General features: G+C 68.0%; 52 protein-coding genes, 2 tRNA genes and 3 pseudogenes (2 of these 57 running past the window's edge). 22 read left to right on the top strand and 35 right to left on the bottom strand.

The features are described 5' to 3' along the window. On the top strand, positions 1-145 hold the 3' portion of the coding sequence (locus FHU13_RS09205) for a hypothetical protein (protein WP_246714572.1). It extends 80 nt beyond the left edge of the window; 145 of the gene's 225 nt are visible here — the last part of the coding sequence; its start codon lies off the left edge, out of view; it ends in the stop codon at positions 143-145. 27 nt (positions 146-172) lie between these two features. On the opposite strand, the gene FHU13_RS09200 is transcribed toward FHU13_RS09205, so the two are convergent. Both FHU13_RS09200 and FHU13_RS09195 read right to left on the bottom strand, forming a co-directional pair. Next, complete coding sequence (locus FHU13_RS09200; RefSeq protein WP_183435560.1) at positions 173-739, bottom strand: glutathione peroxidase; 567 nt, start codon at positions 737-739, stop codon at positions 173-175. An 88-nt stretch (positions 740-827) separates the two neighbouring features. Further along, positions 828-1,301 carry a histidine kinase gene (locus FHU13_RS09195; protein ID WP_183435559.1) on the bottom strand — a complete coding sequence of 158 codons (474 nt, stop codon included), beginning with the start codon at positions 1,299-1,301 and terminating at the stop codon, positions 828-830. A 383-nt stretch (positions 1,302-1,684) separates the two neighbouring features. Here FHU13_RS09195 and argJ point away from each other — a divergent pair, with 383 nt between their 5' ends. The 4 genes from argJ to FHU13_RS09175 are packed head-to-tail and all read left to right on the top strand — an operon-like array spanning position 1,685 to position 5,637. Beyond that, positions 1,685-2,929 (top strand): bifunctional glutamate N-acetyltransferase/amino-acid acetyltransferase ArgJ, encoded by a 1,245-nt coding sequence (argJ, locus tag FHU13_RS09190; protein ID WP_183435558.1) that lies wholly within the window; start codon positions 1,685-1,687, stop codon positions 2,927-2,929. Then, positions 2,926-3,648 carry an SIMPL domain-containing protein gene (locus tag FHU13_RS09185; protein ID WP_183435557.1) on the top strand — a complete coding sequence of 241 codons (723 nt, stop codon included), beginning with the start codon at positions 2,926-2,928 and terminating at the stop codon, positions 3,646-3,648. The genes argJ and FHU13_RS09185 overlap by 4 nt, the downstream gene beginning before the upstream one ends. Next, positions 3,645-4,061: a (deoxy)nucleoside triphosphate pyrophosphohydrolase gene (locus FHU13_RS09180; RefSeq protein WP_183435556.1), complete on the top strand. Its 417-nt coding sequence runs from the start codon at positions 3,645-3,647 to the stop codon at positions 4,059-4,061. The genes FHU13_RS09185 and FHU13_RS09180 overlap by 4 nt, the downstream gene beginning before the upstream one ends. Before the next feature lie 31 nt (positions 4,062-4,092). Continuing rightward, complete coding sequence (locus FHU13_RS09175) at positions 4,093-5,637, top strand: DUF6880 family protein (protein ID WP_183435555.1); 1,545 nt, start codon at positions 4,093-4,095, stop codon at positions 5,635-5,637. 175 nt (positions 5,638-5,812) lie between these two features. Here FHU13_RS09175 and FHU13_RS09170 read toward each other — a convergent pair whose 3' ends face one another. Together FHU13_RS09170 and FHU13_RS09165 are read right to left on the bottom strand one after the other, a co-directional pair. After that, entirely contained in the window at positions 5,813-6,169 is a 357-nt protein-coding gene (locus FHU13_RS09170) for a DUF427 domain-containing protein (protein WP_183435554.1), read from the bottom strand. Next, entirely contained in the window at positions 6,166-7,059 is an 894-nt protein-coding gene (locus FHU13_RS09165) for a methyltransferase domain-containing protein (protein WP_183435553.1), read from the bottom strand. Before FHU13_RS09165 ends, FHU13_RS09170 begins: the two co-directional genes overlap by 4 nt. A 193-nt stretch (positions 7,060-7,252) precedes the next feature. On the opposite strand from FHU13_RS09165, the gene FHU13_RS09160 reads away from it, so the two are divergent. Continuing rightward, positions 7,253-7,480 carry a hypothetical protein gene (locus tag FHU13_RS09160; RefSeq protein ID WP_183435552.1) on the top strand — a complete coding sequence of 76 codons (228 nt, stop codon included), beginning with the start codon at positions 7,253-7,255 and terminating at the stop codon, positions 7,478-7,480. A 22-nt stretch (positions 7,481-7,502) separates the two neighbouring features. After that, the gene (locus FHU13_RS09155) at positions 7,503-8,270 is read left to right on the top strand and encodes a ComF family protein (RefSeq protein ID WP_183435551.1); all 768 of its coding nucleotides are present in this window, start codon (positions 7,503-7,505) and stop codon (positions 8,268-8,270) included. 90 nt (positions 8,271-8,360) lie between these two features. On the opposite strand, the gene FHU13_RS09150 is transcribed toward FHU13_RS09155, so the two are convergent. The 4 genes from FHU13_RS09150 to FHU13_RS09135 form a co-directional block, all read right to left on the bottom strand. Then, positions 8,361-9,620 (bottom strand): nitrate/nitrite transporter, encoded by a 1,260-nt coding sequence (locus FHU13_RS09150; protein ID WP_183435550.1) that lies wholly within the window; start codon positions 9,618-9,620, stop codon positions 8,361-8,363. 262 nt (positions 9,621-9,882) lie between these two features. Continuing rightward, a complete protein-coding gene (locus FHU13_RS09145; protein ID WP_183435549.1) occupies positions 9,883-13,629 on the bottom strand; it encodes an AAA family ATPase in 3,747 nt (1,248 codons plus the stop codon). Between the two features lie 10 nt (positions 13,630-13,639). Beyond that, on the bottom strand, positions 13,640-14,887 hold the full coding sequence (locus FHU13_RS09140) for an exonuclease SbcCD subunit D (RefSeq protein ID WP_183435548.1): 1,248 nt from the start codon (positions 14,885-14,887) through the stop codon (positions 13,640-13,642). A 131-nt stretch (positions 14,888-15,018) separates the two neighbouring features. Next, positions 15,019-15,291: a hypothetical protein gene (locus FHU13_RS09135; protein ID WP_183435547.1), complete on the bottom strand. Its 273-nt coding sequence runs from the start codon at positions 15,289-15,291 to the stop codon at positions 15,019-15,021. Between the two features lie 341 nt (positions 15,292-15,632). On the opposite strand from FHU13_RS09135, the gene FHU13_RS09130 reads away from it, so the two are divergent. Further along, positions 15,633-16,553, top strand: coding sequence for a L,D-transpeptidase (locus FHU13_RS09130; RefSeq protein ID WP_183435546.1), 921 nt, complete (start codon positions 15,633-15,635; stop codon positions 16,551-16,553). A 69-nt stretch (positions 16,554-16,622) separates the two neighbouring features. Beyond that, the gene (locus FHU13_RS09125) at positions 16,623-18,503 is read left to right on the top strand and encodes a S9 family peptidase (RefSeq protein WP_183435545.1); all 1,881 of its coding nucleotides are present in this window, start codon (positions 16,623-16,625) and stop codon (positions 18,501-18,503) included. Positions 18,504-18,611: 108 nt separating this feature from the next. On the opposite strand, the gene FHU13_RS09120 is transcribed toward FHU13_RS09125, so the two are convergent. Together FHU13_RS09120 and FHU13_RS09115 are read right to left on the bottom strand one after the other, a co-directional pair. After that, positions 18,612-18,959 carry a hypothetical protein gene (locus FHU13_RS09120; RefSeq protein ID WP_183435544.1) on the bottom strand — a complete coding sequence of 116 codons (348 nt, stop codon included), beginning with the start codon at positions 18,957-18,959 and terminating at the stop codon, positions 18,612-18,614. A gap of 152 nt (positions 18,960-19,111) precedes the next feature. After that, entirely contained in the window at positions 19,112-20,146 is a 1,035-nt protein-coding gene (locus FHU13_RS09115; RefSeq protein ID WP_183435543.1) for an alpha/beta hydrolase, read from the bottom strand. Between the two features lie 145 nt (positions 20,147-20,291). On the opposite strand from FHU13_RS09115, the gene meaB reads away from it, so the two are divergent. Continuing rightward, positions 20,292-21,281 (top strand): methylmalonyl Co-A mutase-associated GTPase MeaB, encoded by a 990-nt coding sequence (meaB, locus tag FHU13_RS09110; RefSeq protein WP_183435542.1) that lies wholly within the window; start codon positions 20,292-20,294, stop codon positions 21,279-21,281. After that, complete coding sequence (locus tag FHU13_RS09105; protein ID WP_183435541.1) at positions 21,278-21,898, top strand: peptidase C15; 621 nt, start codon at positions 21,278-21,280, stop codon at positions 21,896-21,898. Before meaB ends, FHU13_RS09105 begins: the two co-directional genes overlap by 4 nt. 7 nt (positions 21,899-21,905) lie before the next feature. Here the strand turns inward: FHU13_RS09105 and leuD are convergent, their stop codons facing one another. Beyond that, on the bottom strand, positions 21,906-22,511 hold the full coding sequence (leuD, locus tag FHU13_RS09100; RefSeq protein WP_183435540.1) for a 3-isopropylmalate dehydratase small subunit: 606 nt from the start codon (positions 22,509-22,511) through the stop codon (positions 21,906-21,908). 162 nt (positions 22,512-22,673) lie between these two features. Here leuD and FHU13_RS09095 point away from each other — a divergent pair, with 162 nt between their 5' ends. Next, entirely contained in the window at positions 22,674-22,847 is a 174-nt protein-coding gene (locus tag FHU13_RS09095; protein ID WP_183435539.1) for a hypothetical protein, read from the top strand. Between the two features lie 7 nt (positions 22,848-22,854). Here the strand turns inward: FHU13_RS09095 and trpS are convergent, their stop codons facing one another. Together trpS and FHU13_RS09085 are read right to left on the bottom strand one after the other, a co-directional pair. Further along, complete coding sequence (trpS, locus tag FHU13_RS09090; protein WP_183435538.1) at positions 22,855-23,916, bottom strand: tryptophan--tRNA ligase; 1,062 nt, start codon at positions 23,914-23,916, stop codon at positions 22,855-22,857. A gap of 293 nt (positions 23,917-24,209) precedes the next feature. Then, positions 24,210-24,533, bottom strand: coding sequence for an ArsR/SmtB family transcription factor (locus tag FHU13_RS09085; protein WP_183435537.1), 324 nt, complete (start codon positions 24,531-24,533; stop codon positions 24,210-24,212). Positions 24,534-24,641: 108 nt separating this feature from the next. Between FHU13_RS09085 and FHU13_RS09080 the strand changes: the two genes are divergently transcribed. Continuing rightward, on the top strand, positions 24,642-25,388 hold the full coding sequence (locus FHU13_RS09080) for a glucose 1-dehydrogenase (RefSeq protein ID WP_183435701.1): 747 nt from the start codon (positions 24,642-24,644) through the stop codon (positions 25,386-25,388). A 181-nt stretch (positions 25,389-25,569) separates the two neighbouring features. Here the strand turns inward: FHU13_RS09080 and FHU13_RS09075 are convergent, their stop codons facing one another. Both FHU13_RS09075 and FHU13_RS09070 read right to left on the bottom strand, forming a co-directional pair. Beyond that, positions 25,570-27,636 (bottom strand): protein meaA, encoded by a 2,067-nt coding sequence (locus tag FHU13_RS09075; RefSeq protein WP_183435536.1) that lies wholly within the window; start codon positions 27,634-27,636, stop codon positions 25,570-25,572. Positions 27,637-27,850: 214 nt separating this feature from the next. Further along, positions 27,851-29,797, bottom strand: coding sequence for a Hint domain-containing protein (locus tag FHU13_RS09070; protein WP_183435535.1), 1,947 nt, complete (start codon positions 29,795-29,797; stop codon positions 27,851-27,853). Positions 29,798-30,167: 370 nt separating this feature from the next. On the opposite strand from FHU13_RS09070, the gene ccrA reads away from it, so the two are divergent. After that, on the top strand, positions 30,168-31,466 hold the full coding sequence (gene ccrA / locus FHU13_RS09065; protein WP_183435534.1) for a crotonyl-CoA carboxylase/reductase: 1,299 nt from the start codon (positions 30,168-30,170) through the stop codon (positions 31,464-31,466). A 69-nt stretch (positions 31,467-31,535) separates the two neighbouring features. Here ccrA and FHU13_RS28210 read toward each other — a convergent pair whose 3' ends face one another. From FHU13_RS28210 to FHU13_RS09045, 5 genes are all read right to left on the bottom strand, one after another. Then, a complete protein-coding gene (locus FHU13_RS28210; RefSeq protein WP_281411597.1) occupies positions 31,536-31,667 on the bottom strand; it encodes a hypothetical protein in 132 nt (43 codons plus the stop codon). Positions 31,668-31,682: 15 nt separating this feature from the next. Then, positions 31,683-31,970: a hypothetical protein gene (locus FHU13_RS27660; RefSeq protein ID WP_246714571.1), complete on the bottom strand. Its 288-nt coding sequence runs from the start codon at positions 31,968-31,970 to the stop codon at positions 31,683-31,685. 255 nt (positions 31,971-32,225) lie between these two features. Further along, positions 32,226-32,879, bottom strand: a complete 654-nt coding sequence (locus FHU13_RS09055) for a pyridoxamine 5'-phosphate oxidase family protein (RefSeq protein WP_183435533.1) — start codon at positions 32,877-32,879, stop codon at positions 32,226-32,228. Between the two features lie 151 nt (positions 32,880-33,030). Next, the gene (gene ilvC / locus FHU13_RS09050) at positions 33,031-34,050 is read right to left on the bottom strand and encodes a ketol-acid reductoisomerase (RefSeq protein WP_183435532.1); all 1,020 of its coding nucleotides are present in this window, start codon (positions 34,048-34,050) and stop codon (positions 33,031-33,033) included. A 33-nt stretch (positions 34,051-34,083) separates the two neighbouring features. Beyond that, a complete protein-coding gene (locus FHU13_RS09045; protein ID WP_183435531.1) occupies positions 34,084-34,731 on the bottom strand; it encodes a TetR/AcrR family transcriptional regulator in 648 nt (215 codons plus the stop codon). A gap of 226 nt (positions 34,732-34,957) precedes the next feature. On the opposite strand from FHU13_RS09045, the gene FHU13_RS09040 reads away from it, so the two are divergent. Both FHU13_RS09040 and FHU13_RS09035 read left to right on the top strand, forming a co-directional pair. Further along, positions 34,958-35,032: transfer RNA gene (locus tag FHU13_RS09040), tRNA-Val, on the top strand. Positions 35,033-35,157: 125 nt separating this feature from the next. Next, a complete protein-coding gene (locus FHU13_RS09035; RefSeq protein WP_183435530.1) occupies positions 35,158-35,712 on the top strand; it encodes a TerB family tellurite resistance protein in 555 nt (184 codons plus the stop codon). A gap of 63 nt (positions 35,713-35,775) precedes the next feature. On the opposite strand, the gene FHU13_RS09030 is transcribed toward FHU13_RS09035, so the two are convergent. The 4 genes from FHU13_RS09030 to FHU13_RS09015 form a co-directional block, all read right to left on the bottom strand. Then, positions 35,776-37,308: an acyl-CoA carboxylase subunit beta gene (locus tag FHU13_RS09030; RefSeq protein WP_183435529.1), complete on the bottom strand. Its 1,533-nt coding sequence runs from the start codon at positions 37,306-37,308 to the stop codon at positions 35,776-35,778. A gap of 219 nt (positions 37,309-37,527) precedes the next feature. After that, the gene (locus FHU13_RS09025; RefSeq protein ID WP_183435528.1) at positions 37,528-37,665 is read right to left on the bottom strand and encodes a hypothetical protein; all 138 of its coding nucleotides are present in this window, start codon (positions 37,663-37,665) and stop codon (positions 37,528-37,530) included. Positions 37,666-37,836: 171 nt separating this feature from the next. After that, positions 37,837-38,640 carry an ATP12 family chaperone protein gene (locus FHU13_RS09020; protein WP_183435527.1) on the bottom strand — a complete coding sequence of 268 codons (804 nt, stop codon included), beginning with the start codon at positions 38,638-38,640 and terminating at the stop codon, positions 37,837-37,839. Positions 38,641-38,748: 108 nt separating this feature from the next. After that, entirely contained in the window at positions 38,749-39,450 is a 702-nt protein-coding gene (locus FHU13_RS09015) for an HAD-IA family hydrolase (RefSeq protein ID WP_183435526.1), read from the bottom strand. Between the two features lie 275 nt (positions 39,451-39,725). Between FHU13_RS09015 and FHU13_RS09010 the strand changes: the two genes are divergently transcribed. Continuing rightward, positions 39,726-39,935, top strand: coding sequence for a hypothetical protein (locus FHU13_RS09010; RefSeq protein WP_183435525.1), 210 nt, complete (start codon positions 39,726-39,728; stop codon positions 39,933-39,935). A gap of 161 nt (positions 39,936-40,096) precedes the next feature. Here the strand turns inward: FHU13_RS09010 and FHU13_RS09005 are convergent, their stop codons facing one another. From FHU13_RS09005 to FHU13_RS08990, 4 genes are all read right to left on the bottom strand, one after another. Further along, entirely contained in the window at positions 40,097-41,452 is a 1,356-nt protein-coding gene (locus FHU13_RS09005; protein ID WP_183435524.1) for an RluA family pseudouridine synthase, read from the bottom strand. A gap of 226 nt (positions 41,453-41,678) precedes the next feature. Next, positions 41,679-42,926 carry an Hsp70 family protein gene (locus tag FHU13_RS09000; protein WP_183435523.1) on the bottom strand — a complete coding sequence of 416 codons (1,248 nt, stop codon included), beginning with the start codon at positions 42,924-42,926 and terminating at the stop codon, positions 41,679-41,681. A gap of 100 nt (positions 42,927-43,026) precedes the next feature. Beyond that, the gene (locus tag FHU13_RS08995) at positions 43,027-44,523 is read right to left on the bottom strand and encodes a carboxypeptidase M32 (protein ID WP_183435522.1); all 1,497 of its coding nucleotides are present in this window, start codon (positions 44,521-44,523) and stop codon (positions 43,027-43,029) included. 100 nt (positions 44,524-44,623) lie between these two features. Further along, positions 44,624-45,937 carry a replication-associated recombination protein A gene (locus tag FHU13_RS08990; RefSeq protein ID WP_183435700.1) on the bottom strand — a complete coding sequence of 438 codons (1,314 nt, stop codon included), beginning with the start codon at positions 45,935-45,937 and terminating at the stop codon, positions 44,624-44,626. Between the two features lie 133 nt (positions 45,938-46,070). Between FHU13_RS08990 and FHU13_RS08985 the strand changes: the two genes are divergently transcribed. The 3 genes and pseudogenes from FHU13_RS08985 to FHU13_RS08975 all read left to right on the top strand — a co-directional run. Next, a tRNA-Ser gene (locus FHU13_RS08985) sits at positions 46,071-46,160 on the top strand. A gap of 313 nt (positions 46,161-46,473) precedes the next feature. Then, positions 46,474-47,349: an ImmA/IrrE family metallo-endopeptidase gene (locus FHU13_RS08980; RefSeq protein WP_246714570.1), complete on the top strand. Its 876-nt coding sequence runs from the start codon at positions 46,474-46,476 to the stop codon at positions 47,347-47,349. A 98-nt stretch (positions 47,350-47,447) separates the two neighbouring features. Then, positions 47,448-47,666, top strand: a pseudogene (locus tag FHU13_RS08975) (helix-turn-helix domain-containing protein); the annotation flags it as partial. 233 nt (positions 47,667-47,899) lie between these two features. Here the strand turns inward: FHU13_RS08975 and FHU13_RS08970 are convergent. After that, entirely contained in the window at positions 47,900-48,313 is a 414-nt protein-coding gene (locus tag FHU13_RS08970; protein WP_183435520.1) for a CopD family protein, read from the bottom strand. After that, a complete protein-coding gene (locus tag FHU13_RS08965) occupies positions 48,310-48,714 on the bottom strand; it encodes a DUF3817 domain-containing protein (RefSeq protein WP_210287544.1) in 405 nt (134 codons plus the stop codon). The genes FHU13_RS08970 and FHU13_RS08965 overlap by 4 nt, the downstream gene beginning before the upstream one ends. Before the next feature lie 142 nt (positions 48,715-48,856). Here FHU13_RS08965 and FHU13_RS08960 point away from each other — a divergent pair, with 142 nt between their 5' ends. Beyond that, the gene (locus FHU13_RS08960) at positions 48,857-49,813 is read left to right on the top strand and encodes a GlxA family transcriptional regulator (protein ID WP_183435518.1); all 957 of its coding nucleotides are present in this window, start codon (positions 48,857-48,859) and stop codon (positions 49,811-49,813) included. A 249-nt stretch (positions 49,814-50,062) separates the two neighbouring features. Here the strand turns inward: FHU13_RS08960 and FHU13_RS08955 are convergent. Continuing rightward, positions 50,063-51,404, bottom strand: a pseudogene (locus FHU13_RS08955) (FAD-dependent monooxygenase). On the opposite strand from FHU13_RS08955, the pseudogene FHU13_RS08950 reads away from it, so the two are divergent. Next, a pseudogene (locus tag FHU13_RS08950) lies at positions 51,363-51,716 on the top strand (transposase); the annotation flags it as partial. The pseudogenes FHU13_RS08955 and FHU13_RS08950 sit on opposite strands and share 42 nt — an antisense overlap. A 145-nt stretch (positions 51,717-51,861) precedes the next feature. On the opposite strand, the gene FHU13_RS08945 reads toward FHU13_RS08950, so the two are convergent. The 4 genes from FHU13_RS08945 to FHU13_RS28550 form a co-directional block, all read right to left on the bottom strand. Continuing rightward, entirely contained in the window at positions 51,862-53,073 is a 1,212-nt protein-coding gene (locus tag FHU13_RS08945; RefSeq protein ID WP_246714569.1) for a metallophosphoesterase, read from the bottom strand. Positions 53,074-53,108: 35 nt separating this feature from the next. Continuing rightward, complete coding sequence (locus tag FHU13_RS08940) at positions 53,109-54,107, bottom strand: alpha/beta hydrolase family protein (RefSeq protein ID WP_183435517.1); 999 nt, start codon at positions 54,105-54,107, stop codon at positions 53,109-53,111. 781 nt (positions 54,108-54,888) lie between these two features. Further along, a complete protein-coding gene (locus FHU13_RS27650; protein ID WP_312889572.1) occupies positions 54,889-55,068 on the bottom strand; it encodes a hypothetical protein in 180 nt (59 codons plus the stop codon). After that, positions 55,040-55,105, bottom strand: the end of a protein-coding gene (locus FHU13_RS28550; RefSeq protein ID WP_409518490.1) for a hypothetical protein. Its footprint extends 108 nt past the window's final position; the window shows 66 of its 174 coding nt (coding positions 109-174); its start codon lies beyond the right edge, outside the window — the gene reads right to left on this strand; its stop codon occupies positions 55,040-55,042. The genes FHU13_RS27650 and FHU13_RS28550 overlap by 29 nt, the downstream gene beginning before the upstream one ends.

Below are 55,105 nucleotides of genomic sequence, written 5' to 3'. Positions count from 1 at the left end.
TCCCTTCGCCTCGAACTATTCCTCCGCGCCGCCGCGCGTCACAGAGCAGGACCGGCATCTTCACGCCCCGCGCGCCAAGCGGCCGCTGCCACCGAAACGGGTCGAACGGGGATTGCTGCCGCCGGCCGACGTTCCGAGTCGATGAGGGAGTTAGGGATCGAGGGGCCACGCCTCAGGCCTGTACCAACTCCGCGACGATCGCACTGACGATGCGCGGGTCGCTCGGATCGACCTGAGTCGCGAAGGCAGCGCGCAAGGTGCCGTCGCGGCCGATCAGATATTTGTGGAAGTTCCATTGCGGGCTCTGCCCCGGCTTCTGCTCTGCCGCCCAGCGGTAGAATGGATGCGCCGCAGGCCCGCGGACATGGGTCTTGTCCGCGACCGGGAAGGTGACGCCGTGGTTTTTCCGGGCGGCCTCAGCGATGGCGGCGCCGTCGAGGGGCTCCTGATTGCCGAAATCGGGGGAGGGCACCGCAATCACCGTCAGACCGCGTTCGCCGAACCGGGTCCAGAGACCCTGGAGGCCGGTAAATTGCGGAGCGTAGCCGCAGGCGGTGGCGGTGTTGACGACGAGGACGGGTTTGCCCGCATAGGCCGAGAGCGGAAGGCGGCCGCCGTCCGGCTTGTCGAAGGCGAAGGCGGCAGCCGGCCCGGCCTCAGCGGCCTGGGCGGCGATCGGGGCGCGGCCCGCCGCGAGAACGGCAAACATCGCAAGGCAGTCCCGGCGGCGAATCGTCATGGCTTTGGTCCTCCGGGGCCGAGGCTGCCACACACGGCTGGCCGCCGGGTACGAGCCCGATCGTCGCGCATGCGAGAGGCCGGAGGGATTAGGAGACGGCGCGGGCGGCCAGCATCTCGCGCACCGACGAGGCGACCGCCTCCTCCTCGCAGGGGCGGGACACCAGAAGCGCATCCGCAGGCACGAGGTCGGCACAATCGCGGACGGCCGAGTCGCACGCGACGACGATGCCCAGTGTCGGGCGCAGCGCCCGTGCCTCCGCCGCGAGTTCGCTGAGCCCGAGAGAGCCGTGCAATTCGGCATCGGTCACGAGAACGTCGACCGGCAGTCCGAGCACGAGCACCGTGAGGGCATCGACGGCCGAATCGACGCTGATCGCGCTGTAGCCCGCCCGGCGGATCTGACCGCCGACCTCGTCGCGCCACTGCTTGCGGCGCCCCGCGATCAGCACTTGCACACCGTAGCAACTGCGCGGTGCGCCGGCTCCGGCGATCGGGCCGGCCGTGCGCACGGGAGCCCGGTCGATCTTCGCGTCCTCACGGTCTAGGGTGCGCTGCATCATTCTAGGTTACGCAGATCGCACAGTGCATTCAAGCGTCACGGACCGGTGACACCGCCGGTGCACCCTCCAGGTACACTCGGCAAGACTCGACGACACGCTCTCTCGTCTTGCCAATCAAAAGTTGTGCGGCTGGCTCTCTCGCCCTCGGACCTGTCCAACGCCGTTGACTACCTTTAGTTGAGGGCGTGCGGGCAGCGCGGCAGGGCGGCAGAGGCTCTCGCCATGGTGGGCCGCGCGCGCCACGTGTTGACGCGAGGCTCGGCGGGCGCAAGACAGCGGCCCGCGACCTCAAGCTTCATGCCCGTGTCGCCTTCGCGTGCGAGGCCGCGCCTCCCGACGCGGCCAAATGGGCGAGAACGGGTACGAGACGGAGCCGACGACCGATGTCATCCACCGAAATCTCCCCCCTGGCACCCGCCACGTCGCCGTTGCTGCCGGAGATCGCGGGTGTGCGCCTCGCCACGGCCCAGGCCGGTATCCGCTACAAGGACCGTACGGACGTGCTCTACGTGGCTCTGGCCGAAGGTACGGAAGTGGCGGGTGTGTTCACCCGGTCGCGCTGCCCCTCGGCTCCGGTGGATTGGTGCCGAGACGCGCTGAAGGCTCGCAAGGGCGCGCGGGCGCTCGTCGTCAATTCGGGCAATGCCAACGCCTTCACCGGGCTGAAGGGTCGTGAGGCCGTGGCGCTGACCGCCGGCATCGCCGGGCGTGCCGCCGCTTGTGCCCCGGAGGCGGTGATGATCGCCTCCACCGGTGTGATCGGCGAGCCGCTCGACGCGCGCAAGTTCGAGGGCGTTCTGGCCGATTGTGCTGCCCGCGCCGAGGGTGGGGCCGAGGCCTGGACGCAGGCGGCCAAGGCCATCATGACGACCGACACGTTCCCGAAGCTCGCCACGCGCCGGGTCGAAATCGACGGTGTGCCGGTGACGATCAATGGCATTGCCAAGGGGGCCGGCATGATCGCTCCCGACATGGCGACGATGCTCTCTTTCGCCTTCACCGATGCGGCGCTCCCGCAGGACGTGCTGCAGGCGCTGTTGAGTGAGGGCACCAAGACCTCGTTCAATTGCGTGACGGTGGACGGCGACACCTCCACCTCCGACACGCTGCTGCTCTTCGCCACCGGTGCGGCGGGCAACGCGGCTGTCACCCGTGCCGATGATCCCCGGCTCGCCGGCTTCCGCGCCGCTCTTGACGATCTGCTGATCGAACTGGCGCAGCTCGTCGCCCGCGACGGGGAGGGCGCCAACAAGCTCGTGACCGTCGAGGTCGAGGGCGCCGAGAGCGATCCCTCCGCCCACCGTATCGCGATGTCGATCGCCAACTCGCCCCTGGTGAAGACGGCGGTGGCCGGCGAAGATGCCAATTGGGGCCGGGTGGTGATGGCGGTCGGCAAGGCCGGCGAGCCCGCCGACCGCGACCGCCTCGCGATCTGGTTCGGCGACGTGCGCGTCGCGGTGCAGGGCGCCCGCGATCCCGATTACAGCGAGGAGGCGGCGAGCGCGGTGATGCGGCGGCCCGAGATCACCGTACGGATCGATCTCGGCCTCGGCCAGGGCCGCGCCCGCGTCTGGACGTGCGACCTCACCAAAGCCTACGTAGCCATCAACGGAGACTATCGCTCGTGAAGCTCTATGCGCTTGCAGCTTCTCTCCTGCTTCTCACCGTAGCGGTGGCACCCGCCGCGGCCGATGACGAGGCCGGCCGCATCCGGGTGATCGGCCGGGCCTCGCAGGAGGTCGCGCCGGACTTCGCGTCGGTGGAGATCGGCGTCGAGAGCCCCGGCGCGACGCCGGCCGCCGCCCTTGATGCCGCGAGCCAAGCCGCGAAGGGCATCGTGGCGACGGCGAAGGAGATGGGCGTGGCGGACGCCGATATCGGCACCTCCTCGATCACCCTGCAGCCGCGGACGAAGACTGTCCGCCTGCCCGATGGAACGATGGGCGAGCGCGACGACGGCTACACCGCGAGCAACCGCGTGCGGGTGCGCTTGGCCGCGATGGGCAAGCTCGGCGAATTGATGCGGAGGACCCTCGACTCCGGCGCCAACCGGATTCAGGGGATCAGCTTCGGCCTGCGAGACCCGGCGGCTGCGGATGCCGCCGTGCAGGTGGCCGCCGTCAAGGATGCCCGTGCCCAGGCCGAGCGCATCGCCGAGGCGACCGGTGTGAGGCTCGGGACCGTTCTCTCGATCGAATCGCCGCCGCGGGCCGAAGCGCCTCGGCCCGTGCCCTACGGCCTGGCGATGAAGGCGGCGGCCCCCCGCGGCCGAACCGCCGTACCGGTGGAAGCGGGTTCGATCGAGACCTCGGCGGAAGTCGAAGCCGTGTTCGCGATCGGCCGATGAGCGTTCCCGTGAAGCTTGTTCTCGTCGTCGCGGCGGCCCTGGTCGATGCCGACGGCCGGGTGCTGATGGCCCAGCGTCCTGAGGGCAAGACGCTGGCCGGTCTGTGGGAGTTTCCCGGCGGCAAGGTCGAGCCCGGCGAGCGGCCTGAGGAGACGCTGATCCGCGAACTCGCCGAGGAACTCGGCATCACGGTGAAGGAGCCGTGCCTCGCACCGCTCACCTTCGCCAGCCACGCCTATCCGGATTTCCACCTGCTGATGCCGCTCTACATCTGCCGGCGCTGGGAAGGGTTTCCGCAGTCACGCGAGTCGCAGGCGCTCCGTTGGGTACGCCCGGGCGGCCTGCGCGACCTGCCGATGCCGCCGGCCGACCTGCCGCTGATCCCCTTCCTGATCGATCTGCTCGGACCCTGACCGGACCCGAGCGTGAAGAGGGGCGGGAGCGATGGCGCGACGGGCGAAGGCGGCGGTCGAGAGCGCGGCGTCAGCAAAATCGTCGACTGAATCGAACCCGAGAAAAAAGTCCCGCAGCACCACGCCGACGGCGGAAAGCCTCGCGGCGCTCAGTCAGGAGCGGCTCATTGCCCTGATCCTCGAAGAGGTGGGCCAGAGCGCTCCTTTCAAGAAGCGGGTGAGCGCCGCGCTTGCCGCGCTCCAAGGTCCGGACAGGGTGGCGGCCCTGATCGACCGTCGCCTCTCGGCGCTCGAAAAAGCCCGCGGCTACATCGACTGGCAGAAGCGCAGGGCCTTCACCGCCGACCTCGACGCCACGCTGGCCACCATCCTCTCCGATCTGAAGCCGCTCGACACCGAGATGGCCCTCGAGCGGCTGCTGCGCTTCCTGCGGAGTGCGGACGTGACGCTGGAGCGGGTGGACGATTCCAGCGGGCAGGTGCACGGCATCTACGAGGCCGCCGCCGAAGCCGCCGCGGGGCTCGCGGCGGGGCTCTCGGCAGAGGCCGCACTCGGCTTCGCGACCCGCGCTCTCGACGGTCTCGACCGCGACGGTTTCGGCCTCATCGGCGCGCTGCTGGTCGATCTGCTGCCGAACCTGCCGAAGGAGGCGCTCGAACCGCTCGACGCGCGCCTTGTCGAAGCCCTCGCGGCGCTTCCCGCCTCCGTTCGAAAGTCGTCCGGCACGGCTGCATTCGAGACGGCGGGCCAGGATTGGGAGCGCCGGTATCGCCGCCTGAGCCTGAACCGTCTGCGTCAAGCCATCGCCGATGCCCGCGGTGACGCCGACGCGTTCGTCGCCCTCGAATTGGAGATGTCGCCCGAGCGGCCCGACCGCGTTGCCGTGGCCGAGCGCCTGCTGGCGGCCGGACGCGCCGCGGAAGCCCTCGAGTGGATCCGCCAGGAGCAGAAGCGCGGACCCACTTTGGTGACCCGAGAGGATTTGGTGGCCGGCAGCTTCGATTCTCAGGGGCCGGAGCGTGAGCGGGAAGCCGTCGAGATCCGCATCCTCGACGCGCTCGGCCGCACGGATGAGGCGCAGGGCCTGCGCTGGTCGCGGTTCGAGAAAAGTCTCGATCCGCAGGCCTTGCGCGATTACCTTGCCCGCCTGCCGGATTTCGAGGACGAGGAGGCGCTGGAGCGCGCCTTTGCCCATGCCGCGAGCCGCAAGGACCCGCATGGCGGCCTCTACTTCCTGGTGCGCTGGCCGAACCTGGACCGCGCCGCGCGGCTCGTGCTCGACCGGCGCGAAGAGTGGTCAGGCCGTATCTGGGAGTTGCTGGCCCCCGCCGCCGAGGCGCTGGAGCCGGACCACCCGCTGGCGGCGAGCGTGCTCTACCGTGCGCTCATCGACGACATCCTTGAGCGTGCCCGCTCGCCCGCCTACGGCCACGGCGCCCGCCACCTGACCCGTCTCGGCGAACTCGCGCGGGACCTGGCGCCGGGCGACCTCACGCCGAGCCACGCGGATTACGTGGCGAAGCATCGAAAAGCGCATGGACGCAAGAGTGGGTTCTGGTCTCAGGTGGAGGGGTGATACCGTTTCCGGTTGATCACTTCGGGCTTTATCGCATCCCGTCATCGCGAGCGTCAGCGAAGCGATCCAGAACCCGACATTTCCGGGCAAGTCACGTCCTGGATTGCTTCGGCTCCGCCTCGCAATGACAGAAGAAGGACCGAAGCGACAAGCGGACATCGTTTGAGTTGCGGCCTTACGCCTCGATGGCATCCACCCGATCCGGGTAAAAGGCGACGTGGCCGCGGATCCGGGCCACCGCCGGATACGGATTCTCGTAGGACCACGCCGCAGCCGCACGTGGCGCACCGTCGGCCAAGAGGTCGAACGAGGCGGCCTCACCCTTGTAAGGGCAGTAGGTCCGTCGCGGGTTGGGGACGAGCACGCCCGCGGCGACATCCTCGCGCGGGATGTACAGGACGGCGTCGTAGCCCGCCTCGCTCAGGTCCAGCGCCCGCCGCGTCTCGGCGACGACGCGCCCGTCGAGCCGAACCCGCACGAGGCCCGGATGGGGCGTGATGGTGATCGGATGAGCGGGTCCCGGTTCCTTCATGACGGCTCCCCGTTTGCCGGCAGCCGATGCTCGGCGGCGCCGAGGGCGTCGGCGAGCCGCGTCTTCGCACTGCCGGGTCGTAGCGGTTTCTGCTGGCTCTCGTGGGGCGCCCAGCCGGACAGCCACAGGATTTCGAAGGTGGCCCGCAGCCGTCCGTCGGGATCGGAGAAGCGTCCGGCGTAAATCGCGGCGGCCCGCATCAGCGTGGCCCGGCGCAGCGGTGTCCGGCGGCGCTCGTGAAGGGCATTGGTCAGGCCCATGGCGCGCAGGTCGCGCATCAGCGAGAACGGATCGCCGTAGCGCACGGTGACCGTCTCCGCGTCCACCACCGGGAGGGCGAACCCCGCCCGCTGCAACAGGCCGCCGAGGTCGCGCAACTCGGCGAAGGGGGCGACGCGCGGACTTACCCCCCCTTCGGTCTCGCTCTCCGCCTGAAGGAAGGCTTGGCGCAACTCGGTGAGTGTCGCGCCGCCGAGGAGTCCGGCCAGCAGCAGACCGTCGGGCTTGAGCGCCCGGCGCAGTTGCAGCAGGGCGCCGGGCAGATCGTTGACGTGCTGAAGCGAGAGCGCCGACACGGCGAGGTCGAACCCGGCACCGGCGCCGAACGGCAGAAATTCGGGATCACCGACCAACGGCCCACCGGGTTCGGTGGTCGGGCTGAGGCGGATCATCCGCCCAACCCGTCCGCTCGTCCGCAACCGCTCCGACAGCGTCGGCACGGGCGTGCCGAGATCGAGGCCGAGCGCAAAGGAGCGTGTCACCGCCGCGAGGCGATCCTCCAGATCCTCGATGATCCGTTCGACGAGGAAGCTAGCATAGCCCGCCCTTTTCGCGCGCGCGATGCGTCTGCGGATCAGGGCGGGATCAAACAGGGGAGCGGACTCGTTCATCGCATAGGCAGATGGGGCTTCGAGTGCGCTGCGGCCAGGTCAAACACTTGGTCCGGGTTGCGCAGTGGCGGGCCCCTGAGGCAGGGGTAGATCGGTTTCCGTGAACCGCAGTCACGCCATTGTTCGGCGGCGAAATGACCTGGAACGGAATCATTGTCGCCCCGTTTTTGCTCGTCGATCGAGGAGGTTGAAGATGACACGGATTGTGATCCGCGCCGCTCTGATCCTTGCCGCCGTCGCGTTGGCAGGCACGGCGGAAGCGAAGGGTTGCCTGAAGGGCGCCGCGATGGGCGGAATCGCCGGGCACATGGCCGGACACGGCGTCATCGGCGCCGCGGCGGGTTGCGCCATCGGACGGCATGAGGCGAACAAGAAGGACAAGGCGGCCCGGCAAGGCGACCAGGGCAGCAGCGCTCGCTGACGGCGCGGGCGATCGACGGCCGATGACGGCGTCCGGACTTCCGGTCCTTCGGGAGGGTCTGCGTCGCCTCGCCTCGTCGGCTATCAGCCTCATCTATCCGCCGACCTGCGTCGCCTGCGGGGCGGCCACCGGACAGCCCCACGCTCTCTGCGCCGCCTGCTGGAGCGGACTCCGCCTGATCGAGCGTCCCTATTGCGAGCGGCTCGGCACGCCCTTCGCCCTCGACCTTGGGATCGGCAGCCTAATCTCCCCTGGCGCGATCTCCGAACCACCGGTCTTCGGGCGTGCCCGGGCGGTCGCCATCTACGACGGAACGGCACGCGACCTCGTTCACCGCCTCAAGTACGGCGACCGACTTGACCTCGCTCGGGCCATGGCTCGCATGATGGCCGCTGCCGGGAGCGAGTTACTGGAGGAGGCCGACCTGATCGTGCCGGTGCCGCTGCACGGCCTGCGCCTCTGGCGGCGGCGCTTCAATCAATCGGCGCTTCTCGCCCGCGAGATCGGACGGCGGAGCGGCAAGCGTTGCGACCTGCGAGCGCTGGCTCGCGTGAAGGCGACCCGGCCGCAGGTCGGCCTGACGCGCCACCAGCGCGCCGACAATCTTCAGGGCGCCTTCCGAGTCACCGATACCGGTCGCATACGGGTCGCAGGCCGACGCCTTCTCCTCATCGACGATGTGACGACGACGGGCGCGACGGGCAACGCCGCCGCCCGCGTGCTGCTGCGCGCCGGTGCGGCGAGCGTCGATCTGCTGACCTTCGCGACGGTGACGCGGGACGGGCTGTGACCCTGCTGCCGACGATCGCGGCTGCCGTCCCGAACGAGAACGGGGGTCGCAAGGGCCCCCGTCCGATAACGCTTCACTGCCGCGTCCGCGTCAGGCGCCGGCAGGTTCCATCCGGCCGGAAGCCTGTGCCTGTGCCTCGGTGGAGGGGTCGAGCACCTTGCCGCGGGGCCCGACCCAGGCGCCCACCCACTTGCGCTGCCACAGGAACAGGCAGCCGAGCACGAGGCCGGTGAACAGGGCGTAGACCACGAAGCCGGAGGCGAAACCGCCGGTATACTGCTTCGAGAAGCCCATCACGTTGGGCAGGATCGCGCCGCCGAGCGCCCCGACCTCGCCGATCATCGAGCCGGCGACCGCGGTGTTGGTCGGCCAGCGCAGGGGCACGAGCTGGAACAGCGCGCCGTTACCGGCACCGAGCGCGGCGAAGCAGAGCATGAACAGCAGCGTCGTCACGGCGAGCGAGGGCGTGGCGGTCAGCGCCAGGAACGAGCCGATCGCGGCCAGCAGCACCAGGGAGAGAACGAGGATTCCACCCATCCGATCGGCGAAGTAGCCGCCGAGGATGCGGATGCCGGAGCCCATCAGGGCGGCGAGCATCGTCAGGCGCCCGGCCTCGACCTTCGTCACCGCGAACTGCTCGTAGAAGAAGGTCGGCAGGAAGTTCGAGAGGCCGATGAAGCCGCCGAAGGTGATGACGTAGATCAGCGAGAAGGACCAGCCATCCTTGGTGAACAGGCAGGAGACGTGCTCCTTGAAGCTCCGGCCGTGGCAGTCCGGCGGTTCCTTCGCGAGGACAATCATCGCGAGGATCGGCACGATCATGACAATACCGGCGAAGCCGTAGACCGCCTGCCAGCCGTAGGCCTGGGCCAGCGGAGGCGCGAACAGCACGGCCAGCACGGTGCCGGAATTGCCGGCACCCGCGATGCCCATGGCGAGCCCCTTGTGCTCCGGCGGAAACCAGCCCGAGCCGAGCGACAGCGCCACCCCGAAGGAGGCGCCGGCTATGCCGAGCAGCACGCCCATGGCGAGCACCTCGTTGTAGGAAGAGACGAAGAAGAAGCCGTAGGCCATCGCCAGCACGATGACGCCCATCTCCGTCAGCGCCGCGTTCTTGCGGCCGATATACTGGGCCAGCACGCCGAGCGGGAATCGCATGATCGCGCCGGCCAGGATCGGCAGCGAGATCATGAAGCCGGTCTGGGCCGGGGTGAGCCCGTAGGTCTCGGTGATGAACGGGCCCATGGCGCCGTTGAGCACCCAGATCGCGAAGCAGAAATCGAAGTAGAGGAACGCGGCGAACAGGGTCGGGGGGTGGCCCGACTTCATCACGGTCTTGAAGGAAGCCATCGGCGTGCTCGTTCGGCTCGAAGACGCGCCGCGCGGCTCAAGCCGGGCGGGGCCTTTCATGCGGGAGAGTGTGTCCGGACACGCGCCGTCCGAGCGCGAGGCGCCGTTGCCCCGCCTGCTGCCCAGGGGCAGCGCTCGGGGTTATGCAGAGCGCGTGCCAGTTCTGATGCCGGCGAGGTGGCGGTGTGCAGGGCGCCGCGCGCCCGCATGTGCCGCTAACGGATGCAGCTCCGCCTATGAAGGAAGCAGCGGCTGCACCGCCTCAAACGACGGCAGCACCTCGGTCGACCACACGGACCACGCTGCGCCCCGAGTCGCGCTTCTCCACACGGATCTGCACGGCGATGCGCTCCATCATCCCCGCCACGTGGGTGATGACGCCGACCTTTCGACCGCGGCCCTGAAGCGTTTCGAGGGCATCCACCGCCAGGTCCAGGGTCTCGGCGTCGAGCGAGCCGAACCCCTCGTCGATGAACAGCGTGTCGACGAAGGATTGCCGACCCTCCAGCCCCGAGAGGGCGAGCGCCAGCGCCAGTGAGACGAGGAAGCGCTCGCCGCCCGACAAGCTGCGGGTCGCCCGGCGCTCGTCGCCCATGTCTCGATCCACGACGTGGAGAGCGAGATCGGCGCCCGCGCTTCGCGCGAGGCGGTAGCGGGGGCTCAGCACCTTGAGCTGATCGTTGGCGAGATGCACGAGGTGGTCGAGCGTCACCCCCTGCGCGAAGCGGCGGAAGCGATCGCCGCCGGCCGAACCGATCGCCTCTTCGACCCGGTGCCACGTTGCGAACTCGGCCTTCGCTGCCTCGATCTCCCGCGCGAGATCGGCCGCCTTGGCGCGGGCGGCCTCGTCCCGGCGCAGCTCCGCGTCGAGGGCGCCGAGGCGCTGCTGCGCCTGCGCCATAGCCTCCGTGAGACGTGCCGCCTCGGCCTGCGCGGCGGATACGTCGATCTCGACGTCGGTGCTCAGGGTCTCAACATCGGCGCGGCGGGTGGCGAGCGCGGTCATCGCCTCGGCTTCCTCGCGACCGAGCCGGTCGAGCCGCGCGCGCAGTGCCTCCCGCGTCTCGGCCGGGACGGCGAGCAGGGCGGCCACGGCCTCGCGCCCGCGCTCGCCGCAGGCCTGCGCGAAGGCGGCCTCGGCCGCTTCATGGCGGGTGGCGGCGCGCTCCAGGGCCGCATCGGCCGCGGAGGCTTCGGTGACGGCTCCCGTGAGCGCGCGGGCGGCTTCGGCGCTGGCAGCCTGCGCTGCTTGGAGCGCGTCGCGGGCCGCGCGGCGTTCGTTGTTGCATCTCGTGCGGTGCGGACCGGTCGCCTCCCCTCCGAGCAAGCCGGCCCTTCCCACGCGCGCGTCGACGAGGCGGGATTGCCGTTCTCCCGCCTCCGCACGGGCCTTCGCGGCTGCGCGCGCCTCGGTGTCGCTCAAGGAGGCGGCGGCCGCCCGTTCCAGCGCCAGCGCAGCGAGTTGCGCCTCGTAACCGGCATGCTGCATGCGCAGGGCCGCGTAGCCTTGCCCGAGCGCGACGATCCGGTCGGCGCACGCCTCCGGAGCACGGTCGAGATCGGCAAGGCCGAGATCGGCGGCGGTGAGTGCCGGAGCGATCTCCCCCGACAGGTCCGTTATCCGCTGGCGAAGGGCGGCGTGGTGGCTCTCCGCCCGTTCGGCCGCGAGACCCGCCTCGGTCCGACGGCGCGTCAGTGTATCGAGGGTGTGGGTCTGCGCCTCGATCTGCGTCTCGACCGCATCGCGATCCCGGATCAGACCATCGATCTCGCCGCGCAGGGCCCGCGCCGCCGCGAGCGTCCGCTGGGTGGCATCGCGCTCGGCCCGCGCCGCGGCTCCGGCGGCGCCGAGCCGGGACAGATCCGGCTCCTCCGGCAGGGCGACGGTGAGCCCGGAGGCGCCGAGCGCGGCCACGAGATCGGGCAAGCCGGCGCGGTAGTGGGCGGCGGTCGAGGCCGCCGCCTCCGCCGCGGCGGCGCCCCGCTCCTGCGCGTCGTCGTGGCGGCCCTCCGCCGCCGCGGCATCGCCCCGGGCGCGGTCGCGGGCCGCCTGATGCGCGGCGATCTCGGTATCGAGTGCGGCGCGTCGGGCGCGCATCTCCTCGGCAAGCCGTCCGAGGGCATCGTCGGATCCGTGGGAATGCGGATGGTCGAGACCGCCGCAGACGGGGCAGGGCGCGCCAATCACCAGCAGGCTGCGCAGCCGCGCCGCTTCGCGCGACGCGCTTTCCTGCGCGAGTTCGGCGAGCGGAGCGATCTCCGAGCGCCGGATGCCGGCCTCGTGCAGCGCGCGCTCCTCCACCGCGAAGCGGGCCGCGGCTTCGGCGAACGCCGCGCCGGCTTCCGTCTCCACTTCCGCGGCGACCGCTCGGTCGGCCAGCGCCGTGCCGTGGCGTTGCGCCAGGGCATAGGCGTCGCGCAGGGCGTCGAGCAGGCCTTCCAGGGCGATGGCGCGGTCCTGCGCGGCAGGCTCGGCGAGGGCATTGAGCGCCGCCTCCCGCTCGGCGCGGGCGGCGGCCAGGGCCCATCGGCGGGCGTGAAGCTCGGCGAGGCGGGCGGCGCCGTCCGCGGCCTCCCCGTCGCAGGCAGCGATCTCGGCCCGGCGCGCGGCCCCGTCCTGCGCGGCGGTCTCCGCCTGCCTACGCAGCCGCGCCCGCTCGTGGATGCGCCGGGCGAACTCGTCTCCCCGTTCGGCCAGAAGGGCGTGGGCGCGGTCGGCCTCGAGGCGGCTGGCTGCGGCGGCTCGCGCGTCCTGAGACTCCGCGAGACGTCGATCGAGTGCGCTGAGCACGGCACCCGCCGCCTCGGCCGCTTCGGCTGACCGGACGGCCGCCTGCGCGGCGCTCTCGGCTTCGCGCTCCGCATGGGCGATCGCGGCATCAAGTTCGGCCGCGCGGTCCCAGAGGGGACCAAAGCTCTTGAACACGGCTTCCACGACCTCATCCGCCGCGCTCGCTTCCGCCCGCCTCGTGTCAGCCGTCTCGGCGGTCGTGCGCGCCGCGGCGACACGGTCCGCCACCGCTTCGATCTGAGCCTGCGCCGCCATTCGCTCGCGAGCGGCCTCTTCGAGGGTTTCCGCGCGCCCGCGCAGCGGCTCGACCGCGTCGAGTTCGGCCCATCGTTCCCGGTCGGGGGCCGCCGCTTCCGACGCCGATCGTGCCGAGGCGGCACGCTCCTCGGCCCGCGCGAGCGCCAACCGGGCGGCCTCGATCCGGCGCGCGGTCTCAAGGGTGCGGCCCACCGCCTCTTGCTCCGCACGCCAGGCCGCCGCCTCGGCGAGGCGTTCCCCGCGCTCCGATTTGCGGGCCTGCAATCCGGTCTCGTCGAGCAGGCCGATCTCGCCTTGCCGCACCTCCAGTGCCTCGACCGCGCGACGGTGCTCCTCGTAGCCGAGATGCACCCGCTTCGAGATCTCCGAATAGATCGCGGTGCCGGTGATCTTCTCCAGAAGCTCGGCCCGCTCCCCCTCCGCCGCGAGGAGGAAGGCATCGAACTCGCCCTGCGCCAGCAGCACCGTGCGGCGGAACTGGTCGAAAGTCAGGTCGGTGAGCGCGACGACCTTATCGAGCACCTGCGTCTTGCCCGCAGCGACGGCACTGCCGTCGTCGAGGCGGTGCAGGCGCCGCTTTTCCGCCTGGAGCTTACCGGTCGCCTTGTTGCGGGCGCGATAGGCCTCCCAGCCGACGCGGTAGGCCACGCCGTCCTGGCCGATGAAATCGACCTCGGCATAGCCCGCCCCGGCGCCTCGACGCAGAATCGCACGTCCGTCGCTGGCGCTCAGCGCCTCGCCGCCCGGATCGGGCACGTCCTCCCGGCGGCTCACGGCGACGCGGGGATAGCGGCCGTACAGCGCGAGGCAGAGCGCGTCGAGGATCGTGGACTTGCCGGCGCCGGTCTCGCCGGTGATGGCGAACAGGCCGGTGGCGCCGAGCGGCTCGGCGGCGAGATCGACTACGAACGGCGCGGCGAGGCTCGCGAGGTTCTCGCCGCGGATCGCGAGGATGCGCATGGGGGGCGGCTTAAGCCTCCGCTCGCGCGCGGTGGAACACGTCGAGATGGGCGGGCTCGGGCTCCTCGTCCCACTTCGCATGGTAGGCGAGGCGGAACAGCTCCTCCGGGTCGCGCTCCGAAAGGCGCGGCGGCGGCGCCTCGGATTCCACGATCTCGATTGCGGCCCGCGGCGGCACGGTGACCCGCACATCGACGACGCGCACCGGAAAACCCTCGGCGATGCGGTCCACCTCGGCCCGGTAGCCGGGAAGGAGGCCCTCGCGCGCGAGCCGAACCTGGATGTAGGGCCGCGCCTCCATCGGCAGGTCGGGGTCGAGCGCCAGGGCCGCGAGGTGGTCGCCGAGATAGGCGAGCGCCATGTCGCCGGAGGCGGGGAGGCGCAGGAACGGGACGGGACGCGGTATCTCGATATGCTCGATCTCCGCCGCGCCCGTGCCGAGCGTCACCAGGGTGACCCCGTGGCGGTAGGGCTGCTCGGCGGCCGAAAGCGGGATCAGCGAGCCGCAATAGCGCACCTGCCCGCCGCCCAGACCCTGCGCCCGATGCAGATGGCCGAGCGCCACGTAGCGCGCTTCCTCCGGGAACACGTCGGCCGGCACCGCGTGCTCGCCGCCGACGAGGATGCGCCGCTCCGCCCCCTCCGATTCGAGGCCGCCCGCGACGTGGAGATGGCCGGTCACGAGAAGCGGCAGGCCGGCGAGCCGCGGCCGGGCCGCCTCGAAGAGCTGTCCGTAGAGGTCGCGCACCGCCCGCACGATCGGTGAGGTTTCGCCGATCCGCCGTTCGCTGCCGAGCGAGGAGAGCGGCGGCAGGCAGGCGGCGGTGGGGTAGGATACGGCGAGCACCTGCGCCGCCACCTCGCCGCCGGCGGAGCGGACCGGCACGAGGTGGCGTTCGAGGTCGATCGCGCCGTCGCGGCGGCGGACATTGCCGACGACATGGACGCCGATGGCCTCGAGCAGCGGGCGCGGTGCTTCCAGACGCCCGGCGGCGTCGTGATTGCCGGCCGTGATGACGATGGTCATCGCAGGCCGCGCCGCGTGGAGGCGCGCCATCAGCGCGTAGAACCGCGCCTGGGATTCGCCGGACGGGTTCTGGCTGTCGAACACGTCGCCGGCGACGACGAGAGCATCGACCTCGCGCTCGACGACAATGCCTTCAAGGCAGCCGAACACCGCGTCGTGCTCGCGCTCGCGGGAGAAGCCGCGCAGGGTCTGGCCGATATGCCAGTCGCCCGTATGGAGGACGCGGATCACTTAGGACGCCACTCATCGAGACCGGGGCAACGACCGTCGCCGCCCCAGGCGGCTTGTAGCGGGTTGCGTCGCCGGCTTCGAGTGCATCCCGGCGGCGGGCCGGGATCTCCTGTGACTTAGCGCCGAGCGCCTCAGTGGCAGACGGTAACCGTCTTCACGATCCAGCCCTCGTCCCCCTGCCAGAGCTTGCGCCGGACGCGGCCGCAATTGGCCGGCTCGGCCGCGGTCCACGCCGTCTGCGGTGCGGTTGGCGGGGTCTTCGTGTCCACCTGCGCGACCTTCGTCTTGACCGTCGTTTTGGCCGGGCGCGAGGGGGCCGCCTTACGGGCGGCCATGGCCTCATCGGGAAGCATCAGGCCGAGGCAGAGCAATCCGAGCGAAAAGCGGAGGAGCGAGGCGCGCAAGGGAGGAGGTCCGTGGTCGGGGCCGAACGGCTACGCTTGATCTAGGGATGTGCCCCGCCAATGCAATCGCCGCCCGCCACAATCTGCCCCGCAATCCGCACATTTTTTGCGAAATCGTTAAAGCCGCCCGCGGGGCGCATGGCGGTCACGCGTGTAACCTTTCGGACACAATGTTCGCACACTTGCGGGTGCAGGAGCCGTCACGGTCGCGTCCGGTCCTGACGCCCGCGCGCTTCCTTGCTAGGGAACAAGCGGGGCAGTTCAGCCGGCCCGGATGATCGTGACCGTTCTTCCGTATTCCGGAGACGTTTTCCGGCCCGGCCCATTCGATCGAGCGATCCATGTCACTTCAGAACCGCCGTAAGCTTCTTTTCGGAGCCGCGACGAGCCTCGGGCTCGCGATCCTGCCGACGCACGTCCTCGCCCAAACCTTCGATGGCTTCGACGACGACCGCCTCTATCAGGACAGCAACGGCAGTCTCTTCCGCCGCCGCGGCGGGCAGTACGTCCCCTATAACGGCCGCGTCAGCAACGGGCGTCCGGTGCCCGATTCGCAGACGGATCTGGACGCCGAGGCCTATGCCCGCCGCCGGGCTGAGCGCTACGGCGAGCCGCCGCCCGCCGCAGAGGCGCCGAACCAGACGCCCCGTCAGCAGCAGGCCGGCTATCCGGTGCCGCCGCAGGAGCCCGATAATGGCCCGATCGACTACACGCGGGCCTACGCGGCGATCGCCAACGAGCCGTTCCCGGTCCAGGCTATTCCCTACAAGAAGTTCAACCCGATCTACCTACGCCAGGAGGTCGATTTCCGCACGAACGAGCCGCCGGGCACGATCGTCGTCGATCCCAAGGCGCATTTCCTCTACCTCGTCCTGCCCAACGGCCGGGCACGGCGCTACGGCGTGGGTGTCGGCAAGCAGGGCTTCTCGTGGTCGGGCAGCGCCACCATCAACTCCAAGCAGGCTTGGCCGGACTGGTATCCGCCCAAGGAGATGATCGCCCGCCGGCCCGACCTCGCCCGCGAGGTCGACAAGCTGCAAAGTGGCCTCGGCGTCCCCGGGGGCACCCGCAACCCGCTCGGGGCGCGGGCCATGTATCTCTGGCAGAACAACAAGGACACGCTGTTCCGCATCCACGGCACGCTGGAGCCGCACTCCATCGGCAAGAGCGTGTCCTCGGGCTGCATCCGCATGATCAATCAGGACGCCATCGACCTGTTCAACCGCGTCGAGGTCGGCGCCAAGGTGGTGGTGCTCGGCTGATCCCGCGATAGTTTCCTCGAAAGCCGAGCGCACCCCCACGAGACAAGCGCCGGATTTCGAGGAGACACCATGGTCGATCTGATCCCGCGCGAGCATCTGTTCGGTAACCCGACGCGCTACGGCCATCAGATCAGCCCCGACGGGCGCCGTCTCGGCTGGGTGGCGCCTCATGAGGGCGTGCTCAACATCTGGACGGCGCCGATCGATGATCTCGACGCGGCCGCGCCCGTCACCGCGGATCGGCGGCGCGGCATCGACGCCTACGCCTTCGCCTATGACGGACGACACCTGCTCTACGTGCAGGATGCGGACGGCGACGAGAACCACCACCTCTACGCCGTCGATCTCACCACGGGCGAGCGGCGCGACCTGACGCCGATCCCCGGCATCGCCGCGGCGATCGTGGGCCTCAGCCGCGTCGTCCGCGACCGTGTGCTCGTCGCGATCAACGACCGCGATCCGCGCTTCCACGACCTGCACAGCGTCGATCTCGCCACCGGCGAGCGCAGCTTGGTCGCCGAGAATCCGGGTTTCGCCGGCTTCCTGATCGACGAGCGTTACGCCGTGCGCTTCGCCTTCCGCAATCTTCCGGACGGTTCGAGCCAGTTGATCGCCCCCGACGGCGCGAACTGGAAGCCGTGGCTCACCTTCCCGCCCGAGGATGCCCGCGTCTCCGGCGCGGAAAACCTCGACGCTGCCGGCACGGCCCTGTTCTGCCGCGACAGCCGTGGGCGCGACACCGCCGCGCTGACCCGGATCGATCTCGCGAGCGGCGAGACGCGTGTGCTCGCTTCGCACGAGGAGGCGGATATCGGCGCGGTGCTGCAGGACGTCGAGACGCACGAGCCGGTGGCCTACTCGGTGACGCACGCCCGCAAGTCCTGGCACGTGCTCGACCCGCGCTTTGCCGACGACTTCGCGTTCCTCGAAACCCAGGGACTGGGCGACTGGTATCCGGCGAGCCGAACCGAGGACGATTCCCGCTGGATCGTCGTCGCCCGCGCCGACACCCGCGTCGGCGAGGCCGCGATCTACGATCGGCGGGCGAAGACGCTGCGCTCGCTCGGCAGTGCCCGACCGGAACTGGAGGGCGCGCCGCTCGCACCGATGAGCCCGGTGATCATCCGTTCCCGCGACGGCCTCGACCTCGTCTCGTATTTGACCCGTCCGCTCGATGCCGACGGCCCCGGCCCGCTGGTGCTGCCCGTCCATGGCGGCCCGTGGGCGCGCGACAGCTTCGGCTTCGACGGCATTCACCAGTGGCTGGCCAATCGCGGATACGCCGCGCTCAGCGTCAACTTCCGCTCCTCGACCGGCTTCGGGAAGGCCTTCCTCAACGCGGGGGACCGCGAATGGGGCCGGCGGATGGATGACGACCTCAGCGACGCCGTCGCCTGGGCGGTGTCGCAGGGCGCGGCCGACCCCGCCCGTGTCGCGATCATGGGCGGCAGCTACGGTGGCTACGCCACCCTGATGGCGCTGACCCGCAATCCGGAGGCTTACGCCTGCGGCATCGATCTCGTTGGCCCGGCCAACCTCGAAACCCTCGTGCGGACGATCCCGCCCTACTGGGAAGCGATGCGAGCGCAGCTTCACCGCGCCATCGGCGATCCGGATACCGAGGAGGGCATGGCGCTGATCCGCGAGCGCTCGCCGGTCTACTTCGCCGACCGGATCAAGGCGCCGCTACTGATCGTCCAGGGCGCCAACGACCCCCGGGTCCGCCAAGCGGAATCCGATCAGATGGTCGCCGCGATGGAGCGGGGTGGCATCCCGGTGACCTATCTGCTCTTCCCGGACGAGGGCCACGGACTCGTACGCCCGGCCAACCGGCTGGCCTTCTTCGCGCGTGCGGAAACGTTCCTGGCACGCCATCTCGGCGGACGCTGCGAGCCGATCCGCGAGTCCGAGTCGACGGGGACGTCGATGCAGGTGGTGCGAGAGGGATAGTCCGGCGCAGCCCGATGATCGGCCAGCGCCACCCTTCCGGACATGCATGCCATGCCGGCGACTTCGCCGGCATGGTCTGTCCTGATGCGGAGGTCCGCACTCGGTCGGTTAGGCGTCGAGCGGCTGATCCTCGTCCCCGTCGTCGATGTCGACGAGGAACACGATATCGGCCTCATCCTCGTCGTCCGAGCCGTCGCCTTCCGCGGCGTGCTGCGCGTCGGGCTCGAAGTCGCCCTCGCCGTCATCGGCGGCCAGCGCGTCCTCGAACTCCTCGGTCTCGTCCTCGGTGGATTTGCGTACGGTCAACTCCGACGTGCCGTTCCAGATCGGACGGCCGTCGATCGTCATGGTGCGGATGTCTTCCTTAAAGCCGTCGCAGGTGAACAGGTCGCGGGCGGTCGCCTCGTCGCCGTTGATGACCGCGATCGCCGTGCCGTCGATCTCGAGCGTGAACATCGGGAACATCCTCGGAAGAGGGGAAAGCTCCGCGGGCCGCTGAACGGTCCGCGCGGGAAACCTAGACCGGATCGGCCGGGTTCGGCGCGCTTGTAGGACGCCTATGCCGGATTCGTCGATGGGAGAAACGCGCGCCGGTGCGCCGCCTGGTTTCAGACGCCGCTGCTGCCACGGGCAACGGCCCGCTTGACCACCGCCTGCACCTCCGGGTTCGACAGGAACAGGTCGTGATTGAAGATGCCCCCACCGTAGTCCGAGGCGTCGGCCACGCGAACGCCGAGCGCCTCCAGGCGCTCCCGGTCGGCGGCGCCCGCGCGGACGACGCCGCCGGCGATGGCGCCGGAGAGTTCGAGCGCACGATCGTTCGTGGCCGAGATGACGGTGATGCGCTTTGCGTCCGGGCCCAGGCGCTCGACGCCGTTGGCGAACAGGTCGATGTCGATGTCGGGCGCGGCGAGCACCACCGCGCCGATGCGAGCCACTGCCGCCTCGCCGGCCTCGACCCGCAGCATGCGCAGGGTTTCCAGGGTGAGGAGGGTTCCCATCGAGTGGGCGACGATGTGGATGCGGCCGCCGCTCGGAGTGGTGGCCACGGTCTTCAGGAGGTCCTCGAACGCGTCGCGGGACCATAGCGCGCTCTCGCGGTCGTAGCCGTAATCGAAGGTCGCTGCGGCCGACGGCCAGGTGAACAGCGCCGATGCGCCGTTGAAGCGGATCCCGTCGGAGAGACGGGCGGCGCTGACCGCGGCGGATTCGAAGCTCTCGCGATAACCGTGGACGTAGATCAGCACGTCGCGGCCGAAAGCGGATTGGGCGAAGGCGGCCGCCGCCCCCGGCCCCGTCGTGACGTCGCCGACGGAGCGGACTCCCCAATCGCCGCCCACCACCGCCGAGACCTTGCCGATCAGCGAGCGGTCCGGCGCGGACATGCGCGCCTCGGCGAAGCTCAGTCCCCGGCCGCGCTCGGATCCGAAGTACGGCGCCTTCGGCGGATTGCCGGCGGCCGGGCGGCGGGTGGTGGCGACGAGGAGCACCGGGCTCACGTCAAGCGCCGACTGCGTCTCGCCGACGGTGCCGGTGGCGAGTCCGTCCATGACGCAGGCGGACAGGGCAGGGGAGAGGCCGGCCGCTCCAGCCAGCCCCAGGAGGCGCAGGAGAGAGCGGCGGGTCGCGTCGGAGGGCTGCATGACCGGTTCGGGTCCCCGAAAAAGCCCGCTCCGGTGGCAAGCCGGCGCTGGATGCCTCTCCTTCGCGCACGATCTTGACCGTGGCGGGGCACGATTGGGATTTTGGGCACTCGACGCCCGCCTACCGCCCCGGCATGAAGGAGCCATGAGCGCGACCCTTCCCGACATGGATCACATCCGCGAGCGACTTCTGGCCGGCGACCGGGCGGCGCTCGCGCGCGCCATCACACTCGCCGAATCGCGCCGGGCCGATCACCGGGCCGCGGTGCGCGACCTCATCGACGCGGTGCTGCCGCAGACGGGACGGGCGATCCGGGTCGGCATCACCGGCGTGCCGGGCGTCGGCAAATCCACCACGATCGACGCGCTCGGCTCGCTGCTGACGGAGGCCGGGCATAAGGTGGCGGTGCTCGCGGTCGATCCGTCCTCGACCCGCACCGGCGGCTCGATTCTCGGCGACAAGACGCGGATGGCGCGGCTCGCCATCGATCGCAACGCCTTCATCCGGCCCTCGCCCTCTTCGGGCACGCTCGGCGGCGTCGCGGCTAAGACCCGCGAGACCATGCTGCTGTGCGAGGCCGCGGGCTTCGACGTGATCCTCGTCGAGACCGTCGGCGTCGGCCAGTCGGAGACGGCGGTGGCCGACCTCACCGACTTCTTCCTCGTGCTGATGCTGCCGGGAGCAGGTGACGAGCTTCAGGGCATCAAGAAGGGCATTTTGGAACTCGCCGACATGATTGCGGTCAACAAGGCCGATGACGGCGAGGGTGAGCGCCGGGCCAACGCCGCTGCTTCCGAGTACCGTGCCGCGCTCCATATCCTGACGCCGCCGTCGGCCACCTGGACGCCACCAGTGGTCACGATCTCCGGCCTGCACGGCAAGGGGCTCGACAGTCTGTGGTCCCGCATCGAGGACCACCGCGCCAAGCTCACCGCCACCGGCGAGATCGCGAAGAAGCGGCGGGAGCAGGATGTGAAATGGATGTGGGCTCTCATCCATGAGCGCCTGCATCAGCGCCTCGTCGGCAGCGCCGAGGTGCGCCAGGCAACCGCCGATGCCGAGCGGGCGGTTGCGGCGGGCGAGCACTCGCCCGCCGCCGGCGCCGACACGATCGCGACGCTGATTGGGTTGTGAGCCGCCTGCTCGTCACGGGCTTCGGCCCCTTCCCGACCGTGCCCGACAACCCGACCGGGCGCCTCGCGCGGCGGTTGGCGGCGTCCCCGCACCTGCACCGCATCCTCGGGCAGGCGCCGGACTGCCTCGTGCTCGACACCCGGTATGACGCCCTCGACACGCAACTCGACCCCGCGCTGGCACGACATCCGAGCGCCGTCCTGATGCTCGGTGTCGCCGCGCGCCGGCGCCGCGTCTGCGTCGAGACCCGCGCCGTCAATCGAGTCAGCCGGCTGTTTCCCGATGCGGGTGGGACAGTGAGGCGAACTCTCGCCTTCCAGCCCGACGGCCCGGCGCAAAGGCGCAGCCCGGCCGCGGCCGCGGTAAGGGTGGCCCTGAAGCGCGCCGGGCTCGACACCGCAATCTCGCGCGATGCCGGGCGCTACCTGTGCAACGCCTCCTACTATCGGGTCCTGGAGCAGGGCTGCCCGGCGGTGTTCCTGCATATCCCGATGCCGCCGCGCACGCGGCGGCCGAAGCCCGGGGGAGGGCACAGCCGGCCCCCGCTCGATCGATGGGCCGAGGCGTTTGCCGAGGCGGCGCGGGTGCTGGCCCTGCGGGGCAGGGTCCAGCTTTAGCCGTCGCTTAGGCCCATTCGCGTTGCGCGAGTTTCGCCTCGTAGGCGTCGATCGCCGGAGCCTTCTGGTCGAGAGTCAGGCCGATCTCGTCGAGACCGTTGAGCAGGTTGTGCTTGCGTCCCTCGTCGATGTCGAAATGAAGGGTACCGCCGTCCGGCCCCTTGATGGTCTGCGCCGCGAGATCGATCGTCAGCGTCGCGTTGGCGCCGCGCTCCGCATCCTCGAACAGCTTCTCCAGATCCTCCGGTGAGACGACGATCGCGAGGATGCCGTTCTTGGCGCAGTTGTTGAAGAAGATGTCGGCGAAGCTCGTGGAGATCACGCAGCGGATGCCGAAATCGGCGAGCGCCCATGGGGCATGCTCGCGCGAGGAGCCGCAGCCGAAATTGTCGCCGACCACGAGGATCTTGGCGTTTCGATAGGCCGGCTGGTTGAGGACGAAATCGGGGTTCTCCGATCCGTCGTCGTTATAGCGCATCTCCGAGAACAGGCCCTGGCCGAGCCCGGTGCGCTTGATCGTCTTGAGATACTGCTTGGGGATGATGCGGTCGGTGTCGATGTTGATGATCCGCATGGGCGCGGCAACGCCATCCAGGGTCGTAAACTTTTCCATCGCTCTTCTCGAAATCGTCGTCGGCTGCCGGATAGACGTATCCCCGGCCTCGGTCCGCCGGTATCTAGCAGTCGAATCGCCTCGTCGGTAGCCGCCCGATCCAGGGGCGGCATCGCGCTTGCTCTATGATAAGATCATTCGCGCAAGGGGATTGCGAGAACGATGGCCAACACGTCAGACACCTTCAAGAAGGCGCCCAAACGCAAGCCTGCCAAGGGCAAGAGCGTCACCGTCTCCCCCGAGATGCGGCAGGCCTACGCCGATCTGATCAAGGAGCGCGAGGATAAGGAGCAGGCCTATGGCCGCCACCTGCGCAAGGACGAGCCACGCCGGTGACGGCGCGTCACACCGCCCTGAGCGCCGGCCCCCGGCGGACGAAGCCGACGATGTCCTTGACCGCGTCGAGGGTCGGGGCAGCGATCGTCTCAGCCCGGCTCGCGCCGTCGGCGAGCACGCTGTCGATATAGGCCGGATCGGCGACAAGCCGCTTCATCTCGGCGCCGATTGGCGCCAGCGTCTCGACGGCGAGTTCGACCAGGGCCGGCTTGAAGCTGGAGAACTGCGCTCCGCCGAAATCCTTCAGGACCTCGTCGCGGGTGATGCCGCGTAGGGCCGCGAAGATGCCGACGAGGTTGTCGGCCTCCGGCCGTCCACTGAGCCCGGCGGTCTCCGAGGGGAGAGGCTCCGGATCGGTCTTGGCCTTACGCACCTTCTGCGCGATGGCATCGGCGTCGTCCGTGAGGTTGATGCGTGAGTACTCGGACGGATCCGACTTCGACATCTTCTTGGTGCCGTCGCGCAACGACATCACGCGCGCCGCTGGCCCGCCGATCAGCGGCTCGGTCTGCGGAAAGAACTGCTCGCCATGGCCATGCGCCAGGATCGACCCCGCGAAATCGTTGTTGAATTTCTGGGCGATGTCGCGCGTCAATTCGAGATGCTGCTTCTGGTCCTCGCCGACGGGGACGTGCGTGGCCCGGTAGGCCAGGATATCGGCGGCCATCAGCACGGGGTAGTCGTAGAGACCGATCGAGGCGTTCTCCCGGTCCTTGCCGGCCTTGTCCTTGAACTGTGTCATGCGGTTGAGCCAGCCGAGGCGGGCGACGCAGTTGAAGATCCAGGCGAGTTCCGCGTGCTGCGGCACCTGGGACTGGTTGAAGACGATGGAGCGCTGCGGATCGATGCCGGCGGCGAGGAAGGCGGCAGTCACCTCGCGGATCTGGCCCTTGAGCGCCTGCGGGTCCTGCCACAGCGTGATGGCGTGGAGGTCGACCACGCAATAGAGGCACTGCGCGTCGCGCTCCTGCATCTCGACGAAGCGCTTGATGGCGCCGAGATAGTTGCCGAGATGCAGGTTGCCGGTCGGCTGGACGCCGGAGAAGACGAGTTCGGTGAACGCGGCCATCGGCGCGGGTCCCTGGAAAGAAGGTCCGGGCCGAGGCGATCTCGCATCCCGCTTGAAGCGGCGGTTTCTGGCACCGCCAGCGGCGGCGGGTCAAGCAGGATAGGTCTCTCGTGTGCCTCCTGTCCGCACCCGAATCCTCACATTACGAATGCGGTGCCCGAACGCTGTTCGTCGGCAACGGGTCGAAGATCTTCGGTGATCCTCCACTCTGCCCGCGTCATCGGCATCGAGCCCGCGCTTCGAGACTTGTAGTCGAGGAAATGGCGGTCTCGTCGATCAGCACGTCACGACGGTCATGACGCCGCGTAGGCGTTCATGATCGCGGACAGCAAGCCTGGAAAACGAGCCTCGACCTCGGCACAGCGCGAATGGTTGCGCATCTCGACACCGTGACGCTCGCAGCGGATCAAGCCGGCCTCGCGCAGAATCTTGAAGTGGCTGGACAGGGACGATTTCGGGATGACCTGATCGCCCACTGCCGAGACGGCTGAGCAAGCCTCTACGCAACCCGCCTTCGTGATCCGGGCGAAAATCGCCGCCCGGCGTGGATCGGACAGGGCGTGGAGGATCGCCTCCGGCTGGACGTCCTCGATCGCGGGGTGAAACAGGGGCCTCATGATTTATCCATATGGGGGCTTGAACCCCGCTTCAGTAGTTCCGAAATCCCGAACTATGGGACTGTGGCGACCGTATCGGCGCCGGCCCATGTCGAAGGGTTAGCACAGATGTCAAAGCTTGAGGGCAAGGTCGCGGTCGTGACCGGCGCGTCGAAGGGTATCGGCGCCGCAATCGCGAAGGCATTGGCGAAGAACGGCGCGGCCGTCGTCGTCAACTACGCGTCGAGCAAGGCCGGCGCGGATGCCGTCGTCGATACCATCACGGCAGCTGGCGGCAGGGCCGTCGCGGTACGGGCCGATGTCTCGCAGGCCGCGCAGGCACGAGACTTGGTCGAGGCCGCGGTGCAGCAGTTCGGCCGGCTCGACGTGCTGGTGAACAATTCCGGCGTGTATGAATTCGCTGCGATCGAAGAGGTGACCGAAGAGCATTATCGCCGCATCTTCGACGTCAACGTGCTGGGTGTGCTGCTCGCGACTCAAGCGGCAGCGAAACACCTGGGAGAGGGCGGGAGCATCATCAACATCTCGTCCGCCGTCACCGATGCTCTGACGCCGACGACTGCGGTCTATACCGGGACCAAGGGGGCCTTGAACGCGATCTCGGGCGTCCTTGCCAACGAGCTGGCCCCGCGCAAGATCCGGGTCAACGTGGTCAGCCCCGGCTACGTCGTGACCGAGGGCACCCACACCGCCGGCATCGCTGGCTCGGAGATGGAGGCCGGCTTCGTCGCACAGACACCCCTCGGCCGATCCGGCCAGCCGGACGACATCGCCGGGGTCGTCGCATTCCTCGCTTCCGACGATGCCCGCTGGGTAACTGGTGAGGTCATCAACGCCAGCGGCGGCGTTCGCTGAGGCTCAGGGTCCGCACCCGCGCTCCCCTAGGCGTCCGCTGCGGCTGGTTGGAAGCGCGAGCGTTTCACGTGCCGCCGTCGGTCGGCCGCAAACGGGCCGAACTTCACGCCCCTTCTCCTCACCGTGCGGGTAGAGGAGGAGGGTGCGTCCTTACGGGTCTCGTCTGCGGCGCTGTTTGCCCTCAGAAGACTTGAGCCGCGTCCTCGTTGCGCTTCGGCGCGCCCGGCACCCCAGCTTCCGTATCGGCTCGGTCCGCTGCGCGTTTGTCGATCGCCCGATCTACGACCTTGGCGAGCCCGACCATGATCTTGTCGAGCTCGTAGTCCTTCGGCGTGTAGACAGCGGTGACGCCCATGTTCTTGAGCACGAGTTCGTCTTCGGTCGAGATGATGCCGCCGACGACGACCGGAACATGATCGAGACCGGCTTCACGCAGCTTGGCCTTCACCTCGCGCACCAGCGGCACATGGCTGCCGGACAGCACCGACAGGCCGATGACGTGGGCACCGCGCTCCTTCGCCTTGGCGACGATCTCCGTCGGAGTCTGGCGGATGCCGTCGTAGGTCACGTCGAAGCCGACATCGCGGGCGCGCAGTGCGATCTGCTCGGCGCCGTTGGAATGGCCGTCGAGACCCGGTTTGCCGACGACGAGCTTCGGCGTCTCGCCGAGCCGCTCCCCGAGATCCGCAATGAGCAGGCGCGCTTCCTCCGCCGCTCCGGAGGTGACGGTCTCCAGTGTCACGCCGGTCGGTGCGCGGTACTCGCCGAAGACCTCGCGCAGGCGCTGGCCCCACTCGCCGGTGGTCACGCCCGCCTTCGCCGCGGCGATGGAGGGCGGCATGATGTTGGCGCCCGAGCGCGCTGCCTGCTCCAGATCGTCCAGCGCTTGTCCGACGGCACGGTCGTCGCGCTTGGAGCGCCATTCGCGGATGCGCGCCTCGGCCTCCATCTCCACCGTCTCGGAGACGGTGAAGATCGCGCCATCCCCGGCGGTGAGGGGAGAGGGCTCGCCCTGCTGCCATTTGTTGACGCCGACGACGATCTGCTCGCCCTTCTCGATGGCCGCGATGCGCTTGGCGTTCGCTTCCACCAGCGCCCGCTTCAACTCGCCCGCCTCGACCGCCGTGACCGCGCCGCCGATCTCGGCGATCCGCTTCAGCTCGGCCCGGGTCTGTTCCTTCAGTGCCTCGACGCGGGACTCGATGACCGTCGAGCCGTCGAAGATATCGTCGTACTCGAGCAGATCGGTTTCGAAGGCCAGGATCTGCTGCATCCGCATGGACCATTGCTGATCCCAGGGCCGGGGCAGGCCGAGCGCCTCGTTCCAGGCCGGGAGCTGCACGGCGCGGGCGCGTGCGCGCTTCGAGAGCGTCACCGCCAGCATCTCGATCAGGATGCGGTGGACGTTATTTTCCGGCTGCTGTTCCGTCAGTCCGAGAGAGTTGACCTGCACGCCGTAGCGAAAAATCCGTTTCTTGGCGTCGGTAATGCCGTAGCGCTGCTGGGCGATCTCATCCCACAGCTCGGCGAAGGCCCGCATCTTGCAGATCTCGGTGACGAACCGCATGCCGGCGTTCACGAAGAACGAGATGCGGCTGAACACGTCCGAGAAACTGGCTTCGTCGAAATCAGGATCGTCGCGCACCGTGTCGAGCACGGCGATGGCAATGGCCAAGGCGTAGGAGAGTTCCTGTACCGGCGTCGCCCCCGCCTCCTGCAAGTGGTAGGAGCAGACGTTCATCGGGTTCCACTTCGGCACGTTCTTGGTCGTGAACAGGATCACGTCCTTGGTGAGCCGAAGCGAGGGCGCGGGCGGGAACACGTAGGTGCCGCGCGAGAGATATTCCTTAATGATGTCGTTCTGCGTGGTGCCCTGCAGCGCCGCGAGCGGCGCGCCCTGTTCCTCGGCCACCGCGAGATAAAGCGACAACAGCCACGGCGCCGTGGCGTTGATCGTCATCGAGGTGTTCATCTGCGCCAGCGGAATCTGGTCGAACAGGGCCCGCATGTCGCCGAGATGCGCGATCGAGACGCCGACCTTGCCGACCTCGCCGCGGGCGAGTTCGTGGTCGGGGTCGTAGCCGGTCTGCGTCGGCAGATCGAAGGCAACCGAGAGACCGGTCTGGCCCTTGGCGAGGTTGCCGCGATAGAGCTTGTTCGATTCCGCCGCCGTGGAGTGGCCCGCATAGGTGCGGATGATCCACGGTTTGTCGCGCTTGACCTCCGCCACGCTCGCCGTCGCGCTCATCCCTCTCTCCCTCATCCGATGCGACCGCGCGCCTCGAGGCGCGGCTGTTGGCCGGCACCGTAGCGAAGCCGCCGCGTCGCGTCATCTGGGAGGAAGGTCGAGGATCGCCCTCTTCTCCGTTGGATAAATTTGACGTCGGCCTAAACCGTTTTGGTCACGACAGAAGACGGCTCGCCGCATCTTCCGGCGAGACTGCGACATCGGAGGGCCGCCTTCAGGCGCTCGCCCACATCGTTTCGGCCGGAGACCAGACGCAGTCGCCCTCCAGCGTGGCGGCAAAGAGCATGTCGAGGCGGCTGCGCTCCGCTTCCACGAGGGCCCCTTCGGTGGCAACCGGGCGGCATCGTGCCGACCATCCTGGCGCTACGAAGTCGGGATTGTGGAGGGCATGATCGGACGCTTGCCCGAAGAAGGCGCGATCGCCACCGTCAAGGTAGCTTTCCGCCGGCAGCCCTTCGGCGAGCAGGATGTCGTGCCTGTCGAGTTCGACGTGCCAGTAGGTGACCGTCGAGACCGGCTGGCGCGCGACCGAGGTGCCGTTGATCAGGCAGGAGATCGGCACGAGCACACCGTCGGGACGGGCCGGGCCTCCGTCGATCAGCACGGGATGGCCCGGGGAGAGAGACAGGTCACGTGCGGGCACGGCACGCCCCTCGTCGTTGCGTCCGAAGGCGCCGGCCCGGATGCGCACCGGCCATTGGTGGGCTGCAATGCACCCCTTTTCCGCTCCGATGGTGCGATGGCCGATCCAGCGGATCGTACAGGCCTGTCCTTGCGCCGTGACAGCGACATCGCCGACCGCCAGCGCCTCGACCGGAAGCTCGGTCATCCTCCCGCTCCGCAGGATGGCGATCCGTGTGCCGGTGGTGAAGCAGACCGGTTGCGCATCGAACTCGAGATTTTCCACGTTGGTCAGCCGATCGGCGGCACCTGTCGACTTGTTGACGACGAAGGTCTCCCCGTCGGAGGCCTTGGTGACAGTGTAGTCGTTGCGGGCTCCGGCGAAACGGACCGTATCGGTGCCTGTTCCGCCATCGATGACGTCTCCATCGGCATTCGTGTAGAATACATCGTTGCCGCCGCCACCGATCGCCTTGTCGATCTTGGTTCCGTAAGCGACGCCGATATTATTGACGAGCGTTCCGCTCGTGCTGGCGCTGCTGAAGGTTCCGGGGTTGAGATTGATGGTGCTGTTCGTGGTGAATCCGGAGACGTCGAGGGTGTTACCGACGCCGCGATTGTAAATCGTCAAAACGGGATCAGTATTGTTCGTAAAATCGTAAAACTGCCGAGACTGTCCCGAGATGTTCGTGTTGAATCCGTATGTCTGACCACCTGCGAAGGTGCTGCTTGTCGAGGCGCCGTAGATTCGCTGTATAGCAGGAATGTCCAGCATCATCGGTGTTTGGGCGTAGAGTCCGTAACTCACCCCGGAATTGTTGACTGTCCAGTTCGCACCCTTCACTGGGCTCGACGCGTTGAACGCCCCCCTCGGGTCGTCCGGCTTCACGTAAGACATGACCGACCAGAGTTGGCTGTCGTAGACGTCGGACTGCCCCGCGAATTCGTCGCCGTTGTATTGACCGGCATGGCCGAGACCCAGGGCATGACCGAGTTCGTGGGTGACCGCGGTCAGGGTGTGGGCGGCGTCGGGAGAGAAACTGTTGAATTGCTGATCCGGCGCAGCGATGCTGATGTTGAGTTGTCCGCCTCGCGTATTCGGAGAATTCTGTGATGGAATGGCAGTGATGCCGCCTCGCGTCGAGGAAGGGCCGTTGGCGGGTACGAACGTGACTCCGCTTCCCCCCGCCTCGTCTGTCGGGTCGAGACGGATGTTGGCGGATTTGACGTCATCTGTCTGTCGAAACTGGATATTCGCGATATCGGACCAGAGGGTCAGCGCAGCTTCGTACCCTGCCTTCTCCTCATCTGCGAGGCCGACTCCGAATGCGTAGGTGACGGTGCCGCCCGGCGTGCCCGCCGCACTCGTTGGGGAACGGACTGCGCCATTCGCATCGTTGTTCCACTTGGAAAGCCAAGCCTTGCCGAGATTCTCTCCCACGCTCCAGGAGAAGTAGGTATCCGCAGCGACGGCTCCGTTCTCGTCGATGCCGGTCAGAAACGTCAGCTTGTCCTTCTGAGCTGCCGTAAGATCTGCCATGTCCGCCTGCTCCGTCCTCGAACCTGAAGCGCGCACCGAGGCGTGCTGCTCAGCTTGTCGAACGAGGCGTGAAAATTGACATCAACACGTCGGGGACATCGCCGACCCGTCGAAGACCCAGCCGCTCCCTCTACGGTGAGACACCAGACTCGGGCACGCCGATCCGTGAGTTCTCGACCGAGCGAATGGAATGGTTTCAACGTTATTTTGAATACAGGGGTACCAGCTCAGGCTGGTGCCTCTTTTTTGTGCGGATCGGACAAAGCCTTGCCTTTTAGGCCACTTGGAAGGCTTGAAACATCGTGCTTATAGCGTCGGCCAAGGTCGCGCCGTTCCTCACGCGCGAGCCAGGAAAACAGGGAGTGCCACGATGGCTGCAAGCGCAGCGCCGGCCTGGACCGGGCAGACGGCAGAAGCCAAGGACCTTTATGAACTCGGCGAGATTCCTCCGCTCGGCCACGTGCCCGCCAAGATGTATGCCTGGGCGATCCGTCGCGAGCGCCACGGGCCGCCGGAGCAGTCGCACCAGCTCGAAGTGCTTCCCGTTTGGGAAATCGGCGACGACGAGGTGCTCGTCTACGTCATGGCAGCGGGCGTGAACTACAATGGTGTCTGGGCCGGCCTCGGCGAGCCGATCTCGCCCTTCGACGTGCACAAGGGCGAGTACCACATCGCCGGTTCGGACGCGTCGGGCATCGTCTGGAAGGTCGGCGCCAAGGTGAAGCGCTGGAAGGTCGGCGACGAGGTCATCGTCCACTGCAATCAGGACGATGGCGATGACGAGGAGTGCAACGGCGGCGATCCGATGTTCTCGCCGACGCAGCGGATCTGGGGCTATGAGACCGGCGACGGCTCCTTCGCTCAGTTCTGCCGGGTGCAGTCGCGCCAGCTCATGGTCCGTCCGAAGCACCTCACCTGGGAAGAGGCGGCCTGCTACACGCTGACGCTCGCCACCGCCTACCGCATGCTCTTCGGTCACGCGCCGCATACCGTGCGTCCGGGCCAGAACGTGCTGATCTGGGGCGCCTCCGGCGGCCTCGGGGTGTTCGGCGTGCAGCTCTGTGCGGCGTCGGGCGCTAACGCCATCGCGGTGATCTCGGACGAGTCGAAGCGCGACTACGTCATGAGCCTCGGCGCCAAGGGTGTCATCAACCGCAAGGACTTCGACTGCTGGGGCCAGCTGCCGAAGGTGAACTCGCCCGAGTACAACACTTGGCTCAAGGAAGCCCGGAAGTTCGGCAAGGCGATCTGGGACATCACCGGCAAGGGCAACGACGTCGATATCGTGTTCGAGCATCCCGGCGAGGCGACCTTCCCGGTCTCGTCGCTGGTGGTGAAGCGCGGCGGCATGGTGGTGTTCTGCGCCGGCACGACCGGATTCAACATCACCTTCGACGCCCGCTACGTCTGGATGCGCCAGAAGCGCATTCAGGGTTCGCACTTCGCCCACCTCAAGCAGGCCTCGGCCGCCAACCAGTTCGTGATGGACCGGCGCGTCGATCCCTGCATGAGCGAGGTGTTCCCCTGGGACAAGATCCCGGCCGCCCATACCAAGATGTGGAAGAACCAGCACCCGCCGGGCAACATGGCCGTGCTCGTGAATTCCACCCGCGCGGGCCTGCGCACGGTCGAGGACGTGATCGAGGCCGGGCCGCTCAAGGCAATGTAAGCCGGCCGACGTGACGGATAAGCGCCCGCGCATCCCGACGGAGGCGCGGGCGCTTTCTTTTTCAAACCCTCAGCGCACCCGGTCGATCACGTGCTGCGGTGTGCCGATCGTGGAATGGAACGGCCACTCACCGCCGCTCTCGAAGGCGCCGATGCTGTCGAAGACCTGAATCGCGCCGATGCCGCGCCCCGTCTTCGGCACGCCGCGGTCGTGATACTAGGCGTGCATGTCGTCGACGAACGCCTTCGTCATCTTCAGAAATGTGCCGTTGGGGCGGTAGCCGCTCTGGTCGTCGCGCCGGTTCGAGGTGTGCAGGTCCTCGGCGACGTACAGGCCGTCCTCCGCCAACAGCGGGAACAGCGTCTCTACGGTCACGCGCTGGTGGCTCGCGACATGGCTGCTGTCGTCGAGGACGCTATCGAGGAAGCGCAGCGTGCACCGATCCGGCTGCCATTCCGGAACGACGCGAACTGCCGGCTGTCGGTCGGCAGGAAGTGGTTCCACATGTTGATCAGGTTGCCGCCGTCTTCGCCGTAAAACAGCTTCGAGAACGCGTCCTCACGTCGGCCAGATCGCGGTAGAAGCCGCTGGCTGGGCTGGCGCGAAACAGACCGGCGGTCTTGGCGACGGACTTGATCGCCCGCTTGATCTGCGGACGAGTTCGCGGAGTTCGTCTGAGGAACATCGTGCCGAGAGGCGGCCCAGCGCGGCTCGTAAAGCTGGCCGGGCCGAACGATTGCGAGAGCCCGGCCGTCCGCTTCAGGCCTCGCCGCGGGCGACGAGCGCCTCGTACTCGGCGACTTCGAGACGGCCTTCCTTGGCCACGCGCGCCTTGTCGTCGTCGCTGATCACGTCGCCGGCGAGGTCGAGCCGCTTCCACGCGGCCAGCGGCGTCTCGCGGTTCGGGCGAGGGACGTACTTGTTCTGCTCGAGCTTCTTGTACTTGTGAATGTAGCGTGGGCAGTTGACCCAGATCTTGGTGACGTCGACCTTCACGAGATACTTCGCTTCCGTGTACTCGGCCATGAGCGGATCGTCGCGCAACAGCGAAGCGTGGCCCTGGACGCGGATGCGGTGCGGCGTCTCGAAGTCGATGAACAGGAGGCCGACCTTGGCTTGGCCCGCGATATTGCCGACCGAGTAGAACATCCCGTTGCCGTCGAAGCCGGGAAACACCAGCGTCGAGCCGTCGAGCACCTTCACGAAGCCGGTCGGCCCGCCCTTGTAGGAGACGGTCGGCATGCCGTCGGGGTCGACGGTGGACAGGAAGAACATGTCGCGCGAGCCGATGAAGGCGGCCTCGTCCGGCTGGATCGTCTCGTGCACCCAATCCTCGTCCAGGCGCACGGCGAGCTTGGTGGTGCCGAATTCTTCTTGGAGGGCGCGGTGCGCCTCCGAGTAGAGCGATGTCATGTACGTCTCCTCCGGGGCCTCTTTTCCCGGGCCTCCTGGGACGCACTTGTAAGCCAAGGTTCGGGCATAAATAAAGGCCAGTCACGCGCGCAGACCGGCCTCATGCAAGTCGGCGGAGGCCGAGCCAAGCCCGGCCTCCAACTCCGAAAAATCAGTTCTTGGTCTTGTCGACCAAGGCCTTCTCCGAGATCCACGGCATCATGCCGCGGAGCTTGGCGCCGACCTCCTCGATCGGGTGTGCGGCGAGCTTGGCGCGAGTGGCCTTGAACGAGGTCTGACCGACCTTGTTCTCCAGCATCCAGTTGCGGGTGAAGATGCCCGACTGGATGTCGTTGAGAACGCGCTTCATCTCGGCCTTGGTCTCCGGCGTAACGATACGCGGGCCAGTGACGTACTCGCCGTACTCGGCAGTGTTCGAGATCGAGTAGTTCATGTTGGCGATGCCGCCCTCGTAGATGAGGTCGACGATCAGCTTCACCTCGTGCAGGCACTCGAAATAGGCCATCTCGGGGGCATAGCCCGCCTCGACCAGGGTCTCGAAGCCGGCCTTGATCAACTCGACGAGGCCGCCACAGAGCACGGCCTGCTCGCCGAACAGATCGGTCTCGCACTCTTCCTTGAAGGTCGTCTCGATGATGCCGGCGCGACCGCCGCCATTGGCCGAGGCGTAGGAGAGGCCGAGATCATGGGCGTTGCCGGAGGCGTCCTGGGCGATGGCGATCAGGGTCGGCACGCCGCCGCCCTTGAGGTACTCGCCGCGCACGGTGTGTCCGGGGCCCTTCGGGGCGACCATCAGCACGTCGAGATCCTTGCGCGGCTCGATCAGGTTGAAGTGCACGTTGAGGCCGTGGGCGAACAGAAGAGCGGCGCCCTCCTTCATGTTCTTCTCCAGCGACTCCTTGTAGATGTCGCCCTGAAGCTCGTCGGGCGTGAGCATCATCACCACGTCGCCCCACTTGGCGGCGTCGGCGACGTTCATCACCTTGAAGCCCTCATGCTCCGCCTTCTTGGCGGTGGCCGAGCCCTCGCGCAACGCGATGACGATGTCCTTCACGCCCGAATCGCGCAGGTTGAGCGCGTGCGCATGACCCTGGCTGCCGTAGCCGACGATGACGACCTTCTTGCCCTTGATCAGGTTCAGGTCGGCGTCAAGATCGTAATAGACGCGCATGGTGGTGTCCTCTCTGGTTGAATGGGTTTTCGTTCAGGGGTTCGCCTGGCCGTAGAGGGCCAGGAACTGCTCGACGGCACGAGCCGCGTCGCTCCGGATCCCGGCGGCGTCGAGGTCGAGCGCGTCGCCGAGGAGAAGTCGGATCTGGATATCGCGGCCGACCAGACCGAAGAAGGTCCGAAACGCCGTTTCACTGTCCTCGAAAGCGAGCAGGCCCGCCGCACGGCCGGCCTCCAGCACGGGCTTCACCCGCTCGCCGATGGCGAAGCGCCCGTTGGCCAGCACGATGCCGCCGAGATTACTCTTGCGCGAACCGGCCTCGGCGATGGCGATGCGGTTGAGCGCCACCGAGGTGCGGCTGGCAATGACCGCGAGCCAACTCTCAGCGAAATCGAGGAGGTTTTCGCGCAAGGTCGCCGCGTCGAGGCCGCTGACCTCGTAGCGGCCGGCATGAACCCGCGAAGCCTGCCAGCGCACCGTCGCGGTGAGCAGGCCGTCGCGGTCGCCGAACCACTTGTAGAGCGTCTCCTTCGAGCAGCTCGCCCGGCGCGCCACCGCATCCATGGTCAGCGGATCGTTGCCCTCGACCATCAGCGTCAGGGCTGCATCCAGCACGGCCTGCTGACGCGGGGAGGGCGCCTCGGTCGGAGTCTCTTCGTTTCTCAGAGGGCTCGCCTGCATGATCCGGCTGGTCAACAGTACCGTACGGTACGGTACGCACTCCTAGTCCATCCCCTCTCACGCCGCAAGCCGGGGGCGGAGGATCTCCCGCGATCATCGTTGCCGTCACGATTCTGTCGTGGCGGGTTGCGGAACCCGCTTGCCCAGCGGCCGGCCTCGGCGTATACGGCCCTCCGTCGCCACGGCGACACCCGTGCCGTCCTCCGCAGGCGGCATCGTGGGGCTCGGGTGCGTAGCTCAGCGGGAGAGCATTCGCTTCACACGCGAAGGGTCACAGGTTCGATCCCTGTCGCGCCCACCACGCCCTCCACCGTTTCTTCCCTTTAAGATTGTCGACTTGGCCGGCTGCACGGGTTTGACCCATCGTCGGCTGCATGGTGATCTTCGCCGCGATTCGCATTCCTCGCGCTCGTGCGGAGACGCCTTTTGCCGGTTCTTATCCTCGTCGCCACCGTCATCGCCGGCGTGCTGTTCTGGCTCTTGCGGGCACATTACACCGTCAAGCAGATCAAGGAAGTCGACCGGGACACCAAGGGGCTGCAGCGGCAGGCGAAGTCCGTCTTCGAGAGCATCGTCGGAACGCCGCTCCAGCGGGTGAACGACGTGCGGCTCGCCGCCGTGATCCTGATGATTCAGATCGTGCGCACCGGCAGCCCGATCACGGCGTCCGAGAAGACCCGCATCTTCGAACTGATGGAGAACCCGCTGGAGATCCCGACGATCTCCGCGACGTTCGAGCGGGCGTGGCGCTACACGCAGGAGCGCCGTCCCTTCTCCCTCGTTGCCGATCCGCTGCTGCCGCTGTTCCGCGAGAAGCTGACCGGCGAGGAGCGGATGCAGCTTATCGACATGCTGACCAAGGTTGCTTCGGCTCACTCGGCACCGAGCGAATTGCAGCGGGAGGCGCTGGCTCGGCTCAAGCGACGACTGAGCGCCGGAAAGCCGGAACTGGTGACGAGCCGCTCCGGCAACCACGGCTGACGCGTCATCTACCGCAACAAAAAGAAAAGGCCGCCTTCGAGGCGACCTTTTCGCATGCCCGCATCAGAGCGGAATGTTGTCGTGCTTCTTCCAAGGCTGCTCCATCTCCTTGGTGCGCAGCATGCCGAGCGCCCGCGCGATCCGCTTGCGGGTAGAGTGGGGCATGATCACCTCGTCGATGTAGCCGCGCTCGGCCGCCACGAACGGCGAGAGGAACCGATCCTCGTACTCCTTGGTCCGCTCCGCGATCTTCGCCTCGTCGCCGATCTCGGCGCGGAAGATGATCTCGACAGCGCCCTTGGCGCCCATCACGGCGATCTGGGCGGTCGGCCAGGCGTAGTTGAGGTCGGCGCCGACATGCTTCGAGGCCATGACGTCGTAGGCGCCGCCGAAGGCCTTTCGCGTGATGATGGTGACGAGTGGCACGGTCGCCTGGCTGTAGGCGAAGAGCAGTTTGGCGCCGTGCTTGATCAGGCCGCCATATTCCTGCGCCGTGCCGGGCAGGAAGCCCGGCACGTCCACGAAGGTGACGATCGGGATCGAGAAGGCGTTGCAGAAGCGCACGAAGCGGGCCGCCTTCCGCGAGGCATCCGAATCGAGCACGCCGGCCAGCACCAGCGGCTGATTGGCCACGAAGCCGACGGTGCGGCCCTCGATGCGGCCGAAGCCAGTGATGATGTTGCGGGCGTAAGCGGCCTGGATTTCGAAGAAGTCGCCTTCATCGACGACACGGCGGATCAGCTCGCCCATGTCGTAGGGCTTGTTCGGGTTGTCGGGGATCAGCGTGTCGAGCGACTTGTCGAGGCGGTTGACGTCGTCGAAGCTCTCGATCTCGGGCACGCCCTCGATGTTGTTGGCGGGCAGGAAATCGAGCAGGCGGCGGATCTGCAGGATCGCCTCGACGTCGTTCTCGAACGAACCGTCGGCGATCGAAGACTTCGAGGTGTGAACCTTGGCGCCGCCGAGTTCCTCCGCCGTGACGACCTCGTTGGTGACGGTCTTCACCACGTCGGGGCCGGTCACGAACATGTAGCTCGTGTCGCGCACCATGAAGATGAAATCGGTCATGGCCGGCGAGTAGACGTCGCCGCCGGCACAGGGCCCCATGATGACCGAGATCTGCGGGATCACGCCGGAGGCCGCGACGTTGCGCCGGAACACCTCGCCGTAGCCGCCGAGCGCCGCCACGCCCTCCTGGATACGGGCACCGCCGGCATCGAAGATGCCGATGATCGGCGCGCGCATCTTCAGCGCCATGTCCTGGACCTTGACGATTTTTTGCGCATGCGCTTCCGACAACGAACCGCCGAAAACGGTAAAATCTTTCGAGAACAGGAAGACGGTGCGTCCATTCACGGTGCCCCAGCCCGTGACGACGCCGTCGCCGGAGATCTTCTGCTTCTCCATGCCGAAATCGGTGGAACGGTGTTGGACGAACATGTCGAATTCCTCGAACGACCCGTGGTCGAGCAGGAGTTCGATGCGCTCGCGCGCCGTCAGCTTGCCGCGCTTGTGCTGCGCCTCGAGCCGCTTTTCCCCGCCGCCGAGACGGGCCTGCGCGCGCCGCTCCTCAAGCTTCTCGAGAATGTCCTTCATGGTCTGGCGAGACTCCCTGGCGACCGAAATCGTTTTTTGAATGCAGATCAAAGCGTAAGAGCTTGACCTTGCATCGATCGATCGCCCTTAGCACGCGTTCTCGCACTCGGAAACGGCCGGGGCAGGGCCGATCGAAGTCAATTCTCGCGGCGCGGTGGTCCCGGTCCGCGGACCGGGACCACCTGCATTCGAGAGCTTTTCGTGGAAGAGCCCGCGTGCTCAGCCCTTCTTGACGAGCGGCGTCGGCTCGACCGGTGCGGGCGGGGGCTTGGTGGCGCAGGCGGCGGCGCTCAGTGCGAGCACGGCGGCGATGGTGGCAAGGATGACCTGCCGGGCGTTGATACAAAGGTTCGGCACGTTCGTCTCCAAAGTCAGACGAGGACGACAATGACGCGTGAGCGGTCCGGCCCGATAGTGCAGAGAAGCGATACCAGGATTGAAAGAGACAACTACAATTTAATTGCTCCAAGAAGAAGCGCACTGCTCAGCAAGTGAACGCCTCGGTCTAGAAGACGTGCAGTCCGACGCTCAGGTGCGGCGCTGCGCGATGATTGCCGCCGCCTCGAACTCTGCCCGGCGATGGGCGAGGCGAGCCTCGGCCTCCGCATCGCGGCCCCAGATGCTTGCCTGATAGCTCTCATCGACGTGGGCGGCCGCCCAGGCCTCGTCCGCGCTCAAGCGCCTGTGCAGCACCGCCAGCGCGATCACGAGAGAGCCGGTGAGCGTCGTCAGGGCGTGAAGCGCCGCCAGCCGGAACGGATCTTCGACCGCGTCGATCGCCGCGCGGAGCGCCGCCACTGAGCCCTCCGGCTGCTCGACATGCATTACCCCCTCGGCGAGGAACAGCCGCGCACCCAACGCCACGGCGGCCCAGTCCACCAACGGATCCCAGGCAGCGGCCTGCTCGGCGACGAGGCGTTCGGGAGTTCCGGCGCGATAGGCGACGAGATCGGTGACGGCGAAGGCGCCGAGATCCTCGGCCACCGCGGCGCGGCGCTCGACGACGCCGTCGATCGTCGTGTTGACGAGGCGGGTCAGCGGCATCGTGCGCGGATCGATCACCGTCTCCTGCGCCGCCCATTCCGCCGCGAGCGCTTCGCCGAGCCCGACGTCGGGGACGACGAGCGGCCGGCGGCCGGGCGTGTTGGCGCCGCGACCGTCGAGCACCAGGCGGAAGCCGCCCTCGACTGCCGCGATGCCGGCCTGCGCGTAGAAGCGCTTCGGCAACGTCGGCGCCGTGCTTGCACGGGCGGCTCGGATGGGATCTGGTTTTCCGTCGCCGCCGGGCTCGCCCAGCCAATCACGGGTCACGTCGTCGCCTGAAGTGCTCATGGCTCGCAGATAGGATTTCTCGAGGCCTCGTGCGAGTCTGCGCCGCGGCAGGCTCGTATGTGTTATCCCGAATGACGGAGACTGGCCTATCGGCGAAACCCGATACGCTTACGAGGTGGCGAGGCGAGGCCTGACCGGGCCGCCGTGAGAGCCGTCCAGAGGGCCCGAAAAAAGGTCGCTCAAGGAGGTGGCCGTATCGACGACCGTGACCGCTCCCGCGCTGAACAGGGCGCCGGGCGAGTGGTAGCCCCAGCCGACGCCGATGGCCGCGACGCCAGCGCTCTTGGCCATCATCATGTCATAGGTCGTGTCGCCGATCATCACCGTCATCGACGGTTCGGCGCCGGCCTCGCCCATCGCCTGCAGCAGCATAGCCGGATCCGGCTTGGACGGAGCGTCGTCGGCGGTCTGAATCGTGGCGAACCAGCGCTCCCAGCCGTGCTTGTCCACGAGATGATCGACGCCGCGGCGCGACTTGCCCGTGGCAATGCCGAGCTGGATGTCTTCGCGCCGATGCAGCCGCTCGACCAACGCGGCCATGCCCGGAAAGAGCGGCTCCTCATAGTCGGGATCGACGCGCAGCGCCTGGAACGCTTTGCGATAGCTGTGCGAGAGCGACTCGATCGGCCCGGCCTCGCCGACGAGACGGCGGAAAGCGTCGGGCAGGGACAGCCCGACGACGGACAGGGCTTCCTTGCGCGCGGGCGCCTCCAGACCATGCTCGGAGAAGGCACGCCGCTGTGCCTCCACGATCAGGTGCTGGCTGTCGACGAGAGTGCCATCGACATCGAAGACGATCAGTTTGAGCACGGCGGCAGGGCCTCGAAGGCTCAAGGCCGACGGGCAGGCGCCGGCTGTGAGGCCGTACGCCGCTCGTAACCGAGATGGCAGCGAACGAGGAAGCGGCGGCGGGCGCCACCGGAGAGCTTGCGGCGATGCGATTCGCGGTTGCAGGCGGCGTATGAGATTCGGCGGCGGCGCTCGGATGCACGGGCTCCCTGACTCTGGGCTCGTGGCGCGGGCGCCGCTTGAGACGGGGGGGAAGCCGTTTGGGGTTGTCCTTGAGGCAGCGCTTGAGGCTGGCCTTGAGACTGCCCTTGGGGCTGCGTCTGAGACTGACCCTGCGCCACGTCTCCGGCTGGTGCCGCGCCGGCCGGCGCAAGGGCGCAGAGCAGGCCGGCAAGCGCGACCGAGAACAGCGTGACGGCCCTCATACGATCCTGAACCTCGTTGCACCGGCCGTCGGCGGGAGAGAGACGTCCGAGAGGCCCGACGGCAAGCGCTCTCACGGCTGATCAATCCAAGCGCCGACAGCGGCTTCGCCGGATCGGACGCAGTCTGGATAGAAGCACCTCGCCGTGTTCCCGTCCACGCGGAAGGCATTCGAGGCAGGACCTATGGCGGGAGCCCCGTCATCCAAGGCGGCCCGCGCTTTTGTGAAGGGCCCGAGCTGAGGTCAGGCTTCGGGCGCTTCGACGATCGGGTCGTAGCGGGCGGCATCGAATCCGAGTAGGTTCCAGCTCTGGGCCATGTGCGGGGGAAGCGGCGCACTGACGTCGACCGGCCGGCCGGTGCGCGGATGCGGGATCACGATGCGGCGGGCGAGGAGATGCAGGCGGTTCTGAATGCCGCCGGGCAACTCCCAATTCTCCACGTCGAAATATTTCGGGTCGCCGACGATCGGGTGGCCGATATGCGCAGCGTGGGCACGCAGTTGGTGCGTCCGACCGGTGACCGGCTTCAGCGAGAGCCAGGCGAGCTTCTGCGCCGCCTGATCGACGGTGGCGTAGTAGGTAAGGGCATGGCTCGCCCCCTCGTCGCCGTGCTTGGCCACACGCATGCGCGCATCGGCATCGGTCGGCTCGTCCTTGACGAGATAGGTCGAGACCCGGCCCTGGCGGGTGCGGGGCACGCCCGCCACCAGCGCCCAGTAGATCTTTCGGGCGGCGCGGGAGCGGAAGCTCTTGGCCAAAGTCGCGGCGGCGAGCCGCGTCTTGGCGACGATCAGGCAGCCAGCCGTGTCCTTGTCGAGCCGGTGGACAAGGCGTGGGCGCTGCCCGTCTGGCCCGGTCAGCGCCTCCAAGAGGCCGTCGACGTGGCGCACTGTACCCGAGCCGCCCTGCACCGCGAGGCCGAACGGCTTGTTGAGGATCATCATGTCCGCGTCCTCGTAGAGGATCAGCGAGCGCAGGAACTCGGCATCCCCTTCGATCTTCGCGACGTTGCGCGGCCGGTCGGACGGTTGCTCGAGCTTGAGCGGGGGCACCCGCACGCTCGATCCTGGCTCCAGGCGGTCGTTCGGCTTCGCGCGCTTGCCGTCGACCCGTAGCTCGCCCTTGCGGACGATGCTCTGCACGCGGGTGAAGGGAAGCTGGGGAAAGCGCGCTCCGAGGAAGCGGTCGATGCGCATCCCGGCCTCGTCGGGAGCGACCGTCAGGGTCTGCACACCGCTCGCCAGTGTTGCCGAGGCCGCGGCGCGTTGCTCGCGTCGCGTCGGGCCGGTGGGCGTGGCAGGGGCCTCGGCTCGAGGGGCCCTGCTGACAGGTGATTGGGCAGCCGGCGCCTTCGCACGGATGCGCGAGGCGTCCGGCTTCGGTGCGGCGGCTCTCGGCGCACCCTGCGGGCGCGGTGCGCTCTCGCTCCCCGTGCCGTCATCCCAGGGTGAGCGTTCGCCGGCATCGTCGCCGCGATTGCGCGCTGCGCGTTGCGCGGCGTCCTTGGCGGAGGTGCGCGGTCCCGTGCCGGCGCGCGGCGCGAAGCCGCCGGGTCCGTGCTTGGTGCCGGACCCGCGATGTGGAGGACGTCCCTTCATGCGCCGCTGCTATCATCCTGAGATGACGGCGCAAAGCGCTGCGACTGACGGGAGGGTTGAATCCCTGTCTGCGACCGCGTGCAGTGCATGGCGAAGGGCCTCAACGCCCCTTGCCGCGTCCGCCGCGGGATGAGTGGGTCATTGTCGGTCTCGCGACCATGCGGAATCCAACCTTGGACGGTGGGCTATCGCCACCGGAGAGCTTCCGGGCCGTGCGACGATCGCGTCAGGCCGCGAGCCGTGCCGCCTCCAGGGTGAGCCCGAGCCCGACGGAGCCGAACGTGTCGCCGTCGACCACCCGCGCCGCCGGAACACAGGCCGTCAGGGCCGCGCGCACATGCGGCAAACCGGTCGAACCCCCGGTGAGGAACAGCGCGTCGATCCGGTCGGCCGATAGTTCTGCCTGATGGAGGCAGCGCTCGATCCGCTGCGCCAGGCGGCGCGCGAGGTCGTCGGTGTGCCCGGCGAGCCGTTTGCGATCCACGTCCGCCGAGAGGCCCGACTCGACCCATCCGAGATCGACCGTACTCGCGCCCGCGTCGGAAGTGGCGATCTTGGCCCCCTCCACCGCCATGGCGAGCGAGTGCCCGCGCTCCGCCTCCACAACCGTGCGGAGACGAGCGACAAGTTCCGGCCGAGCGGCGTCGCGCACCACCTCGTCGATCTCGCGCAAAGTCTTGGGATTGTAGAGCCGGTTGATGCTCGACCAGGTGGCGAGATCGTGGAAATAGGCGTTCGGCACGGCAAGGTCGGCCCGCTTCATCGGGCTCCCGAGGCCGAGGAGTGGCATCACCGCGCCGAGGCTCAGGTTGCGGTCGAAATCGGTCCCGCCGATGCGAATGCCGTCGTTGGCTAGGATGTCGTCGGCCCGCTCGTCGCGCCGATGCCGCTGCGGCGAGAGCCGGACGATGGAGAAATCCGAGGTGCCGCCGCCGATATCGGCGATCAGCGCGATCTCCTCCGTCATCACCGTGCGCTCGTAATCGAGGGCTGCGGCGATCGGCTCGTACTGGAAGCGGACGTGGCGGAAGCCGATGCCCTCGGCGATCTGCCGCAGCGTGTCCTCCGCTTTGCGGTCGGCCGCCGGGTCGTTGTCGACGAAATGCACCGGGCGGCCATGGACCACGGTGTCGAGTTCGACGCCGGCTTCCGCCTCGCCGCGCGCCTTTACCAGGGTGAGGTAGCGGGCGATGACGTCACGGAAGCGGATGCGCTCGCGGCCGACCGGGGTGGTCTCCTCGATCAGGGGCGAACCGAGGACGGATTTGAGCGCCCGCATCAGCCGGCCCGGCGTGCCCTCGACATAGGCCTCGATCGCCGCCCGCCCGATCTGCGCCTCGCGGCCGGGCGCGAAGAAGATGGCGCTCGGCAGGGTGCGATGCGTGCCCTCCAGCGGTACTAGAACCGGGCGGTCTCCCGTGCCGATCCCGAGGGTGGTGTTGGACGTGCCGAAATCGAGGCCGCAGGCCGCCATGGGGACCGGATCGCTTGGATATTCGAAGGGGAGGGCGGCCCCGTTACGGCTCCCGGCCTCCGAGCGCAATCCCCGATCCGTAACATGGGCGGCCCGACTCTCATGCCTCGGCGCCGAGATAGCGACGGCGCAGATGGGCCAGGAAATCGTCTGCGCCGAGCGGCTTGCCGGTCGCGGCGGTCAGCAACTCGTCAGTTTCCATCAGGCTCGCGCGGGCATGGACGTGCTCCCGCAGCCAGCTGCGCAACTGCGAAAAATCGCCCTCGGCCAGGGCGGGGCGGAGGCCGGGATGCGCGGCGCAGGCGGCCTTGAAGAGTTGCGCGGCGGCCAGTGCCCCGAGGGTGTAGGTCGGGAAGTAGCCGAAGCTGCCGCCGGGCCAGTGGATGTCCTGCAGGCAGCCATGCCGGTCATCGGGCACGGTGAGCCCCAGCAACTCCTTCATGCCGTCGTTGAAGGCGCCGGGCAGGTCGGCCACAGGGAGGTCGCCCGCGATCATCGCCGTCTCCAGGCGGTAGCGCAGCAGGATGTGGGCCGGGTAGGTCACCTCGTCGGCGTCCACCCGGATGAAGCCCGGCTCGACGCGGGTGTAGAGGCGGTGCAGGTTCTCCGCCTCCCAGGCCGGACCTTCGCCGCCGAATGCCTCGCGCAGGGTCGGCGCGAGGTAGGCGCAGAATTCGGCCGAGCGGCAGGCCTGCATCTCCACCAGAAGCGATTGGCTCTCGTGCAGGCTCATGCCGCGTGCCTGACCCACCGGCTGGTGGCGCCACGCAGCCGGACGGCCCTGCTCGTAGAGCGCGTGGCCGGTCTCGTGCAGCACGCCCATCAGCGCCCCGGTGGCGCTCGCCTCGTCGTAGCGGGTGGTGATGCGCACGTCGTCGGTGGCACCGCCGCAGAAGGGGTGCAGGCTGACATCGAGCCGCCCGCGCGAGAAATCGAACCCGACGGCCCGCATCAGCCGCAGGCCGACCTCCCGCTGGGTCGCCACCGGAAACGGACCCGGCAGCGGCAGGGGAGGGGCGGCAGCCGCCTGCCGCTCGCGCACCGCGACGACGAGATCCGGCAGGACGGCACGCAATTCGGCGAAGATCGGATCGATGCGCGCGCGCCGCATGCCGGGATCGTAACCGTCCAGCAGCGCATCGTAGGGTTCGAGCCCGAGCGCCGCTCCCTTGGCCTCGCCGACCAGACGCCGCAGCCGCAGCACCTCCTCGAGATGCGGACGCAGCCGCGCGAAGTCCGAGTCGCGCCGCGCCTCGCGCCAGATCATCTCGCAGCGCGTCGTCGCTCTCGATGCCGCGGCGACGAGATCGCCCGGTACCGCCGCCGCGTGGGCATAGGCCCGGCGCATCTCGCGCAGATTCGCCTGCTCCCATTCGCCGAGGCGACCTTCCGCCTCCGCCGCATCGAACCGCTCGGCATTGCGCGGGTCGGTGAGGATCTCGTGGGCGAGTACGCACAGCACGGCCAGTTGCTCGCCGCGGGTGTCGGAGGCGCCGTCCGGCATCTGGGTTTGCGTGTCCCAGCCGAGGATGCCGCTCGCATCCTCCAGAGCGCCGAGGCGGGCGAAGGTGGCGGTGAGCGTCGCGTAAGCCTGCATGATCGGTCGAGATCCCTCGGTGTTCGCGCTGAGAGCCTCGTCCCGAAAGGTGGTTGCCGGCTTTCGGAAAATGACGATGCTCCAAGGGGGGCAGTGGGGGTCAGTCCTCGCCGCGGCGCTCCTGCCGCAGCCGTTCCCAGTAGGCGAGCCGCTCCCGGTAGCGGGTCTCCATGCCCCGGTCAGTCGGCTCGTAGAAATGCTGTCGCCCGAGGGCTTCCGGCCAGTAATCCTGACCCGAGAAGGCATCGGGCTCGTCGTGGTCGTAGCGGTAACCCTCGCCGTAGCCGATCCGCTTCATCAGCCCCGTGGGGGCGTTCAGGATGGTGCGCGGCGGCGCGAGCGAGCCGGCGGCCTTCGCCACCCGCGTCGCCGACTTGTAGGCCGTGTAGACCGCATTCGATTTCGGGGCGCAGGCGAGATAGACGGCGACCTGCGCCAGCGCGAGTTCGCCCTCGGGTGAACCGAGGAAGTCGAAGGCGTCCTTGGCCGCGGTCGCCACCACGAGGGCCTGCGGATCGGCAAGCCCGATATCCTCCACCGCCATCCGCACGAGCCGCCGGGCGATGAACAGCCGGTCCTCGCCCGCATCGAGCATCCGGCAGAGGTAGTACAGCGCCGCGTCGGGGTCCGAGCCGCGCACGGTCTTATGCAGGGCGGAGATGAGGTTGTAGTGCCCTTCCTGCGCCTTGTCGTAGATCGGCGCCCGGCGCTGCACGAGGGTCTGCAGTGTCTCCGCGTCGAGGATCTCGCCGGGGCGGGCCGAGCGCCAGACCTCCTCCGCGAGCGTCAGCGCCGCGCGTCCGTCACCGTCGGCCATGCGGATCAGCGCGGCGCGCGCCTCCTCGTCGAGGGGCAGCGGCTGGCCGTCCATCTCCTCGGCCCGGGCCAGCAACCGGGCGAGCGCAGCCGGGTCCAGCGCACGAAACAGCAGCACGCGGGCGCGCGAGAGCAGGGCGGCGTTCAGTTCGAAGGAAGGATTCTCCGTCGTCGCGCCGACGAGCGTAACGGTCCCATCCTCCATGACCGGCAGGAAGGCATCGAGCTGGGCGCGATTGAAGCGATGGATCTCATCGACGAAGAGCAGGGTGCCTTGCCCCGTCGCGCGGCGCTTTCGCGCCGCCTCGAAGACCTTCCGGAGATCGGCGATGCCGGAGAAGATCGCGGAGATCTGCTCGAAATGCAGCGCGGTCTCGTGCGCCAGCAGCCGCGCCACGGTGGTCTTGCCGGTACCGGGAGGCCCCCAGAATACCAGTGATCCGAGCGAGCGCGACGCGAGCAGCCGCGTCAGCGCCCCATCCGGCCCGGTCAGATGCTCTTGCCCCACGACCTCGGTGAGCCGGCGCGGGCGCAGACGATCCGCCAGCGGCCGGGGAGTGCCGGTGTCGAGGCCAGCGGAAGCGAACAGGTCGGACATGCGTGGCATGAACACCGCAGCCCCCTCCGTCCGCAAGAGCCTTGAAGGTCGGATGCGCACTTCCCCCGCAAAGCCGGCTTGTGGGTCCGACCGCCGCATGCTAGGGCGCATGCCGTCGATGCGACACCTCTGCGGAGAGGTGGCAGAGCGGTTGAATGCACCGCACTCGAAATGCGGCATGGGTGCAAGCCCATCGGGGGTTCGAATCCCCCCCTCTCCGCCATCCAACCATCATAAGCCATTGTTTTCGTTCGAAAAAACGGCCTGACCGCAGCCGTAAACCCACTTTATAACCCACATTTTTAAGCGGCTTGTACCGGCTCGTTCTGGACGTAGACGGACAATGTAGGCGCGCGCGAGGGCTGACGCCCCACCTCGATAGGAGCAGCCGCCGTGGAGTGGGGTTTGAAATGAACGCACCGAACCTGCCGGCGCTCGACGCTGCCGTTCTCCCCGTCGGTGGGATCGCGGGTGCGGGGCGGCCTGACGGGTCGGCTCAGAGGCGGGATGGGGCTGCGCGAATGCCGATTAGCAGGATGGACCTCGCGGACGCGGGCTCGCCGGAGGCGCTCGTCAAATGCATCCTACGGGCCGAGCCGAACCTTCCGTTGCCCGTGCCGATCCAGGAGCTGTGCGCGCGACTCGGCATCAGCAGGATCGAGGACCTGAATACCGACGAGTTCGAGGGTGGCCTTGTGACCGACGCGAAGCGGTCCGCAGGCACCATCCTCGTCAAGCGCGGGGGCGAATCGCGTCGCCGCTTCACCATCGCGCACGAACTCGGCCACTTCCTGATGGCGCACCACGTCCCGGATCAGGCGGGCCGGTTCCTGTGCAAGAGTTCTGACCTACTCCGCCTCACGGCTAAGGCGGGCGACCAGCGGCAGCGCAGAGAGGTTGAGGCCAACCGCTTTGCCGCACTGATGCTGATGCCCCCGCACCTGCTGCGGGAGGCCATGGCGGCCTTTCGCGAGCCCGATCTGCAGCACGTTCTCGCGCTCGCACGCGACTTCGCGGTTGGCAAGGAGGTGGCGGCTCGGGCCTACGTGCAATACCATCCTGAGCGGATCGCCATTGTCGTGGCGGGCAACGGCCGGGTGCAGCGGTGCTACCGCAGCCTTTCCTTTCCGGCCATCACCTGCGCGGACGGCAGCCCCGTTCCGACGGGCTCGCTCTATCACAGCAGTCCACATCGGCCGAGCACAGCGAGCGACATCGCCGCGTGCAGTCCGGATCTCTGGATCGATGTGAAGCGCGATCTCCGCGCGCCGGACCTATGCGAGCAGGTGTACCTTCAGCAGAACGGCTTTGCGATGATCCTGCTGCGGCTGGAGCCCGTTCCGGAGGAGAGCGCAAAGGAGCGCAGGCTGGATGAGGGCTGGCGTCACCGCTTCCACTCGGGGCGACGGTAGGCAGATAATTCGTAGCAGAAAAACATCTCGACCACTCAATCGGTATCAGCCGCCAATATGCTGACGACCTGAGATTGCCCCCAGTCGCTGGCTGTGCACTGGGCATGGTCGCGCAGATGGAGCGCCGATTTATCAAAGAGCGGCAGCGCGACGGCATTGAGAGGGCGAAGGCTGAGGGCGTCTACGCGGGCGGAAAACGTAGGGTCGACCGTGAGCACATCAGGTCCCTGCACGCTCAGGGCACTGGCGCGGCAGCCATTGCGCGAGCGGTCGGCTGCTCGCGCATGCAAGTCTACCGGGTGCTTCACGAGAGTTGAAAACTGCACGTCGCGCACGGCCGGGATGGGTGGTGTCGCGACCATTCGCTTTAGGGCAAGCATTGGGAGAGGCAGACTTCTCCATCGTGCCCGCTTACGACCCGCTGCGGCTGTCGGAGATGTCCACATTCCGGTGCTCGGCGGGGCAGGAACCTCGTGGTCGGGGTGGATGTGCGACGACTCGCTCTCGGACGAGCGGAATGTAGAGGCCGATGCCGCCTGTCCGACTTCTCTCACGGCTTGATCACCGCGAGAACGGCTATCGCGATCACGGAGGGGACGACGAGGGCTGCGGCCCGCAGGGGCTTGACGTCCATCCCCACCGCGAGCCTCCGGATCTGTCCCGATTGCAGGCCGTGGATGGCGGACAGAAGCACGACGAGAACCAGCTTCGCCTGGAGCCATCCGGAGGTTAACCAGCCGCCCGCGCTGGCGAGGCCGATGCCGAAGGCCCAGACGCCCAACATCGCCGGTGTCGTGACCACCCGGTCCCAACGTCTCAGGACCGTCGCGAGGGGCGCGCCTTGATCGGCCATCGCGCGGCCGCCGGCGAGGAGCAGACCGCCGGCAACGATCCCGCCAACGAACAGCAGCGCGCATGCGACATGCGCCGCCTTGAGCCATGGGTAGGCGTCCGCCACGGTCATCGCCGCTGTCGTCGGCTGGGCTGCCCCGCGGTGCGGCGACCGAGAGAGCGGGCCGCGAGGTAGCCAGCCACGGGAACGAACGCGGAGAGAGCCAACCGGGCCGCCTCGCCGCGCGACAGGAGGCCGGCGCCGAGCGACTGGAGAACCAGCCAGAGATAGGCGACGAAGGCCAAGCCGTGGATCGGGCCGAGGACCTGGACGGCCGCCGGCCAGTCGCCGAGGTGCTTCAGGGGAACTGCGACGCCGACGAGGAGGAGGAGCGTCGTCGCCTCCGCCGCAGCGGCGATCCCGAGCCCCTGCAAAAGCTTCGTCTCGCCGTGGACGTTCTCCAATGCCGGGACGGCCGGCTCGGTCTGATCAGGCCTGTGAAGCCAGCCATCCTGCCAACGATTCCTACCCAAGATATGTCTCCGGTTTCGATGCCGGATCGCCGTAACGGACACCATCGGATCGGCGTGAGTGGCGGGAAGGACAGTGACCGATCGCTTTCTGCCAATCGCTCGGTCTGGTAGAGGCGAACAGGGAGCAGAGGGAAGAAACGCTATGGCTCACGTCATCGGCGTGCTGGCATTGGACGGGGTCGTCCCGGTCGACCTGTCGATCCCCTGCGCGGTGTTCGAGCGCGTCGAAGGCGCCGATGGCGCGCCCTTCTACGAGGTTCGGGTCTGCGGCGAAGCGCTGGACGTCCGGGCGCGATCCTTCGGGTTGCGGGTTCCCTACGGGCTCGAGGCGCTCGTTTCAGCCGACACGCTCGTCATCCCCGGCATCGAGGATCCGACCGCGCCGGTCTCGCAGAGCGTGCTAACCGCCATCCGGGAGGCCTGGGCGGCTGGTGCGCGGATCGCCTCGATCTGCTCCGGAGCCTTCGTGCTCGCCGCGACGGGCCTCCTGGACGGCCGACGTGCCACCACGCACTGGCTCGGTGCAGACCAGCTCGCGGAGAGGCACCCTGCCATCGATGTGGATCCTAACGCCCTCTTCGTCGACGAGGGACGCGTCGTCACGTCGGCCGGTGCCTCGGCAGGCCTGGATATGTGCCTGCATCTCGTGCGGCGCGATCTTGGGCAGACGGCGGCCGCACAGGCGGCCCGGCTCGCCGTCGCCCCGCTCGACCGGGATGGGGGACAGACCCAATTCATCCGTCATGAGCCGCCGCGCACGAGTGCCAGCCTCGCGCCGGTGCTCGAATGGATGCTCGAGAATATCGACCGGCCTCTGGGCATCGCGGCCATGGCGACCCGCGCAGGCATGAGCGAGCGCACCTTCGCGCGGCGTTTCCAGGAACAGACCGGCACAACACCGATGCAGTGGTTCCTATTGGCTCGGGTCAGGCGTGGCCAGGAATTGCTTGAAAGCGGCAGTGCGTCGATTGATCAAGTGGCAATGGCCAGCGGCTTCGCATCACCGGTCACCTTCAGGACGAGCTTCCGCAAGCTGACTGGGGTCAGTCCGGCAACCTATCGAGCACGCTTCAACGCCGAGCGCAGGTTGGAGCGATAGGAGCCGGGATCCGGCCATTTCCAGAGGCCGTTCGGGACATCGGTGGCCAATGGACTGAAGGTGAAACGTCCGGTTCGAAGCGAAAAGTCAGGGGCCGCTTCCCAGCCTTATAAGACCCTCGGAAGGTCCGCTTTCCGGTTGTCTGGTGGATGATGACCTACGACCGAGGTGGGTGGTTTCCCGCCCGGCGGCTTCGGAGTGGAGACGGCCTCAAAGCCAACATCGCTGAAGCAGGTTCACGGCCCCCGGTCATTCGCCGAACCATAGCGTCATGGCTCGGCCGACAGCCACCTCGTCGGAGGCGGTGTCGCTTGCCCAGGCGACAATCCCGTCGGGCCGCACGAGCACGGCCTGCAATCCTAGCCGATCCCGCGCGTGCGCCGCGACATAGCTAATCCTCCCTGACCATCGGCTTGCGAGGGCCTGAATCGACTGGCTAGGATCGAAGTCCAAGAGCAAGCCGCTGCCGTCGCGCAAGAGGCTGCCGACCCTCCTTCCGTCGCTCAGCACGAAATCGGGAACGCTGCACCCCACCAGCGGATGGCTGCCACCGAGATCGTAGCGGATCGAGACGCCCCACACCCGCTCGGCGAAGTATGTCGCGCCGTCTGGCGTCCCGATGAGGTCGCGGATGATGGCTTCGAGGGCGCGGGAGCTTCGGCTCGGCCGCATCAGCGCGACCCGAGCCCGCGACCAGTCGAGGACGCGCGCCCCGACCGGATGCCGTTCGCGCTCATAGCTGTCGAGGAGGCCAGCCGGCGCATCTCCGCGGATCGTGGCTGCCAGCTTCCAGCCCAGGTTTATCGCGTCGCCGATCCCGAGGTTGAGGCCCTGTCCGCCCAGCGGCGAATGGATGTGCGCAGCATCGCCGGCCAGCAGCACGCGATCGTTGCGATACGCGCTCGCCTGACAGGCGCGGTCGGTCCAGGTGGTGGCGAGTTCGAGCTTGGTCACCGTGACATCGGCGCCCGAGATCTTGCGCATGACGGCCTCAATGTGTTCGCGCGTGATCGGCGCGGAGCGATGGAAGGCACCCCCGTCGAAGTCGGTCATCGCGATCGTGCCGGGCGGCGTGAACAGGTACATGCCCTCCGCGGTGTAGTGGCGGCCGGGCTGGAGCGCGTCCGCGCAGGCCAACTCGGCCTGGACGGAGTAGCCTGTGAACTCAGGCTCGGTGCCGGAAAAGCTGATGCCTGCTGCCTTGCGCACCGCGCTGCGGGCGCCGTTGCAGCCGATGAGCCAGCGACCCCGGAACGCGTGACCGCCCGCCTGGACGACGACAGACTCACCTGTCTGGGCGAAGCCCTCGACTCCCCCGCCCAGCTGGACGGCGCGGCTGCCTCATCCAATGCGCCGTCCCCGGCGTGGCGCGGCTGGCCGCGTGGGCCTTGATCTCATCCAGCAGACCGCGTCGGTCGAGGCTCTCGATCGTCGGGACCGAGAGGCCGCGCAGCCTGAACGGGGCGCGCTTCAAGGGTGAGGATGGATCACTCGCCTGTTCGAGGACCAGCACGGAGCAGCCGGCCAGCGACAACTCGCAGGCGAGGCCGATGACCGCTCTGCCGTCGCTGCACTGGCTGACACCGTGCAGAAGGCGACCGGTGACAGCGTGGACCTCGCCTATGTCGATCAGGGCTGCACCGGCGAGCGCGCGGCCAAGGCGGCGGCAGACCACGGCATTGCCTTGGAGGTGGTGAAGCTGCCTGAGGCCAAGCGCGGCTTCGTCCTGCTGCCACGCCGATGGGTGGTCGAACGTGCCTTCGCCTGGATGGCCCGCTTCCGCCGCCTGGCCCGCGACTACGAACGCCTGCCTACCACCCTCGCAGGACTGCACCTCGTCGCCTTCAGTGTCCTGCTCCTCCGAAGGGCTGCAGACTTCGCAGCAGTCCGTAACAGCCTCTAGAGGCTGCTCGGATGGAACGTCCGATCAGAACGGAAAAGCGGAGGTCAGCGGGGTGCCGACCACATCAGCATGTCGGGGTAACATCATCTCTTCGGGTTCGGCCTGCCTTACCAGCGCCGGGGCCTCGTCCTTACGCGGTGAGCCTTCATGAGGGCGCATCCGCGAGCGAGGCAGGGGCCTGATAGCCATGCGTATCCCGCTCGTGACCGGCGCTGCTGCCCGGAATGGAAGGGGCGGCAGAGCCCGCACGTCGCAGCGTGATCCGCGTCAGTTCGGACGGGCGGCCGAGTCGTAGCGCAAATCCCGGCCACAAGCCTGCGCCATTGTTGACATAGAGCGTCATGCCCCCGACTGCATACGCGCCTGAGACGAAGCCGCCGTTCGCCCGTGCGACCAGCCTGTCGAGCCCCACGATCATCCCGCCGTGCGTATGACCGGACAGTTGCAGGCCCACGCCCTTCGAGGCCGCCTTGGCCGCATCCCTTGGCTGATGATCTAGGAGGATGATTGGGGCACCTGCCGGAGCACCGCCCAACGCCGCATCGAGGTCGTGGGCCAGCTGGCCAACATGCGAGGCCGAAAGGTCGGTCACGCCGGCCAGGACGACGGCATCGTCACCGCGCCTCAGGACCGTGTGCCGGTTCGAAAGCACGGCCATGCCCAACTCGGCATAGTGGCGCATCCACGCCGTGTACTCGAAGAAGTATTCGTGGTTGCCGGGGATCAGCCAGACCCCATCGGAGGCCCGGAGATCACGTAGCGGTTCGACGTCGGCACTACGATTGGCAAGAGACCCGTCGATCAGGTCACCGGTGATTACGATGAGATCGACGCCGAGTGCGTTGGATCGCGCCACGACCTCGCGCGTCCAGGGCGCCGGGAACAGGCGGCTGATATGCAGGTCTGTCAGCTGTAGAATGGTATAGCCGTCGAAGCCCGCCGGGAGGTTCTCGATCTCGACGGTGACATCCTTCAGCGGGGGCACCCGCACGGCCTGCTGCACCGCGACCGCCGACAGAACCATGGCCAGTGCTGCCTCGGCGTATCGCCACGCCGCAGGCAGCGACCAGCCGGCTCCAGGCACGAGCTTGCTGGCCAACGCCGCGACATCGAGCGCCAACTGCATCGCCGCCAACAGGAAGATGGCGCCGAAGGCCCAGTTGAACAGAATGACCAGCGCACGTGGAAACTCGGGCGAGAATACCGAGCCTGAGGAGAGGCGGCTCCATAGGTGGTACTGAGACGCAACGAGCAGGAGAACCGCGGCGCAGATCTTCAATGCGGGGGGCCAAGGCAAAGGCCACAGCACTCGATAGATGACGTACAGGCAGGGCAGACCGAAGATCAGGTGGAACATGTACCATCCGAGCGGGGCGAGGGTTGGCGCAACCGCTATGAGCGGGGACGGTATCGGCGCGATGGAAGCCGCGACGGTTCGGTGACGGCGTAAGCTGTGGGCGCCACGGCGAGGAGCGGTCGCCAGGTTTCGCTCCATAACCCTAAGGGTAAGGGGTCGCCTCTGAATGCCAGGTCGAGGAAGGCTAGCGAGCCTTCCGCGGTCGCCTGCTTCACTTGTGGGTTGAGCGTCGCCCCGCCTGTGAGCGGCCGGTCGGTGAAGATGCTGTGCGACCCGCCCTCGAAGACGGCTAGCGCCTTCCTTGTCGTCCCGACCGCGTCGTAGACGTCGAGACGGTCCTGCACCGGTGACCGTCGACCGGGCAACTCGATTACGTCCGCGGTCGCGGTCACGTGGAAGGTTGGCATGCTGATGGCTGCGAGCACGGCGCGAAGGTCGCGCTCGCCGTAGAAGGGCGGCGCCGAGATGACGATGCCGGCCTTGAATCGCATGTCCCTGCGGTCAATCGTCCTTCCTTCGCGAACAACGCGCGCCCCGCCGACGAGCAAGGTCGTGTTCGCGCCATAGGAATGGCCGGCGGCGACGATGCGCGCCGGGTCGATGAACGCGGCGAAGAAACTGTTTTTGTCGAGGATACGGTCCAGGGCGAAGCTTACGTCGGCGGCCCGAGCGATGGCCTCGCGTTCGTCGGCTGCAATGTTCACGCGATCGAGAACCTCGAACGGATTGCCGGCCCAGACGGTGCCGTCGCTCCTGACGTGCTGCACGTGAAGGCTCGCGTAACCATTGGCCGCCCAGTGGCGCCCGAGATAGCTGTAGCCCGTCCGCGACTGACCAAGGCCGTGAGAGAAGACGATCAGGGGAACAGGCCCCATCGGTGCCCCGGGGGACGGCCAGTACAAGCGCGCCGGCACGCGGCGGTCGCGACGGGCATCGACCCAGTCCAGATCGGCGATGCGGACGTCCTCGGTAGTCGCCTCGGCCGGACGGATCGCACGCGTTACCATGCCTGCCGCGAAGCCGCCGACGAGCATGGCCCCGAAGCGACGCCGGCTGCAGCCGGGGCGCGAGCATACTTCATCCCCCACAGGGTCCTGCCTCTTCGAGACGGCGGTCACATCGATGCACACTGCCGGGTAAAGCACTTGCCGGCCTAAACGCGGTGAGGAGGCACACACCGCGTGCGGCCGTGTCCACAGCGCTTCCACCATTGGCATCTGCCAGCGGAATAGCGGCCCCTCCGGCGGCGTGGGCCGAAGGTACGGAAGCGGCGCCTTAGCCGAACAAGCCTGAGGCGAACTCTTGGCCCCGTCCGGACATTCGAGGCGCTGCCGTCGAAGGTCCGAACGGGGCCAGAAGCAGCGGTTCAAGCTGCGTCAGCCCAGAGGCGGCAAATGCCGCGTAGCTGAGCAAGTGGGATGTAAATCGGTGAGAGTGAGCGGGACCACACGCAGAGCGGTCCTACGGCAACCTACTGGGGTTCCAAAGATGCTTCGATGAGACCACGCACCTCCCGCCAAGCCGGCTTCGGCGGCGCGACAAGTCGAAGTGTCCTGCATCCGGGACGTTGATGAACTGCGGCGCACGTCCGGATCTCCCTCGCACAGCGCGGGCATAGTCGTAGGCGACCCATGGCGGCGCGAGCCGGTTCAGTACGCCCTGACCAGAAAGATCGGCACCCCCGCAGGCGAGAGAGCTGCGGGTGAGACTTCAGACAGCTTGTCTGCTGGGGCGAGCCGCTCGACAATGCCCTTGCCGCGGAGCACAGGGACGAACGGCGCGAACGTCGCAAGATCCCCACGCCGCCCAGGCTGATCACCGCCTGCGGGCAAACTTGGTTACTGCGTGAAGAGGGCTCGCTGCGGGAAGCGAGCCGCGCGAGGCCGCCCAGAGGGCGAGATGGCCGCCCGCCGAATGGCCCACGAAAACCACTCGAGAGAGGTCCAAGTGGCGGGCTCCTGCCTCTTCAGCGGAGTGGTTCAGAACGGCGCCCACGTCCTGATAGACGAGCTCGCCAGCATCGCAGCCCCGC

The sequence above is a fragment of the Methylobacterium sp. R2-1 genome, assembly GCF_014191355.1.
GTDB lineage: Bacteria > Pseudomonadota > Alphaproteobacteria > Rhizobiales > Beijerinckiaceae > Methylobacterium.
This window is presented reverse-complemented; position numbering and strand designations above follow the sequence as displayed.

Excerpts from the sequence above, each read along its gene's own strand:
- FHU13_RS09200 (WP_183435560.1), bottom strand. The coding sequence starts at position 739 with ATGACGATTCGCCGCCGGGACTGCCTTGCGATGTTTGCCGTTCTCGCG.
- FHU13_RS09195 (WP_183435559.1), bottom strand. The coding sequence starts at position 1,301 with ATGATGCAGCGCACCCTAGACCGTGAGGACGCGAAGATCGACCGGGCT.
- argJ (WP_183435558.1), top strand. The coding sequence starts at position 1,685 with ATGTCATCCACCGAAATCTCCCCCCTGGCACCCGCCACGTCGCCGTTG.
- FHU13_RS09180 (WP_183435556.1), top strand. The coding sequence starts at position 3,645 with ATGAGCGTTCCCGTGAAGCTTGTTCTCGTCGTCGCGGCGGCCCTGGTC.
- FHU13_RS09175 (WP_183435555.1), top strand. The coding sequence starts at position 4,093 with ATGGCGCGACGGGCGAAGGCGGCGGTCGAGAGCGCGGCGTCAGCAAAA.
- FHU13_RS09170 (WP_183435554.1), bottom strand. The coding sequence starts at position 6,169 with ATGAAGGAACCGGGACCCGCTCATCCGATCACCATCACGCCCCATCCG.
- FHU13_RS09165 (WP_183435553.1), bottom strand. The coding sequence starts at position 7,059 with ATGAACGAGTCCGCTCCCCTGTTTGATCCCGCCCTGATCCGCAGACGC.
- FHU13_RS09160 (WP_183435552.1), top strand. The coding sequence starts at position 7,253 with ATGACACGGATTGTGATCCGCGCCGCTCTGATCCTTGCCGCCGTCGCG.
- FHU13_RS09155 (WP_183435551.1), top strand. The coding sequence starts at position 7,503 with ATGACGGCGTCCGGACTTCCGGTCCTTCGGGAGGGTCTGCGTCGCCTC.
- FHU13_RS09150 (WP_183435550.1), bottom strand. The coding sequence starts at position 9,620 with ATGGCTTCCTTCAAGACCGTGATGAAGTCGGGCCACCCCCCGACCCTG.
- FHU13_RS09145 (WP_183435549.1), bottom strand. The coding sequence starts at position 13,629 with ATGCGCATCCTCGCGATCCGCGGCGAGAACCTCGCGAGCCTCGCCGCG.
- FHU13_RS09130 (WP_183435546.1), top strand. The coding sequence starts at position 15,633 with ATGTCACTTCAGAACCGCCGTAAGCTTCTTTTCGGAGCCGCGACGAGC.
- FHU13_RS09125 (WP_183435545.1), top strand. The coding sequence starts at position 16,623 with ATGGTCGATCTGATCCCGCGCGAGCATCTGTTCGGTAACCCGACGCGC.
- FHU13_RS09120 (WP_183435544.1), bottom strand. The coding sequence starts at position 18,959 with ATGTTCACGCTCGAGATCGACGGCACGGCGATCGCGGTCATCAACGGC.
- FHU13_RS09115 (WP_183435543.1), bottom strand. The coding sequence starts at position 20,146 with ATGCAGCCCTCCGACGCGACCCGCCGCTCTCTCCTGCGCCTCCTGGGG.
- meaB (WP_183435542.1), top strand. The coding sequence starts at position 20,292 with ATGAGCGCGACCCTTCCCGACATGGATCACATCCGCGAGCGACTTCTG.
- leuD (WP_183435540.1), bottom strand. The coding sequence starts at position 22,511 with ATGGAAAAGTTTACGACCCTGGATGGCGTTGCCGCGCCCATGCGGATC.
- FHU13_RS09095 (WP_183435539.1), top strand. The coding sequence starts at position 22,674 with ATGGCCAACACGTCAGACACCTTCAAGAAGGCGCCCAAACGCAAGCCT.
- trpS (WP_183435538.1), bottom strand. The coding sequence starts at position 23,916 with ATGGCCGCGTTCACCGAACTCGTCTTCTCCGGCGTCCAGCCGACCGGC.
- FHU13_RS09085 (WP_183435537.1), bottom strand. The coding sequence starts at position 24,533 with ATGAGGCCCCTGTTTCACCCCGCGATCGAGGACGTCCAGCCGGAGGCG.
- FHU13_RS09080 (WP_183435701.1), top strand. The coding sequence starts at position 24,642 with ATGTCAAAGCTTGAGGGCAAGGTCGCGGTCGTGACCGGCGCGTCGAAG.
- FHU13_RS09075 (WP_183435536.1), bottom strand. The coding sequence starts at position 27,636 with ATGAGCGCGACGGCGAGCGTGGCGGAGGTCAAGCGCGACAAACCGTGG.
- FHU13_RS09070 (WP_183435535.1), bottom strand. The coding sequence starts at position 29,797 with ATGGCAGATCTTACGGCAGCTCAGAAGGACAAGCTGACGTTTCTGACC.
- ccrA (WP_183435534.1), top strand. The coding sequence starts at position 30,168 with ATGGCTGCAAGCGCAGCGCCGGCCTGGACCGGGCAGACGGCAGAAGCC.
- FHU13_RS09055 (WP_183435533.1), bottom strand. The coding sequence starts at position 32,879 with ATGACATCGCTCTACTCGGAGGCGCACCGCGCCCTCCAAGAAGAATTC.
- ilvC (WP_183435532.1), bottom strand. The coding sequence starts at position 34,050 with ATGCGCGTCTATTACGATCTTGACGCCGACCTGAACCTGATCAAGGGC.
- FHU13_RS09045 (WP_183435531.1), bottom strand. The coding sequence starts at position 34,731 with ATGCAGGCGAGCCCTCTGAGAAACGAAGAGACTCCGACCGAGGCGCCC.
- FHU13_RS09030 (WP_183435529.1), bottom strand. The coding sequence starts at position 37,308 with ATGAAGGACATTCTCGAGAAGCTTGAGGAGCGGCGCGCGCAGGCCCGT.
- FHU13_RS09020 (WP_183435527.1), bottom strand. The coding sequence starts at position 38,640 with ATGAGCACTTCAGGCGACGACGTGACCCGTGATTGGCTGGGCGAGCCC.
- FHU13_RS09005 (WP_183435524.1), bottom strand. The coding sequence starts at position 41,452 with ATGAAGGGACGTCCTCCACATCGCGGGTCCGGCACCAAGCACGGACCC.
- FHU13_RS09000 (WP_183435523.1), bottom strand. The coding sequence starts at position 42,926 with ATGGCGGCCTGCGGCCTCGATTTCGGCACGTCCAACACCACCCTCGGG.
- FHU13_RS08995 (WP_183435522.1), bottom strand. The coding sequence starts at position 44,523 with ATGCAGGCTTACGCGACGCTCACCGCCACCTTCGCCCGCCTCGGCGCT.
- FHU13_RS08990 (WP_183435700.1), bottom strand. The coding sequence starts at position 45,937 with ATGTCCGACCTGTTCGCTTCCGCTGGCCTCGACACCGGCACTCCCCGG.
- FHU13_RS08980 (WP_246714570.1), top strand. The coding sequence starts at position 46,474 with ATGGACCTCGCGGACGCGGGCTCGCCGGAGGCGCTCGTCAAATGCATC.
- FHU13_RS08970 (WP_183435520.1), bottom strand. The coding sequence starts at position 48,313 with ATGACCGTGGCGGACGCCTACCCATGGCTCAAGGCGGCGCATGTCGCA.
- FHU13_RS08960 (WP_183435518.1), top strand. The coding sequence starts at position 48,857 with ATGGCTCACGTCATCGGCGTGCTGGCATTGGACGGGGTCGTCCCGGTC.
- FHU13_RS08945 (WP_246714569.1), bottom strand. The coding sequence starts at position 53,073 with ATGTTCCACCTGATCTTCGGTCTGCCCTGCCTGTACGTCATCTATCGA.
- FHU13_RS08940 (WP_183435517.1), bottom strand. The coding sequence starts at position 54,107 with ATGCTCGTCGGCGGCTTCGCGGCAGGCATGGTAACGCGTGCGATCCGT.